The sequence below is a fragment of the Pseudomonas sp. Eth.TT006 genome (assembly GCF_054456575.1).
In genome coordinates this window covers 1-57,671 of record NZ_JBTJEN010000020.1, presented here as the reverse complement: position 1 = coordinate 57,671, position 57,671 = coordinate 1, and the positions used below count along the sequence as shown (strand labels likewise).

39 protein-coding genes and 2 pseudogenes (1 of these 41 running past the window's edge) are annotated in these 57,671 nt (G+C 60.2%); 16 read left to right on the top strand and 25 right to left on the bottom strand.

The genetic code is table 11. The features are described from left to right. The 13 genes from ACXR0M_RS24510 to ACXR0M_RS24450 form a co-directional block, all read right to left on the bottom strand. Positions 1-456, bottom strand: the start of a protein-coding gene (locus tag ACXR0M_RS24510) for a polyurethane esterase (protein ID WP_458834248.1). The gene continues 1,398 nt to the left of window position 1, outside the view; the window shows 456 of its 1,854 coding nt (coding positions 1-456); the start codon lies at positions 454-456; the stop codon falls past the left edge of the window. A gap of 257 nt (positions 457-713) precedes the next feature. Beyond that, the gene (locus ACXR0M_RS24505) at positions 714-2,402 is read right to left on the bottom strand and encodes a polyurethane esterase (RefSeq protein ID WP_458834229.1); all 1,689 of its coding nucleotides are present in this window, start codon (positions 2,400-2,402) and stop codon (positions 714-716) included. Positions 2,403-2,459: 57 nt separating this feature from the next. Continuing rightward, positions 2,460-5,546, bottom strand: coding sequence for an autotransporter domain-containing protein (locus tag ACXR0M_RS24500; RefSeq protein WP_458834228.1), 3,087 nt, complete (start codon positions 5,544-5,546; stop codon positions 2,460-2,462). A gap of 176 nt (positions 5,547-5,722) precedes the next feature. Then, positions 5,723-8,674, bottom strand: coding sequence for an autotransporter serine peptidase EprS (eprS, locus tag ACXR0M_RS24495; RefSeq protein WP_458834227.1), 2,952 nt, complete (start codon positions 8,672-8,674; stop codon positions 5,723-5,725). A gap of 294 nt (positions 8,675-8,968) precedes the next feature. Further along, positions 8,969-10,327 (bottom strand): TolC family outer membrane protein, encoded by a 1,359-nt coding sequence (locus ACXR0M_RS24490; RefSeq protein WP_458834226.1) that lies wholly within the window; start codon positions 10,325-10,327, stop codon positions 8,969-8,971. A gap of 2 nt (positions 10,328-10,329) precedes the next feature. Beyond that, entirely contained in the window at positions 10,330-11,679 is a 1,350-nt protein-coding gene (locus ACXR0M_RS24485; protein ID WP_458834225.1) for an HlyD family type I secretion periplasmic adaptor subunit, read from the bottom strand. After that, on the bottom strand, positions 11,676-13,451 hold the full coding sequence (locus ACXR0M_RS24480; RefSeq protein ID WP_458834224.1) for a type I secretion system permease/ATPase: 1,776 nt from the start codon (positions 13,449-13,451) through the stop codon (positions 11,676-11,678). Before ACXR0M_RS24480 ends, ACXR0M_RS24485 begins: the two co-directional genes overlap by 4 nt. A 172-nt stretch (positions 13,452-13,623) precedes the next feature. Next, entirely contained in the window at positions 13,624-14,046 is a 423-nt protein-coding gene (locus ACXR0M_RS24475; protein WP_458834223.1) for an AprI/Inh family metalloprotease inhibitor, read from the bottom strand. A 93-nt stretch (positions 14,047-14,139) separates the two neighbouring features. After that, positions 14,140-15,606: a serralysin family metalloprotease gene (locus tag ACXR0M_RS24470; RefSeq protein ID WP_458834222.1), complete on the bottom strand. Its 1,467-nt coding sequence runs from the start codon at positions 15,604-15,606 to the stop codon at positions 14,140-14,142. Positions 15,607-16,046: 440 nt separating this feature from the next. Next, positions 16,047-17,132, bottom strand: coding sequence for a polyamine ABC transporter substrate-binding protein (locus ACXR0M_RS24465; protein WP_458834221.1), 1,086 nt, complete (start codon positions 17,130-17,132; stop codon positions 16,047-16,049). A 56-nt stretch (positions 17,133-17,188) separates the two neighbouring features. Next, positions 17,189-17,533 (bottom strand): cupin domain-containing protein, encoded by a 345-nt coding sequence (locus ACXR0M_RS24460; protein WP_458834220.1) that lies wholly within the window; start codon positions 17,531-17,533, stop codon positions 17,189-17,191. A 31-nt stretch (positions 17,534-17,564) separates the two neighbouring features. Continuing rightward, positions 17,565-18,971: an NAD(P)/FAD-dependent oxidoreductase gene (locus ACXR0M_RS24455; protein WP_458834219.1), complete on the bottom strand. Its 1,407-nt coding sequence runs from the start codon at positions 18,969-18,971 to the stop codon at positions 17,565-17,567. A 52-nt stretch (positions 18,972-19,023) separates the two neighbouring features. Further along, positions 19,024-19,839 carry a helix-turn-helix domain-containing protein gene (locus ACXR0M_RS24450; protein WP_458834218.1) on the bottom strand — a complete coding sequence of 272 codons (816 nt, stop codon included), beginning with the start codon at positions 19,837-19,839 and terminating at the stop codon, positions 19,024-19,026. Between the two features lie 262 nt (positions 19,840-20,101). Between ACXR0M_RS24450 and ACXR0M_RS24445 the strand changes: the two genes are divergently transcribed. Beyond that, positions 20,102-20,374, top strand: a complete 273-nt coding sequence (locus tag ACXR0M_RS24445; protein WP_458834217.1) for a DUF1652 domain-containing protein — start codon at positions 20,102-20,104, stop codon at positions 20,372-20,374. Between the two features lie 59 nt (positions 20,375-20,433). On the opposite strand, the gene ACXR0M_RS24440 is transcribed toward ACXR0M_RS24445, so the two are convergent. Next, complete coding sequence (locus tag ACXR0M_RS24440; RefSeq protein ID WP_458834216.1) at positions 20,434-22,908, bottom strand: UvrD-helicase domain-containing protein; 2,475 nt, start codon at positions 22,906-22,908, stop codon at positions 20,434-20,436. A gap of 276 nt (positions 22,909-23,184) precedes the next feature. Between ACXR0M_RS24440 and ACXR0M_RS24435 the strand changes: the two genes are divergently transcribed. Then, positions 23,185-23,880 carry a pirin family protein gene (locus ACXR0M_RS24435; protein ID WP_458834215.1) on the top strand — a complete coding sequence of 232 codons (696 nt, stop codon included), beginning with the start codon at positions 23,185-23,187 and terminating at the stop codon, positions 23,878-23,880. A gap of 183 nt (positions 23,881-24,063) precedes the next feature. Here the strand turns inward: ACXR0M_RS24435 and pgm are convergent, their stop codons facing one another. From pgm to ACXR0M_RS24420, 3 genes are all read right to left on the bottom strand, one after another. Next, the gene (gene pgm / locus ACXR0M_RS24430) at positions 24,064-25,710 is read right to left on the bottom strand and encodes a phosphoglucomutase (alpha-D-glucose-1,6-bisphosphate-dependent) (protein WP_458834214.1); all 1,647 of its coding nucleotides are present in this window, start codon (positions 25,708-25,710) and stop codon (positions 24,064-24,066) included. Between the two features lie 96 nt (positions 25,711-25,806). Then, positions 25,807-27,270, bottom strand: a complete 1,464-nt coding sequence (locus ACXR0M_RS24425) for a hypothetical protein (RefSeq protein WP_458834213.1) — start codon at positions 27,268-27,270, stop codon at positions 25,807-25,809. A 502-nt stretch (positions 27,271-27,772) separates the two neighbouring features. Next, a complete protein-coding gene (locus tag ACXR0M_RS24420; RefSeq protein ID WP_458834212.1) occupies positions 27,773-28,795 on the bottom strand; it encodes a zinc-dependent alcohol dehydrogenase family protein in 1,023 nt (340 codons plus the stop codon). Between the two features lie 270 nt (positions 28,796-29,065). Between ACXR0M_RS24420 and ACXR0M_RS24415 the strand changes: the two genes are divergently transcribed. Next, positions 29,066-29,980: a LysR family transcriptional regulator gene (locus ACXR0M_RS24415; protein WP_458834211.1), complete on the top strand. Its 915-nt coding sequence runs from the start codon at positions 29,066-29,068 to the stop codon at positions 29,978-29,980. A gap of 118 nt (positions 29,981-30,098) precedes the next feature. On the opposite strand, the pseudogene ACXR0M_RS24410 reads toward ACXR0M_RS24415, so the two are convergent. The 3 genes and pseudogenes from ACXR0M_RS24410 to ACXR0M_RS24400 form a co-directional block, all read right to left on the bottom strand. Further along, positions 30,099-30,614 (bottom strand): annotated as a pseudogene (locus ACXR0M_RS24410) (methyl-accepting chemotaxis protein); the annotation flags it as partial. 345 nt (positions 30,615-30,959) lie between these two features. Beyond that, positions 30,960-31,886 (bottom strand): annotated as a pseudogene (locus ACXR0M_RS24405) (cache domain-containing protein); the annotation flags it as partial. A 309-nt stretch (positions 31,887-32,195) separates the two neighbouring features. Continuing rightward, on the bottom strand, positions 32,196-33,374 hold the full coding sequence (locus tag ACXR0M_RS24400; RefSeq protein ID WP_458834210.1) for a sugar transporter: 1,179 nt from the start codon (positions 33,372-33,374) through the stop codon (positions 32,196-32,198). Between the two features lie 272 nt (positions 33,375-33,646). On the opposite strand from ACXR0M_RS24400, the gene ACXR0M_RS24395 reads away from it, so the two are divergent. The 8 genes from ACXR0M_RS24395 to ACXR0M_RS24360 all read left to right on the top strand — a co-directional run bounded on the left by ACXR0M_RS24395 (position 33,647) and on the right by ACXR0M_RS24360 (position 45,239). Beyond that, positions 33,647-33,994 (top strand): DUF4190 domain-containing protein, encoded by a 348-nt coding sequence (locus tag ACXR0M_RS24395; protein ID WP_458834209.1) that lies wholly within the window; start codon positions 33,647-33,649, stop codon positions 33,992-33,994. Between the two features lie 15 nt (positions 33,995-34,009). Then, positions 34,010-34,474 carry a DUF805 domain-containing protein gene (locus ACXR0M_RS24390; protein ID WP_458834208.1) on the top strand — a complete coding sequence of 155 codons (465 nt, stop codon included), beginning with the start codon at positions 34,010-34,012 and terminating at the stop codon, positions 34,472-34,474. A gap of 259 nt (positions 34,475-34,733) precedes the next feature. Continuing rightward, a complete protein-coding gene (gene mexE, locus ACXR0M_RS24385) occupies positions 34,734-35,987 on the top strand; it encodes a multidrug efflux RND transporter periplasmic adaptor subunit MexE (RefSeq protein ID WP_458834207.1) in 1,254 nt (417 codons plus the stop codon). A gap of 15 nt (positions 35,988-36,002) precedes the next feature. Continuing rightward, positions 36,003-39,194 carry an efflux RND transporter permease subunit gene (locus ACXR0M_RS24380; protein WP_458834206.1) on the top strand — a complete coding sequence of 1,064 codons (3,192 nt, stop codon included), beginning with the start codon at positions 36,003-36,005 and terminating at the stop codon, positions 39,192-39,194. Beyond that, complete coding sequence (locus ACXR0M_RS24375) at positions 39,191-40,612, top strand: efflux transporter outer membrane subunit (protein ID WP_458834205.1); 1,422 nt, start codon at positions 39,191-39,193, stop codon at positions 40,610-40,612. Before ACXR0M_RS24380 ends, ACXR0M_RS24375 begins: the two co-directional genes overlap by 4 nt. A gap of 259 nt (positions 40,613-40,871) precedes the next feature. After that, positions 40,872-41,927 (top strand): HEAT repeat domain-containing protein, encoded by a 1,056-nt coding sequence (locus tag ACXR0M_RS24370; RefSeq protein ID WP_458834204.1) that lies wholly within the window; start codon positions 40,872-40,874, stop codon positions 41,925-41,927. A 145-nt stretch (positions 41,928-42,072) separates the two neighbouring features. Further along, positions 42,073-43,572, top strand: coding sequence for an ATPase domain-containing protein (locus ACXR0M_RS24365; protein ID WP_458834203.1), 1,500 nt, complete (start codon positions 42,073-42,075; stop codon positions 43,570-43,572). Then, positions 43,569-45,239, top strand: a complete 1,671-nt coding sequence (locus ACXR0M_RS24360) for a response regulator (protein ID WP_458834202.1) — start codon at positions 43,569-43,571, stop codon at positions 45,237-45,239. The genes ACXR0M_RS24365 and ACXR0M_RS24360 overlap by 4 nt, the downstream gene beginning before the upstream one ends. Positions 45,240-45,347: 108 nt before the next feature. Here ACXR0M_RS24360 and ACXR0M_RS24355 read toward each other — a convergent pair whose 3' ends face one another. From ACXR0M_RS24355 to ACXR0M_RS24335, 5 genes are read right to left on the bottom strand one after another with little or no spacing between them, the layout of a single operon-like run. Next, positions 45,348-45,725, bottom strand: coding sequence for a response regulator (locus ACXR0M_RS24355; RefSeq protein ID WP_458834201.1), 378 nt, complete (start codon positions 45,723-45,725; stop codon positions 45,348-45,350). Between the two features lie 44 nt (positions 45,726-45,769). Then, a complete protein-coding gene (locus ACXR0M_RS24350) occupies positions 45,770-46,984 on the bottom strand; it encodes a hybrid sensor histidine kinase/response regulator (RefSeq protein ID WP_458834200.1) in 1,215 nt (404 codons plus the stop codon). Next, positions 46,978-47,571 carry a chemotaxis protein CheB gene (locus ACXR0M_RS24345; RefSeq protein ID WP_458834199.1) on the bottom strand — a complete coding sequence of 198 codons (594 nt, stop codon included), beginning with the start codon at positions 47,569-47,571 and terminating at the stop codon, positions 46,978-46,980. Before ACXR0M_RS24345 ends, ACXR0M_RS24350 begins: the two co-directional genes overlap by 7 nt. Beyond that, entirely contained in the window at positions 47,568-48,383 is an 816-nt protein-coding gene (locus ACXR0M_RS24340) for a CheR family methyltransferase (protein ID WP_458834198.1), read from the bottom strand. The genes ACXR0M_RS24345 and ACXR0M_RS24340 overlap by 4 nt, the downstream gene beginning before the upstream one ends. Beyond that, positions 48,383-51,874, bottom strand: a complete 3,492-nt coding sequence (locus tag ACXR0M_RS24335) for a response regulator (protein WP_458834197.1) — start codon at positions 51,872-51,874, stop codon at positions 48,383-48,385. Before ACXR0M_RS24335 ends, ACXR0M_RS24340 begins: the two co-directional genes overlap by 1 nt. A gap of 268 nt (positions 51,875-52,142) precedes the next feature. On the opposite strand from ACXR0M_RS24335, the gene ACXR0M_RS24330 reads away from it, so the two are divergent. The 5 genes from ACXR0M_RS24330 to ACXR0M_RS24310 all read left to right on the top strand — a co-directional run bounded on the left by ACXR0M_RS24330 (position 52,143) and on the right by ACXR0M_RS24310 (position 57,665). After that, positions 52,143-52,505, top strand: coding sequence for a response regulator (locus ACXR0M_RS24330; protein WP_458834196.1), 363 nt, complete (start codon positions 52,143-52,145; stop codon positions 52,503-52,505). Between the two features lie 218 nt (positions 52,506-52,723). Then, positions 52,724-53,305: a hypothetical protein gene (locus tag ACXR0M_RS24325; protein WP_458834195.1), complete on the top strand. Its 582-nt coding sequence runs from the start codon at positions 52,724-52,726 to the stop codon at positions 53,303-53,305. 270 nt (positions 53,306-53,575) lie between these two features. Beyond that, entirely contained in the window at positions 53,576-54,862 is a 1,287-nt protein-coding gene (locus tag ACXR0M_RS24320; protein ID WP_458834247.1) for a glycosyltransferase, read from the top strand. A gap of 357 nt (positions 54,863-55,219) precedes the next feature. Further along, positions 55,220-56,125: an AraC family transcriptional regulator gene (locus ACXR0M_RS24315; protein WP_458834194.1), complete on the top strand. Its 906-nt coding sequence runs from the start codon at positions 55,220-55,222 to the stop codon at positions 56,123-56,125. Positions 56,126-56,354: 229 nt separating this feature from the next. Continuing rightward, on the top strand, positions 56,355-57,665 hold the full coding sequence (locus tag ACXR0M_RS24310; RefSeq protein WP_458834193.1) for an ABC transporter substrate-binding protein: 1,311 nt from the start codon (positions 56,355-56,357) through the stop codon (positions 57,663-57,665). The last annotated feature ends 6 nt before the right edge of the window (positions 57,666-57,671 follow it).

Here is a 57,671-nt window from a genome sequence, read left to right as displayed (position 1 = left end):
GAGGATCAAGTTTTCCCGCGGGCCGCTGGTGCCACGAAAGGCGATGCCGATCTCAGTGAGATGACCCTGGGCGTCGTACTTGCCGAGGATTTCCACTTGCGCGGTGGAGTAACCGGCCTTCTCGCCGAAGAAGGTGCCGCGAGCGTCGGTCTTGCCCTCGTAACCCAGTTGCGAGGCGGTGATCGGCGTCCAGCCGGCCTTTTGCACCGCATCGAGCGCGAGTTTCTCCGAGTCGGGGTTCCACGGGATGCCAGGGATCACGCCTTGCGAGTCAGTACCGCCGAGCAGCGCCGTGACCAGCGTGGCCGGCAGGCCGAGGCCGAAGCCGTTGTGCTGATAACCGGCGGCAAAGCCGTTATCGAGGTTGTGGTAGGAATACAGCGTGATCGCCATGGCATCGCTGAACAATGCCTTGGAATCGGCTGTGCCGAAGTTCTTGTAGTCATACACACCCATTGCCATTGCCTCTCTTTTTGTTGGAATTGTCAGAGATAGCTCACAGCCAGGGCGCCCCTCACGGGCACGCCCCGGAGCATTTCGATACAGCACTTCTAAAACAGAATTATGGACCTCCTGTATCACAAACCCACTGATAACCCCCTGTAGGAGCTGCCGAAGGCTGCGATCTTTTGATCTTGTCTTTTAAAAAACAAAGTCAAAAGATCGTCCGATCGCGGCCCGAGCCTTCGGCAGCTCCTACAGGGGATCAGTGTTTACGCGAACACGAACGACGAGTCCGACAGGTTAGCCACTCCCACGCCGACCAGGGTCACGGCATAGTCGCCAATCTTCAGCACCGTATCGGCGCCGGACTGCGCCGCGTGCTGCTTGTAGTCGTAGCCCTGCCCCGCGCCTGCGACGCCCATGAACACCAGTTTGTCGCTGCCCTGGTAGCCATTGATCGCGTCGAAACCGAACGCGCCGCTGAACAGGAATGTGTTGTTGCCACCCACCGCCGTCATCACGTCGTTGCCGGCGCCGCCGACGAAGGTCACGTGGGCTTTGTCGCTGATCAACTGGTCATTGCCACCCAGGCCGAACAGCCAGTCACCGTCGGCGCTGGCGTGCAGCGCATTGCCGTAGGCATCGCCGTTGAGCGAATGGGTGTACTGGGTCAGTTCGCTGCCATTGCTCAGACCCTTGGCGGTGACGCCCCAGGTTATCTCCTTGCTGCCCCACCACGAGCCCGATTCCTTGCTCACCAGCGCGCCGATGTCGCGGGTCATGCTGATGCCACCGTAGGCGTCGCGCACGTACAGCGTGCCGTCACCGTCGTTGGCGAAGCTGAAGTTCTGCAGCGGTTTCTGCAACTCGAAGGTGTTGTGCCCCGAACCGCCAAGCAGAATGTTGAAACCGCCGTCATCGCGGAACCGGTCATCCCCGCCCAGCCCTTCAAGGAAGTCATTGCCCGCCCCGCCCTTGAGCCAGTCGCCGCTCTGCGTGCCGATGATCAAGGTGCTGCCGGTGTGCGGCTCGCCACTGCGCCCCAGATCCTCGACCCAGGTCTTGCCGCGGGACGCTTCCTCGAGGTTGGAAACGATGATGGTCGAGTCCTTGTGCGTCAGGTTGTAGAAGCTCGAATTGATCACCCGGTTCAAGCCGTCGGCGTAGCCCAGCGAACTATGGGCAGACCAGTTCAACGGGTTGACGATGCTGAACGGCACCAGGTTCTGCGCGGTGGACGCGTAGTTGTCGGTGAAGTTGACGATGTTATCGGTGGTCGACTCATGCGGTCCGTCGTGCTTGCCCAGCGAACCGCTGCTGAACGTCGTGCCGTCGAGTGCGCGGAACACTGGATCGTTTTCGTAACCGATGTTCAGCACGTTGTTGCCAGTGCTGCTCTGGGTCGGCGAGGCGAACGCGATGTAGTTGGCGTCCTTGAAGAACCCGCCCCAATTGCCGGCGCTCAATTCGGCCACGCTGTTGACCCCGAGCCCGCCGAGGCTGTGGCCGCTGAACAGCACGTCTTTGGCGGCGATCCCTTGGGCGATGGCGAATGCGGCGACAGCCTTGAGCAAATTGTCGAAGGCATTTTTCGCATAGTTGCTCGCATAATCCGACGGGCCGATGGCCGCCAGCAGGTTGTTTTTCATGTCGCCGTAAGTGTCGCTGTAACCGAGCCCGCCGGTGCCTCGAAAGGCCACGCCGATGCCGATCAGTTTGCCGCTGGCGTCGTACTTGCCGAGCACTTCGGCTTCGGCGCTGGTGAAGCCGTCTTTCTCGCCGAAGAACGTGCCTTGCGCCCCGACCTTGCCCTGGTAGCCCAGCGCCGTGGCGGTGAGCGGCTTCCACGCGGTGGCCGGCAACGGCTGACCGGTCGGGGTGTAGGCATACAGCGTCAGCGCGATGGCGTCGCTGTACAGGGCTTTGCCATCGGCATTTTTATAATCGAACAATCCCATGTTGTGCTCTCTCTTCCTGTAAGTCCGGCAGCCCCGCCAAGAGCTGCCGATCGCTCATCAAAACTGCCAGTCGAGGGTCAGACCGACGCCGTGATCCTTCTCGTTGTTGCCGATCAGCCCGTTGTAATCGAGGTTGACCCGCACGTCGCGATTGAGCGCCAGCCCGGCACGCACGCCGACCACCGCCGCGTCACGATCCATCGACACGCTCTGCACGGTGAACGCGCTGTTGCCATTGGCGAACGCCAGGTGGCTGTCCGCGTCGACACTGCTCAGGTTGTGCTGCCAGCCGAGGGTCGCGCCCAGTTCCAGCTGATGCTGCTCCGACAGCACGAATGTGCGCTTGGCGCGCACGCCGAGGGTCGACAGCACCACATCGCGATTGTCTTCGCCGCCTTTGAGCGCCGCCGCATCACCCTTCTCGGTGAAGCTTTCGGTGTTCAGGTGCACGTAGGACAGGTTGGCGAACGGTTCCAGATTCAGCGGTTGCAGGCGCAGATCGTAAGACGCTTCGGTGAACACCTGAGTGGTCGCCGCATCATGCTTGGTCTTCTCTTTGCCGTTGACACCGGCGAACTGCAGATCACGCTTCACGTCCACGCGATGCCAGCTGTAAGCCGCACCGGCGGTCAAACGCAATGCGTCGATCTGATGCCCGAGGTACGCACCCAAGTGGTAGCTGTCGACCGAGGCCGAGGAATGCGTGCCATTGCCCATGTTCAACGAACTGTCGCTATAACCGGTAACGAAACCCAGCCGGGTATCTTCAGCGATCAAGCCGTCGACACCGGCCAGCAGGCCACCAATCGAGCTGTTGGAATCGGCATTGTCATGCCCGCCATCGCTCTTGCCCCACGAGCCCAGCACCTTGACCCAGGCATTGCTGCGATCGTCGGTCGGTGCGTCGGCATTGAACAGGTCACGCTCACGCAAGCGCTCGCCGACCGCCTCACGCAGGTAGCGGCTGTCGTTGATCAACATTGTGCCAATCGCCGGGTGGATCTCGCCGGACAGTTGCTGGAACGCCTGTTGTGCCGAAGCCGCGTTTGGCGACAGCAGCAGGGTTTCGAACAACGCATTGCCGGCACCCAGGCGTTCGGCCGCCGCACCCACCGCACGCTGGTTCGGCGTCAGGCCGACACTGGCGAACGACGCGCCATTGCGTCCCACGTCCAGTTGCACTCCGCTCGCGGAGTACGCCAGGGTACCGCCGAGGAACGCATAGTTCGGCAGCACTTGCCCGAACTGGCCTTGAATGCCACCAGCCGCTTGCAAGATGTTGAACTGGGTGCCGAGCAGGCTTTTCACTTCTGTGGTGGTCAGCAGTGTCGGGCTGTTTTCCAGCGACAAACTGACGGTTGCGCCATCGATCAGCGCGGTGCCGCCGGCGACGATTTTGTCGCTGCTGGTTGACGACACTTCCACCGCGTAGGTCGAACCGCGCGCGAAGGTCACATCGCCCGCTACATTCAACGTGCCGATGGAATTGCCCGGCGCCACGGTACCGCCGCTGTTCACGGTCAGTGCGCCGATCCGGCCGTTACCGCCGAGGATGCCGCTGTCATTGACCGTGACTGCCGACGCCAGCGAGCCGTTGATCGCCAGACGCCCCTGATTGACCAGGGTCGGGCCGCTGTAACTGTTGTTGCCGGTCAGCACCAGCGTGCCGATGCCCTGTTTGGTCAGGCCGCCATGACCGGAAATGTCGTTGCGCCAGGTGTCGAGGCCGCAGGTGATATCGGTGCACACGCGCTCGGTCGGCTTGCCTTGGTCGATGATCGCGCCGATGCCCGGCAGATCAGCCACAAACTGCCCGGAACCGTAGGCACCCTGGATGCGAAACTCTTCGGGGATGTCCTGCTCGGTGACGAACATCGCCGGGCCGTCGATGCCCTTGCGCAGGTTGATCATGCCCCAGCCGTACAAGGCGTCGATGCCCGGCGCGCCGAGGTCGGTGGCGGTGGTGCGCAAGACCGTGGCGACCTGATCGCCGGTCATGTACGGGAAGCGCTCCATCAGCACCGCCATCGAGCCGGCCACGTGCGGCGCGGCCATCGAGGTGCCGTTGTAGTTCTTGTAGCCGGTGGTCAGGTTGTCGGCGTTGGTGCCGCTGATGATCGAGCTGTAGATCTGCGTGCCCGGCGCCGAGACGCAGAAACTCGCGGTATAGCCACAGCGCGAGGAGAACGTACTGATGATGTACGGGTTGGCGCTGGTCTGGTCCGGGTTTCTCTGCAACGCGGCGACGGTGATCCAGTTCGGCGCGATGTCCGGCACAAAGTAGCCGAGGCCGGCGATGGCGTCCGGGTTGTTCAGGTTGTAATCGTTACCGGCGGCGAAGATCGTCACGATGCCGCTGCGCGCGGCGGCGATGGCCCCGTCGTAGGCGCCGCCAGGCTTGGTGCCGAGCAGCGTGCGGATTTCGTTGAACTGCAGTTGTGCGTCATTGACGGTGAAATGCGGATACGCCGGGTCGCGGCCGCCGAGGTCGAAACGGTCAGTGATGCCGATGCCCCAGCTGTTGTTGATGATCCGCGCGCCACTGGCGATCAGCGCATCCCAACCGGCCTTGTACACCGCACCGTCGTTGCCGCGGACGATGCCGTCTTCCGGCCCAGGGTCGCCGTTGTCGGCGCTGATGATCTGCGCCCCGAACGCCACGCCGTGCATCGGCCCGCCGTCACGGCTGCCGGCCGCGATACCGCCAACGTGGGTGCCGTGAGCACCGAGCTTGCCATCGGAACCGACCGAGGGCGAGCCGTCATAACGGAACGCATCGCCGGCTTTGACCGGGATGTACGGGTCGGTGTATTCGCGGATGCCGCTGGTGACCAGGGTCACGACCTTGTTGCTGCCGGAGAACTCCGGGTGCGCGGCGTACACCGGCTGATCGAAGATCCCCAGTTTCACGCCTTTCCCGGTGTACCCGGCGGCGTAAGCGTGATCGGCACCAATCGCACCCAGGCCCCATTCCGCATTGAATTCGGCACTGCGCCAACTGGCGGGATTACCGGCACGGCCGTTTTCCACGTAGGGCGCCGCCTGTGCGGTGCCCCAGGTGACCAACGCGCAGAGCATGGCGCAATTGAGGGTGTTCATGGTGAAGCGAGCCCCCGTTTGCGCGGGGGTATTGTTCTTGTTCATCCAGCGACCTTCCTTAGTGTTATTGCGAAAAATCCGTGTACTTCAAAGCAGTGTCTGCGACCACAAACCCTGTAGGAGCTGCCGCAGGCTGCGATCTTTTGATCTTGTTTTTAAAAAATCAAAGGCAAAAGATCGCAGCCTTCGGCAGCTCCTACAGGGGGCGGCGTAGCGCTCCGTCAGAACTGCCAGTTCAGGCTCAATCCCACGCCGTGGCTCTTCTCGCGGCTGGCCAGTTGTCCGTTGTAATCGAGGTTGACCCGCACGTCCTTGCTCAACGCCAGGCTGGCCTGCACGCCGACCAGTGCGGCGTCGCGCACCAGTGCCGAGCTTTCGACCGCGTACGGTGTGCCGCCGCTGGCAAAGCGCAAGTGCTGCTCAGAATCGATGTCACTCAAGCTGTGCTGCCAGCCGAGGTGGCCGCTCAGTTCCAGCGCCTGCTGATTCGACAGATTGAAGCGCTTGACCGCGCGTACGCCGAGAGTGCTGAGCACGGCGTCACGTTGATCACCAGAGCTTTTCAGTGCCGCGGCGTCGCCCTTCTCGGTGAATCCTTCCGTGTTCAGATGCACGTAGGCCAGATTGGCGAACGGCTCCAGCGCCAGCGGTTGCAGGTTCAGGCGATACGCTGCTTCACCGAATACTTGGGTAGTCGCCGCATCGACCTTGGTTTTCTGTTTGGCGCTGACTTCGCCGTACTGCAGATCGCGCTTCACATCGGCGCGATGCCAGCTGTAGGCCGCGCCAGTGCTCAAACGCCAGGCGCCGATGTCGTGACCGGCGTAGGCGCCGAGGTGATAGCTGTCGACCTTGGCCGATGAATGCGTGTCCGAACCCATGTTCAGCGAGCTGTCGCTGTAGCCGGTGACCAGACCGATACGGGTCTGCTCGTCCAGCGCGCCGTCGACACCCGCCAACAAGCCGCCGATCGACGTGCTGTAACGCGAGGTGTCGTGGCCGGAATCGGTCGAACCCCAGGCGCCGAGGGCCTTGATCCAGCCGTTGCTTTGCGTGGCGCTGGCGTCGTGCAGGCGTTCGCCAACCGCGTCGCGCAACTGCCGGCTGTCGTTGATCAGCATGGTGCCCAGCGCCGGGTAGATCTCCCCACTCAGTTGCTGGAACGCTTGTTGCGCCGAGGCTGCAGAAGGCGACAGCAACAGGCTTTCGTACACCGAGTTGCCGGCACCGAGGTCCTCGACAGCCGCCGCCACGGCGCGCTGATTCGGGGTTTGCCCGACGCTGGCGAACGTGGTTGCGTTGCGCTGGATATCCAATTGAATGGCATTCGCCGCGTAGCCAAGGCTGCCACCGATGAACAGATAGTCCGGCAGCACCGCACCGAACTGGCCCTGAATGCCGCCGGCCGCTTGCAGAATGTCGTACGAGTGCCCGAGCAGGCTGCGGGTCTCAGTGGTGCTGAGCAAGGTCGGGCTGTTTTCCAGCGAGAGGCTGACCGTGGCGCCGTCGATGCCCGCGGTGCCGCCGGCAACGATGCGGTCGCTGCTGTTCGGCGACAGCTCGACGGCGTAGGTCGAGCCCGGGGCAAAGGTCACGTCACCGGCGACGTTCAGGGTGCCGATGGAATTGCCCGGCGCCACGCGGCCGCCACGGTTGGCGAGCAGCGAGCCGATCCGCCCGGAACCGCCCAGGGTGCCGCTGTCGTTGACCGTCACCGCCGAGGCCAGCGAACCGTTGACGCTGAGCAGACCGCCATTGACCGTGGTCGGACCACGGAAGGTGTTGTCGCCGGTCAGCAGCAAGCGCCCGGCCCCGGACTTGATCAGGCTGCCCTGATAGATCCGGGTCGCCGCAGCGGCATCGCGGGCCATGCCCACCGCGTAATCGGTCTGATCCTGCTGACTGGCGCCGGCCGGGACGCCGTGCTGCCAGCCCTTGTCCTGCAGGGTCTGCTGCCAGGCGCGGTGTTCGGCGAGGTCTTCGCTCTGGCGCTGAATCAGCGCCTTGTCGGAAATGTCATTGCTCCAGACATCGCTTTGCCCGGCGCCCAGATTGGCATCGAACACGCCGAGCAATTGCCCCGGCCCGTGCAGCGCCCGATTGAGGTTGGCCACACCCCAGCCGACCCGCTCGTTCGGTGCATCGGTGACCGAACCGTCGAGTTGCGTGGCGGTGGTCAGCAGCACTTCGAGCGCCTGCTGGTTGTTCATGTACGGATAGCGTTCCATCACCAGCGCCAGGGCGCCGGTGGCGTGCGGCGCGGCCATCGAGGTGCCGGACTTGATCGCGTAGCCGCCGCCCGGAATGGTGCTGTCGATCTTCGCTCCCGGCGTGGTGATGCACCAGTATTTGGCGATGCCGCACTGGTTGTACTTCTGCTGATTACTTTGATCCAACCCGGAGACGGCCAGCCAATGGCCTTCGAGGTCCGGCTGAAAGTACGGCAGCGCCGAGCGCACGCTGGCGTTCGGGTAACCGCTGTTGCCGGCGCTGAACACGTTGATCACGCCGCGCCGCGAGACATCCGCTGCTGCGTCGAGCCAGGTGCCGCGATTCCAGTGCTGGGCATAGGCCGCGTGCAGATCGGCCAGGGTGCGATAGCTGACATCCGGCGGCTGGCTGCCCCAACTGTTGTTGATCGCGCGCACGCCGGCAGCGGCCAGGGCATCGTAGGCCGCTTTGAAATAACGCGGATCGGGATTGGGGCCGAACAGGAAACTGTCGTTCTTGTTAGTGTTGCCAACGTAGATCTGCGCGTTGTATGCCACGCCGTGCATGCCGTTGCCGTCACGGCTCGCGCCCATGGTGCCGACCACGTGGGTGCCGTGAGAATCGTTGTTCGGGTTGAGGGTGCCGTTGACGCTGAACAGCGAACCGTCGACATAGCTGCCGGACGCCAGCACCGGGTGATAGCGGTCAGACGCGAACTCGGGATGGGCGGCATCGAAGCCGGAATCGAGCGCGCCGATCTTCACGCCTTTGCCGGTGATGCCGGCGGCATAGGCCTGATCGGCCTGCATCCGCGCCAGCCCCCAGTCACGCTGGAATTCGGCGCTGCGCCAACTGGCCGGATCGCCGGGCTGACCGGTTTCGAGGTACTGCGCATTGGCTTGCGCGATGGAAACTGCGAGCAACAGGGTGCCGACCGCTGCCGGCTTGATGCGTACTTCCATGTTCACCACTCACTTTTCTTGTTTTATGCAGGTTCTTCTGCGGTGTTGCCTGAACCCTCACCCCAGCCCTCTCCCGGGGGGAGAGGGAGCCGACCCAGGTGTCTTGCGCTATGCATCGACCTGAAAAACCGAGTCGATTCAGGTGTCTTGCGCTATGCATCGACCTGAAAAACCGTGTCGATTATGGATTCAGCACAGCTCAGTCAAGCCTGCGGCCATCTCGAGCATCCCCCGGTCAGTCCCCTCTCCCTCTGGGAGAGGGTTAGGGTGAGGGCCGCTCTCATGTCATGCACATTAGCGATGAGCAACACCAAACGCCTCATCCACCCGCGCCAGGTCCTGTTCGTTCAGCGTTCCCGCGTAGTAATGCAGTTTGGTCCAGGCCATCAGGTAGTCGTAGCGTGCCTGGGCCAGATCGCGGCGGGTGGTAAAGAGCTGTTGCTCGGCGTTCAGCGCATCCAGATTGGTCCGCTCACCGCCGAGAATGCTTTGTTTGGTCGACACCACCAGCGCTTCCGCCGAGGCCAGGGCTTTCTGGTAGGCGCGCAGTTTGTTGACGCCGGACAGGCAGGCGCTGAACTGGCGGCGCAGCTCGATCAGGGTTTCGCGGGTCTTGCCGTCGAGTTCGTATTCGGCCTGTTCCATGGTGCGGCTGGCCTGACGGGTCGCGGCCGATACCCCGCCGCCGGCATACAGCGGCACGTTGACTTCGAAGCCGATGGTGTTGGTGTCGTAGCGCTGGTTATAGGTGTTGCCGCTGTCCGACTCGGTCTTGCGGATCGACGCGTAGGCGCTGACTTTCGGCAGGTGCCTGGCGCGGTTGCGCTCGACTTCGTACTTGGCCACTTCCACCGCCTGGCGTTGCGACGCCAGGTTCGGGTTGTTACTGATCGCCAGCTCGTGCCAAGTGTCGTAGTTGGCCGGCATCAGCGCGAAGGTCTGGAAGTTCTGATCCAGCGGCGCCAGCTCACTGATGTCCACCGATTGCACACCGACCAGCGCGCCCAGTTCGCGCAAAGCGGCGTCCTGTTCGTTGCGCGCCTCGATCTCCTCGGCGGTCGCCAGTTCGTAGCGTGACTCGGCCTCGAGGATGTCGGTACGCGTGCCCTCGCCCTGCCTGAACATGTGCTCGTTCTGCTGGAACTGCTGCTCGTAGGCCTTTTTCTTGGCCTGGGCGATGTCGATCTGATCCTGGGCAAACAGGGCTTTGGTGTAGTTGTCCAGCACCCGCACCAGCAACTCCTGGCTCTTGCCGCGAAATGCCTCGTCGGCGAACAACGACTGCGCCACGCCCTTGCGATAGGCGGCGTAGGCTTCGTAGTCGAGCAGCGGTTGCTGCAAGGTCAGGGTCGAGCCGTAACTGTTGTAGTTGCGATCGTCGGTGACGTTGCCGCGATTGGTCAGTTGCGTGGCCTTCGAGGTGTTGTGCCCGCGGTTGTAGTTGTAGCCCAGCCTTGGCAGCAAACCGGCGCGGCCGATGGCGCGGTTTTCCAGACCGGCGTCGCGTTCCTTGATCGCGCCAAGGAACACCGGGTCGTTGCGCAATGCCTGTTCGTAGACTTCGAAAGGCCCCATGGCCGCCAGCGCGCTGTTTCCTGCGAGCAGCGCGAGCACTGCTCCCAACATCGAAAGCTTATTCATACCGCCGAACATCCTTATTCTTCCGTCAACGCAGAGCCAGCCCGATCGAGCAAGGGTTTGAACAGGTAATTGAGCAGTGAACGTTCGCCGGTGCGCACGAACATTTCCGCCGGCATACCGGGCTTGATCACCAGACCGTGGAGTTTCTCCATCGCCTGATCACTGACGCTGCTGCGCAGCACGTAGTACGGCACGCCGGTTTTTTCGTCGACCATCTGGTCGGCGGAAATCAGGCTGACCTCACCCGGCACGCGCGGTGTCTTGCTCTGGTTGAACGCGGTGAACAGGATGTCCACCGGCAGGTGCGTACCGACCTTGTCGATCAGGTTGATCGGCAAATGCCCTTCCACTTCCAGGGTGGTGCCTTGCGGAACGATCTCCAGCAGGGTTTCGCCCTGACGCACCACGGCGCCTTCGGTATGCACCCCGAGGTTGACCGCCACGCCGTCGGCGGTGGCAACGATCTCGCTGTGTTGCAGGTCGAAACCGGCCGAAGTCAGTTGCTCGGAGAGCGTCACGCTCTTGAGCTGCGCGTCAGCCAGTTGCGTGCGCACTTCCTTCTGATATTCCTCGCCATGCTGTTGCAGCTTCAAGCGCGATTCGAGGATTCCCTGCTCCACGCGCCCGCTTTCGCCGGTGTTCTCCGCCAGTTGCTGCTGCACTTGCGACAGTTGACGCTGATACTCCATCAAGCGGTTGCGCGGGATGTAACCGTTGTCCGCCAGCGGCTGCAGGTTGCTCAGTTGCTGTTGCAGCGAGTCGGCCTGGGCATTCAGATCGGTGCGCGCGCGACGCATGCCGGCCAGTTGCGCCGTGGCGCCTTCGATGCTCGCGCGCAATCCGGCCTGCTCGCGGTAGAACGCTTCGCGGCGGCTGCTGAACAGTTGACGCTGACCTTCCAGGACCAGCGCCAGACGCGGATCCGGATCGTTGCTCAGCTCGGCAGGAAAGGTGATCTGCTTGAGGTTGTCGCGCTCCGCCTGCCAGCGCGCGAGGCTGGCCCAGGCCATGCGGTATTGCGCCTGCAGCGATTGCACATCGGCGGCGACCTGGGTCTGATCGAGGCGGAACAGCGGCTGGCCCTGTTTGACGCTCTCGCCTTCGCGCACGAGGATCCGGCTGACCACACCGTTGCTCATCGATTGCACGGCCTTGCGTTTGCCCGAAACCACCACGGTGCCCTGCACCGGAATGCCCTGATCCAGCGGTGCCAGAGCAGCCCAGGTGAAGAAACTGCCGGCCCCGGCCAGCGCGAGGATCCAGCCCATGCGCGCGAAGAATTTCGCATCGCGCTCGGGGCGCTCGGTGATGTACGCGTGTTCCATGCTCGCTTCGTTTTCAGTGTTCATGCTGGCGCTGCTCATACACCCGAATTCCTTGTCGTGGGCTGGTACTGCCGGCTCATGCTGAGCCCGCCCGGTGCCTGCGCGGATTTTTCCCGTTGCTGTTCCTGAGCGCCGGACAGCGCCTTGAGCACGTCCTGACTGGCGCCGAACGCCTGCAGACGGCCGTCATTGAGCACCAGCAATTTGTCCGCCTGGGCAAGGACCGACGAGCGATGCGTTACCAGCACCACCGTGGTGCCTTTGGCCTTGAGCTGGGCGATGGCGCTGGCCAGTGCCGCTTCACCGACCGTGTCGAGGTTGGAGTTCGGTTCATCGAGCACCACCAGACTTGGCTCGCCATACATCGCCCGGGCCAGCGCCACGCGCTGCTTCTGCCCGCCGGACAGGCCGCTGCCGTCCTCGCCCAGTTGCGTGTCGTAGCCTTGCGGCAGGCGCAGGATCATTTCGTGAACGCCGGCCTGTTGCGCGGCGGCCACGACTTTCTCCGGGCTGGCCTCGCTGAAGCGGGCAATGTTCTCGGCGATGCTGCCGCTGAACAGTTCGATGTCTTGTGGCAGGTAGCCGATATATGGGCCGAGCTGGTCACGGTTCCAGCGATGAATGTCGGCCCCGTCCAGACGCACCGTGCCACCGAGGGTCGGCCATACGCCGACCAGCACCCGGGCCAGGGTCGACTTGCCGGAACCGGAGGCGCCGAGCACACCCAGCACTTCGCCGGCACCGAGATTGAAATTGACCATGTGCAAGGTTGCAGCGCGTTGCCCCGGCGGGCCGGCACTCACTTGTTCGAAGCTGATCTGGCCTTTCGGCGCCGGCAGCGCCATGGCCTCATCGCTGGGCGGGAACGCCTGCAGCAGCGCGTCCAGACGCCGGTAAGCCAGCTTCGCCCCGCTCCACTGTTTCCACACCGCGATCAACTGGTCGATCGGGCTCAGCACGCGGCCCATCAGGATCGAACCGGCAATCATCATCCCTGCGGTCATGTCGCCCTTGATCACCAGCAAGGCACCGAGGCCGAGCACCAGCGATTGCAGGCACAGGCGCAGGGTCTTGCTGATCGAGCTGATTATCGCGCCAGTGTCGCTGGCCTGGTTCTGCAGGCCGAGGAAACGCGAGTGCACGCCGAACCAGCGCTTGCGCAGTGCACCGAGCATGCCCATGGCCTGGATGGTTTCGGCGTTGTGCAGGTGGCTGGTCGCCAGTTGGCTGGACTTCTGCGAGAAACCGGCAGCTTCGCCCAGCGGCTTTTTAGTCATGTATTCGTTGAGGCACGCCAGCGCAATCAGCAGCAGCGCGCCGGCAGTGGCCAGCACGCCCAGCCAGACGTTGAACAAGTAGATGACAAAGAGATAGACCGGAAACCACGGCGCATCGAAAAATGCGAATAGCGCCGGGCCGGTGACGAACTGTCGAATGTGGGTCAGGTCGCCGAGCGATTGCCCGGCGTTGCCCTCACCCTTGAAAAGGTTGCGCTCGAACGCCGCCTGATACACCCGCAGGTTGAAGCGGCGCTCCAGCTGGCTGCCGATGCGGATCACGATAAAGCTGCGGATCACTTCCAGCGCGCCAATGAACGCGAAGAACCCGACGACCATCAACGACAACATCGCCAGGGTGGTTTCATTCTGCGAAGACAGCACGCGGTCATAGACCTGCAGCATATAAATCGAGGGCACCAGCATCAGCACGTTAATCAGTGCGGTAAAGCAGCCGACGCTGATCAGAATACTTTTATAGTCAGCCAAAGCCTTGAATAAGGGAGCGGTGGCTGGGGCCTTCGCCATCTTCATTGATTCTTCCTGAAGTGATAGATCTCGCCAGACTTCGGCGAGCGCTCAATTAATGTTCCGCTTACCTGCGAAAGATGTTTTTGCAAGTACCGCTTACAATTCAATAACAACTGCCTGTGTTCACTTATAACATTCAAGCACTGCCCTATATTCAAGTCGGCTAGTTGGTCATTTATTGGGTGGCGCGCTCGAGTGTAATCATCAGGCCCGATTTCAAAGTGGTGGAATAGAACCCGTCACGTTGTCGGCTGAGAAACACGATTCTTGAACCTTCCTTGCCGGTGACAGCAATTCCGTCGGGTTCCGGAAACCAGCCGACAGGCGAACTTTCCAGCCATGCGCCCAGGCATTCGGCACCCTTGCCTACGGTCTGGTTGGCCAGCAGTTCAAGGGCACAGGTGTTCGAAGGTTTGTCCTGCAGCTTTTGCGCTTCGGGTGCGTCATTGTTGGCGCTCAGCGTCGCTTGCCACTGGCCGGCGAATACTGACGGATCTTCGAGTCTGAGGCTGCTTGCCATGCTTGTTTCTCCAGAAATCATGATGAGCGCTGCGCTAAACCACGCCCGTGCCTTGTAGGTAAAAGCTTTACTGATCATGGGAATATTCACTCCAGCGCGTAGCCTTGCGTACGACGTCGAACGATGCAAGCAAAGAAAGCGGCGCATCACGCGCCGCTTTCCTGTTTCACATCACGCCACGATGTCGCTGGTCGCTGCCTGGCCCACGGTGCTGACCTGGAAGTCCGCCACGCCGTGCCCGGAGAAGTCCACCGACAACAGGCTGTTGCCGCCCGACGAGGTCAGGATCGCGTCGCCAGCGGCACCGGTGAAGCTGCTGACGAAGTGCAGGCCTGCGCCATTGGTGATGCCGGTCAGATCGATTTTGTCCAGACCGCTGACGAAATCGAGGATCTGATCGATCGCCCCCGGCCTGGAATCGGAACTGGCGGCGAACACGAAGGTGTCCGAACCTGCACCGCCCCACAGTTTGTCCGCACCACCGGCGCCGTAGAGGATGTCGTTGCCGGCACCGCCCTTGAGCTCGTTGGACACACTGTTGCCGATCAGCAGGTCGTTGCCCGAACCGCCGATGGCGTTCTCGATGGTCACGCCTTTGGCGATCGATACGTTACCGATCAGGCCGCCAACGTCGGAGAACGACGCTTCGTTGAGGTTGATCTTCTGGTTCTGGGTGAAGCCCGAGAAGTCGAAGGTATCCTTGCCGCCCGCATCCCACACCGAGAACACCAGCTTGTCGCTCGACGACGAGGCGCTGAGGAAATCGCGACCGGCGTTGGAGTTGAAGCCGTAGGTGGTGTCACCGGTACGGGTGCTCATGTTGGCGCCGTAGAGCTTCTGGATGGCCGCAATGTCGTCCATCAGCGGGCCGGACGAATACGCTTCGACGCCGCCCTTGCTGAAGTTCTGACTGGTATTGCTTTCGCTCCAGTAGCTCATGACGCTGTAGCCGCGAGTGTCCTGGCCGTAGGAAGCGTCGTTGTAGGTCGGGTTGCCATTCCCGGCGTTATAGTCGCCAGGGTGAGCCAGACCCAGGGTGTGGCCGATTTCGTGAGTCAGGGTCTGACGCCCGTAATTGTTCAGGTCCGGGGTCTTGTTCTGCGTGTAGCCACTGTTGATCAGGTACCACGAGGTGCCGTCATAACCGGCGCCTGTGCCTGGCAGATAAGCGAACGCCGCAGCACCATCCTGGCCACCACTGTAGTTCCCGAAGGTCATGTGGGCGTCACCGCCCGTGGCTTTTTCGGTGAAGGTCACGTTGGCCACGTCGGCCCAGGATTGCATGGCGAGCTTGGCCTGGGTCTGTTGTTGCGTACTGAACTGGCTGAACCCGCTGATCCCGTGCTTGTTCATCGTGCTGGACGAGGCCGAAGTCAGGAACGTATAGGTGAGTTCGATCTTGCCGCTGCCATCCTTGTCCTGGTAGGCAGCGCCGTCGCGCAGCAACTGGGTTGCAGCCTGGTCGACGGAGAAGGAGGGTTTGCCATTGACCGTGAGGTTACCGCCACGGTCGTACTGGTGGCTGAAGCTATTGATCTGGTTCCAGGCGGAGCTGGTTGCAGCCAGAGGCTGCACGGCGCCGACAGGCACGAATGTGTCTGCGGTGATATCAATAGCGTTAGCTTTTACTTTCGACATAAACACACTTCCTTGTTTAGCAATGGAACAGTTTTTGTCAGATAGGGACAATCCCTGGCGAGATCGTCCTATCACTCGCCCAATGAAGGCATCAGAAACCTGACACAATTTGAAATCTGTCGTCTAGCGTTTTTTTGAGATCAAATTGCACTAGTCCGGAAAACTGCCGTAAACAAAGCCTGCGGAGGCGAAAGAATGTTTTAGTGGATTGCGCCCTGCCAAATTGTCTGACGATTTTCTATTTAAATATTAAATATGGCTAAGTTGTTTTTCGTTAGGCGCGTCTCACTTTCCTGCACTTTATTAGTGCGATGCCAGTGCATTGATATCAGCCCAATAAACACGCCTTTGTAGGAGCTGCCGAAGGCTGCGATCTTTTGATCTTAAAAGCAAAGTCAAAAGATCGCAGCCTGCGGCAGCTCCTACAGGGTTGAAGTGGATCAGCTACCGGTACGGATCTTGTTCCATACCCGCGTGCGGATCCGGTCGATATTCAGCGGCATCGCCTCCAGCGCAAACAGCTTGCCCATCATCTCCGGGCTCGGGTAAACCTTGGTGTCGCCCTTGATCGCCGGGTCGATCAGGCCGTCAGCCGCCTGGTTGCCGTTGGCGTAGTGCACGTAATTGCTGATGCCGGCCATCACGTCCGGGCGCAGCAGGTAGTTCATGAAGGCGTAACCGGCCTTCTCGTCCGGCGCATCGGCGGGCATCGCTACCATGTCGAACCAGATCGCCGCGCCCTCCTTGGGAATGGCGTAACCGATATCAACGCCATTCTTCGCCTCCTTGGCGCGGTTTTCCGCTTGCAGAATGTCGCCGGAGAAACCGACGGCGACGCAGATATCGCCGTTGGCCAGGTCGCTGGTGTATTTCGAGGAATGGAAGTAACTGACATACGGCCGCACTTTCATCAGCAGCGCTTCGGCCTTTTTGTAATCGTCGGGGTTCTTGCTGTGTGGCGGCAATCCCAGATAGTTGAGCGCCGCCGGCAGTAATTCCGGGCCGTTGTCGAGGATGGCGACGCCGCATTTCTGCAGTTTTTCCATGTACTCGGGCTTGAAGATCAGATCCCAGGAATCCACCGGCGCGTTGTCACCCAGCACCGCTTTGACCTTGGCGATGTTGTAACCGATCCCGGTGCTGCCCCACAGGTACGGGAAGCCGTGCTCGTTGTTCGGGTCGTTGACCTGCAAAGCCTTGAGCAACACCGGGTTGAGGTTCTTCCAGTTCGGCAACTGGCTCTTGTCGAGCTTCTTCAGCGCCCCGCCCTGAATCTGCCGGGCCATGAAGTGGTTGGACGGAAACACCACGTCGTAGCCGGATTTACCGGTCATCAACTTGCCGTCGAGGGTTTCGTTGCTGTCGTAGACGTCATAGGTGACACCGATGCCGGTGTCTTTCTGGAAATTTTTCGTGGTGTCCGGTGCGATGTAGTCGGACCAGTTGTAAACCTTGACCGTTTCCGCGGCATGGCTGATCGAGGCGGCCAGCAGCAGCGGCGCCAGGCTGAGGGTTTTCTGGAGCATGGGGTCGATTCCTGTAGAGACTATTGTTGTTGGCAGGCAATCAAAGGATCAGACAATCAGAAAATCAGCACGTAGCTCTTGCGCACGGTCTCCTGGATATCCCAGATACCGAGCGTGTTGGCCGGCAACATCAGTGCGTCGCCACCTTGTATGTGCAGGATTTCGCCGCCGTCGTCCGGGGTGAACGTGCAACGCCCGGAAATGAAATGGCAGAACTCCTGAGCGGTGATCTGTCGGCGCCAACGCCCCGGCGTGCATTCCCAGACGCCGGTTTCCACGCCGTCGTCGCGCTCGACACTGGTGGTCGAGGCAATGGCGATGGGTTGGCCGAGGGGCACGGCGACCGGGTTCGACTCGTCCAGCTGCAGGCTGGCGGTGTTCTTGAACTGCGTAATGTTCATGGCGGAACCTGTCTTGTGAGGAAAACGGCGCTTAGTGCATGAAACCTTCCATAAAGCCCGCGACCCGACTGGCGAGCTTGCGTCGCAAAGGCGCGGTGGCCGGGTTGGCCAGGGTCTGGTCTTCATGGACGAAGCTTTTGATGATCGCGTTGTAGCCCAGCCAGCGGCACGGCTCGGGCTCCCAGGCGCGCAGCGCATGAATCCCGCCGTCCGCCAGCACCCACGGCTGCTGCACCAGTTCGGTGTCACGTTCGAGGATCAGATCGGCCAGGGTGCGACCACCCAGATTGCTGGCACCGACACCCTCCCCGCCATAACCGCCGGACAGCGCAATGCCATTGGCGCGATCACAAAGCATGTGCGGCTTGAAATGCCGGGACATGCCAAGGTTGCCGCCCCAGGCGTGGGTGATCTGCACGTTTTTCAGTTGCGGGAACAGCTCGCCGAACAGATAACGGCGCAGCTCGACCTCATCGCGGGTCAGGTCGAAGTTGTGCCGCAGCTTGCCGGCGAACTGGTAACCACCGCGGGCACCGAAGATCAGGCGGTTGTCGGCGCTGCGCTGGCCATACGTGACCTGGCGGCTGAACTCGCTGAACGCCTGGCCGCGATTGAGGCCGATTTCGTCCCAGGTCGCCGCCGACAACGGCTCGGTGGCGACAATCAGGCTTTGCACCGGCAGTTGATAGCGCCCCAGCGGCGGCAGCGTGACCGAATAACCTTCGACGGCCGGCACGATCCAGCGACTGCGCACGCTGGCCTTGGCCGTACGCAAGCTGCCCGACTGCCAATGGGTGACCGGGCTGTTTTCGTAGATCTTCACCCCCATGCCCTGCACCGTACGCGCCAGACCGCGCACCAGCTTCGCCGGGTGGATGGTCGCCACATGCGGCGCGTAAATACCGCCATAGGCTTTGGCGATACGTATCTGTTGCGCCAGTTGCTCAGGGCTTAGCCAGCGATAATCGTTGTCGGTAAGGCCCTGAGCATGCAACTTGGCAAGGTATTCGCGCAGGCTGGCTTCCTGCTCGGGGTAGCGAGCGGCGCAGTACAACACCCCGCCTTTGCGATAATCGCAGCGGATATCTTCACGTTCGAGGACGATTTCCACTTCGTCCGGAATGCTGTGCAGCAAATCGAACGAGGCGCGACGCTGTTGCGGCGACAGACCCGCGAGCAGCCGATCCTCGCCCAGCAGATTGCCCATCAGCCAGCCGCCATTGCGCCCGGATGCACCGAAACCGGCGGTTTGCGCCTCGACGATGGCGATGTCCAGGCCCGGCGCGAGCTTTTTCAGGTAGTACGCGGTCCACAGCCCGGTGTAACCGGCGCCGATGATTGCCACGTCGACATCCAGATCCTGCTCCAGTGCCGGCCTTGCCAGCAGCGGTTCGTCAAGCTGGTCCATCCACAAACTGATAGTGCGCCACGCCGGCATGCAAGACTCCGCCACTGAAAACCTTCGATGGCGTCGATCCTAGTGGCTCGGATCAGGACAAGTCTTGCGCGCGTGCCCGCAAAGAAATTTGTTTGGCGTAGGCCTTGGGTGACTGGCCGGTGTGCTGACGAAAACAGCTGTAGAACGCCGACAACGAATTGAACCCGGCGGCAAACGCCAGCTCGTCGATGCGCAGTGGTGAGGCAGCGCAGTCCAGCGATTTCAGCAGATGTTGCAGGCGCGCCTGATTCACGTAGCGGTAGAAACTCTGCCCCAACACCTGGTTGAGCAGATAGGAAATCTGGTTGCGGCTGTAGCCGCACTCCTTCGCCACCCGTTGCAGGTCCAGCTCCGGGTCAAGATACGGCTGCTGCCGTTCGAAGTATTGCTGCAGATCCTCGGCCATGAAACTCAGCTGACGCGGTGACAGCCCGAGGCGGCTGACCGCCGGACGCTGACTGGGCGCCGCAGCATCCTGGCTTTGCCCGCGAACCAGCGACGCATATTCGTTGACCCGCCAGATCAGGCCGTCCCTGACCGTGATCGCTTCACTGGAGCGGAACGACACGAGACCATCGCCACCGCGCAGGGTCACTTCGTACTGAATGAACGCAGTGTTGCCATCCACGCGAATCCGGTCGCAATGCTCCAGCGCTTCGTCGGATTCTCGCGGCATGCTGACGCGCACGTACTCGCGCAACTCGTCGAGGCCAAGGACCCGATTCTGGAAGAAATCGTTGTACTGAACCTCGGGGTGATACAGCGCTATGACGCTGTCGAGGTCGCGGTGCTTCCAGCTCAGGTGATAGCGCATGACCGTGGCGGCCGTGGCCGGGGTCTGTTGTGGGCCGTCATCGTCGGCGTGCATAAAAGGCTCGGCAGAAAAAGATCGAGCTTGCCCAAGTTCGGCGCGGCGAGCAACGGCTAGCGGTGATGGCCTTTTGGCGATGAATGATCGGCGCGTGACTTACATCAAAAAACGCGCAGCAATCGCAAAATGAACTGAAAAACCTCACGGAAATTTCACATGCGGATGCTACTTTTAATGTCATTGACCGGTTGAGCCATTGAAGGCTCTTCCCACCTAGCATGAGCGAATGGAAACGCTCGATGAAGAAGGCGGGTAACACATGAACAACGGCTCCAGTAAAGTCACCTTCCCCAACGCGTGTCAGCTGATGCGCTGGCACTTTCATCCCATGGGTTTCGAAGCAACGATGGATGCACCGGGCAGCATGATTGCCCGTCTGTTTGATCGTGCCAGCGGCGAAACCCTGATCGCCATTGCCGGCATTCCTTGTGCCACGGTGATGAATGCAGCGGATGTCGAGCGCATCATTGAAGCCGTGGAGGATGAACTGGAGACTTTCATTCCTCCGGAATCCCTCAAGAGTTACGCATAACCCTTTGTTTTTAATAAAAAAGCCCGCCAATGATGGCGGGCTTTTTTTGTACCTGATGGTCAGGCAGATTTTACTTTTGCGCGGTGATCGGCGAAGAATGCCTTGCCTTGGGCAACCCGATCGGACGCCCTCGGCATGTTCACAGCTTGAGCCTCCTGCGGTTCGACGTACCAATAACAATGGCTGGCGGCCCGAGTGATGCCAACGTAAGCCAGGCGCAGGATTTCGTCCTTTTGCGCCGTGTCATACGGCTCGCTGTCGCCGGTCTTGCCGAGCCCGGCCATGCGGTAAACCTGATTTTTATACGGTGAGCTGGTCAGGTGCTGGCAATCGCCAAGCAGGAAAACCGCATCGGCCTGCAGGCCTTTGGCACTGTGGTACGTGAGCTGTTTCAGGCGCCGAGCGTCGTAGGGCAAGCTCGAATCAACATTAACTACTGACTGAATATGCTGCTCAAACAGTGACTTATCGCTACCTTTTCGATAAAGCATCAAGATCGTATCACCACGATTGTAATGCTCGGCCAGGCGCTGGCCCATGGCCTCATCGTTACGCTCCAGTACATTGACCGGTTGCAGCGGCTTTGGCGCGCCGCCGGCCTTGGCCTTCTTGCCCGGAATCGCCGGTGCGGCACGCACAATGTGCTCGGCCGCATCAATGATGTGCTGATGGCTGCGGTAGTTGTCACTGAGCATCACCCGGGTGGTGCTCGGTGACGGGAATTCCTTGTTGAACTCCATGAAGTAACTCGGCGAACTGCCGCGCCAACCGTAGATTGACTGCCAGTCGTCTCCCACACAGAGCAAAGATGAACGCTGGGCTCCTCGCCCGACATGCATGGCCGGGCCGCGACTGCGAATTTCCGCGAGACTGGCGCGAATCCAGGAGACAATTTGCGGCGAAACGTCCTGAAACTCGTCGATCATCAGGTGCGACATGGGCCTCAGCAGCTCATCACTGAGAAGCTTGAGGTTCTCCGGCGAATGCTCGCTGAACAGCGCAAACATTCGGTTATAGGTCATCACCGGCGGTTTCTGATCGAGCAGATGATCTTCCAGCGCGCGCCAGAACAGGCTCAGCGCTTCGAAGAAGAACCGGTCCGGATCGTCCTTGGCAAAACTCATGCGTCCGACCGCATCCGGCACATCCAGCCCGAGGTTTTCGATGAAGCCAGCCGCCGCGACAAAACAGTCCAGCAGTGGCGCCGACGCCAACTCGCCTTTGACCTTGTAATCGAAACCTGGACCGGCGCTGGCATCAGCGGCCAGCATCGCCAAAACCCGCTTTGATGAGTCGTAGCTATCTAACCAAATCAATGGTTTACGACAGAAAGCTTGAAACAGAGTGCGCTTTACGGCCCACTCGGCGCGGACACTGAGCTTGGCATTGGGTCTGCAGATCTGCGGGTTTTCCCGAGGATCAAAACCCAGCACTACCCAGGCATCCAGACTGGGAATGTAGCCATGGCAATGGAAGGTTGAGCCATTAATTTCAAAAGTTTGCCGGCTGGGCTCGATACCCTTGATCGGCCAGGCACCGGCACGAAACCACAGATCTTCGATGGCGTCGCACAGCTCTTCATCGCGCTTGGCCGCCAATTCAGTCACGGCCATACGCTTTTGCACGTCCGGGTGATCGCGTTCCAGCTCCTTGAGCTGCAAGCCGGCCTTGGCCAATGGCTGAATCAACTGACGGAAACGCTCGTCTTCGGTAAACAACCGGTGATAACAGGCGTTGAGTTGGCGGCGCTGGGCGTCGTTAATGCGCAGGTCGAACGGATTGCTGTCGACTTCCTCGTCAGCGCCTTGCATCCGGTCACTCAGGTTCTCGAACGCCTGCAAGCGCTCGAACCCCGGCAGACTGCGGACCATCGGCAAAATACGTGAATGGAAGGTGCGCACCAGCTCCCGCGCCTGCTTCAAGCTTAGCGGCCGGCCCCACAGGGCGAACAATTCGATCAGTTTGTTGATGAAATCCTTGCGCGATTCACGGGTGAAGGTCACCACGGTCATCGAGTCCAGCTCAAAGCCCAGGTAGTGCGTGAGCAACAGGATACGCAACACCAGCGTGGTCGACTTGCCGGCTCCGGCCCCGGCAATCACTGAGGTTGACGGCGTATCACTGAAGATCATCTTCCATTGAGCAACGCTGGGCTGGGCGTGTTCAGGCAGCAGGCGCGCCACATCGGCCTTCATGCGCTTCTTCAGTTCGGCACTGAGCGGCAGACGCCAATCGTCGAACAGATGGTTGTCGATGCTCGGCGGACGGTGCTCGGTATTGCGACTGTCACGAATCAGCAGGATTTGTCGGCCTTCTTCCAGGCCTTCGAGCTTGCCCTCTTTAAAGCCGTACTCCACGCCGGCGGTGTGACCGCTGCGAAACCCGTCGGCCTGACCGTGCAGCCATGAAGCACGATGCTGCGCGCGCAAGCGGGTCAGACCATGGCCGAAGAACCGCGCGGCCAGGCGCTTGAACCAGGGCATCTCGGCTAGGGGGCGGAGTTCGGGAGGAAGATCGGGAGTGTGTTGCGTCACGCTGAGGGCTCCAGGGTGTGAGGCTGTTGCGGCTATGGTGGCGGTATTTGCCCATCAGTTCTAGCGAAATGCTTACAGGTCATTGGTTTAGGCGATGAATTGAAAGTCGGATGAGATTGTTTCATGCGGCATCCAATCGATTAATTCGATCGGAATGCCGCAGTTTTTACGCTTTTTCTTGATGCTTGCCTGATAGATGATGCCTGTCATTAACCGACGGTTTCGCTTCGTGGCTCAGGCGTTACGCCCCATGACGAACCTTTTGAGGAGACGATCATGCTGGAACTCAGACCTTTCAACACGCTGGGCGGCGCTCATCACGGCTGGCTGAATGCCCATCACCATTTTTCGTTCGCCGAGTACTATGATCCGCAACGCATGAACTGGGGCAATCTGCGGGTGTGGAACGATGACGTGATCGCCGCAGGCACCGGTTTTCCGCTGCACCCGCACCGCGATATGGAAATCATCACTTACGTGCGTGAAGGTGCGATTACCCACCAGGACAACCTGGGCAACAAGGGCCGTACTGAAGCAGGCGACGTGCAAGTGATGAGCGCCGGTACCGGCATCGCCCACAGCGAATACAATCTGGAAGACAAGGAAACACGGATTTTCCAGATCTGGATTGTGCCGACCGAAACCGGCGCGCCGCCATCATGGGGTGCCAAGCCGTTCCCCAAAGGCCAGCGCGAAGGTTTTGTAACCCTGGCCAGCGGCAAGGACGGCGACGATCAGAGCTTGCGCATTCGCGCTGACGCCCGTTTGGTCGCGGCGAATCTCAAGACCGGGGAAACGGCGGAGTATCTCCTGGACAATGGCCGGCGCGCGTATCTGGTGCCGGCCACCGGTGTGATTGAAGTCAACGGCTTGCGAGCGCAAGCGCGAGACGGGGTTGCAGTCGAGCATGAAACACTGCTGACTGTGACTGCGATCGAAGACAGCGAAATCGTGCTGGTCGATCTGGCCTGAAGGCCTTAACTGCAGACGAAAAAAAGGGGCGACCATAATGGTCGCCCCTTTTTTGCCTTTGTAGCGAGGGGGTTCATCCCCCGATTGGCCGCACAGCGGCCATTATTCAGCATAGGAACGGACTGCTACGCAGTCCATCGGGGATAAATCCCCTCGCTACACAAAGGCCTCACGACCTGACCATCACTTGGTGGAAATAGCGCCATCCACCAAAGTCTGCGCTTCGGCCACCAGTTGCTTGAGGTGGTCGTCGCCAATGAAGCTTTCGGCGTAGATCTTGTAGATGTCTTCGGTACCGGAAGGACGCGCAGCGAACCAACCGTTTTCGGTCATCACTTTCAGGCCACCAATGGCCTGATCGTTACCCGGCGCATGGCTGAGGATGCTTTGAATCTTCTCGCCTGCGAGTTCGGTCGAGGTCACCTGCTCCGGCGAAAGTTTGCTCAGCAGCGCTTTCTGCTCAGGGTTGGCCTTGGCATCGACGCGCACCGAGAACGGTTCGCCCAGCTCATCAGTCAGTGCACGATAAGCCTGGCTCGGGTCACGCCCGGTACGGGCAGTCATTTCCGCCGCCAGCAGCGCTGGAATCAGGCCGTCCTTGTCGGTGCTCCACACGCCGCCGTCCTTGCGCAGGAACGACGCACCAGCACTTTCCTCACCACCAAAGCCCAGCGAGCCGTCGAACAAACCATCGGCAAACCATTTGAAACCGACCGGGACTTCGTACAGGCGACGGCCCAGGCGTTTGGCCACGCGATCAATCAAGCCGCTGCTGACCACGGTCTTGCCCACGGCAGCATCGGCGCGCCATTGCGGACGGTTCTGGAACAGGTAGTCGATGGCCACCGCCAGGTAGTTGTTCGGTGCCAGCAGGCCACCCGACGGGGTGACGATGCCGTGACGGTCGTGATCCGGATCGCAGGCGAACGCGACGTCGAAGCGTTCCTTGAGGCCGATCAAGCCTTGCATGGCGTGGCTGGACGATGGGTCCATGCGGATCTGACCATCCCAATCGACCGTCATGAAACGGAACGTCGAGTCGACCTGCCTGTTCACCACATCCAGATCAAGACGATAGTGCTCGGCAATCGCCGACCAGTAACGCACCCCCGCTCCGCCCAGTGGATCGACACCCAGACGCAGTTTGGCGTCACGGATGGCATCGAAGTCGATCACGTTGATCAGGTCGGCAACGTAGGTGTTGAGGTAGTCGTGACGGTGGGTGGTGCTGGCCTTGAGCGCCTGCTCGTAGCTCACACGTTTGACCCCGGCCAGTTTGTTGGCGAGCAGCTCATTGGCCTTGGCTTCGATCCACTTGGTGATGTGGGTGTCAGCCGGGCCGCCGTTGGTAGGGTTGTATTTGTAGCCACCGCTTTGCGGCGGGTTGTGCGATGGCGTGATGACGATGCCGTCAGCCAGCCCGGACGTACGCCCGCGGTTGTAGCAGAGGATCGCGTGCGATACCGCCGGGGTCGGCGTGTACTCATCACCTTCGGCAATCATCACGGTTACGCCGTTGGCCGCCAGCACTTCCAGCGCGCTTGCGCCGGCCGGGGTCGACAGCGCATGGGTGTCGATGCCGACGAACAACGGGCCAGTGATGCCCTGCGCCTCACGGTACAGACAGATCGCCTGACTGATCGCCAGCACGTGCCATTCATTGAAACTCAGATCGAAGGAGCTGCCGCGGTGGCCAGAGGTACCAAATGCCACGCGCTGGGTGGAAATCGACGCATCCGGTTGGCCAGTGTAATAAGCCGTTACCAGTCGCGGGATATCGACCAACAATTCTGCCGGTGCCGGTTTGCCCGCTAAAGGACTGATAGTCATGCAAAACCTCTGAAATAGAGTGGTTCAGGAAATACAACGCAGTTTACTGGCAGTTTGACCGCAGCGCGACGGGATCTATCCGACAGTTTTCAACGTTCATTCCACAGGTGCCAAACGCCCGGAATCGATGTTTGTCCTATCTGATGAATTCTCCCGAGCTGGTATTGAAGTCTCCCTGGCAGGCAGAGGCTCCATGGCATAGAGACGACTGATCAATCGGACGGGCAAACCACTCACATCCGTCATCCATTGCAGCACTTGCTCCGGCCCGTGCAGCCCCTGCATCGCGCGGTGCAATTCGGGCATCGCGACCAGCATGCCCGGATGACAACTGCGCAGGAATCGCTCCAGGCCAGCGCCCTGCTCAATGAAGGGTGAGAACAACAGGCAGACCGATTGCGCTTCGTTCAGACCGTACGCATTGTGCAAGCTGTTCGCCGCGTGTTCGCGCAGTTCATCGATGGCCTGTGGATGTCCCAAGCGACTGAGCAACTGCTCGCAAGCCGATTCTGGCAGCTGTCGCTGCTGCATGTTCACCAACGTACGCCGGACATGCTCCGAAAAACCGCTTTCGTAGGTGCCCGCGCCAATGAATTCGGCCTGCAGCCCACATAAATGAGCCTCGACCAAAGGATCCGCGTACTCACCCTCGTCTTGATTGAACGGCCACTCCTCGGCCTGAAATCCGAGAAACTCACTGAGCAATGGCCAGCGCTCTTCCAGATTGCCCACCAGCACCATGTCGTGGATGTCGACAAACGTGGTACGTCGGCAGGACTCGAACCCGTTCTCCGGGCGCCAACACAGCCGCTCGGCTTCGCTGTAAAACCCTCGATACAAATCCCCGCCCAAGCCGTCGAGCAAGGCAAACAGCTCATCGAAGGTACCGGTATTGGGCGCCAACCCGTCGATTCCGGCCTTTTGCAGGGCATGTTCCAGATGTTCGATGAACTGCTTCTGGCGATTTGGCGAGTCGCTGCAAACCCAGGCATCGACGCCCTTCCCCCAACGCGCGATCTGACCGTAAAACTCAGCCCAGGCCAGGCATGCATCGTCACACAGGACAAAGCCTTCATCCCTGGCTCGTCGATGCCCCATCATCAACACGTTGATGCGATTGGCGTCAGCGTTTTCCCTGCTGATGGGTTCCAGATGACTGAATGGCAGCACTTGACGATGATCGACCATCAGCAATTCGACCCGCGGATCATCGTAGAGGAACAACGCGCCAAAACTGCGGTGCAGATTGTCGAGCGTTGCAGTCCCCGTCCCGCTCCAGCGCAACGTGGCGACACGCAGCTGGAAGGTGGCCGGCGCACGCCCGGCGATACTCAATTGCGCGGCGCGCAGCAGCGCCAGGGTGTAACAACTGTCGCGAGTGCCGGATGGTGTGACCATCACCTTGTAGTCCCCCATGCGTTCCATGCCGCCCGCGGCGACCACCAGCCTCTGGATCAGCAACTGCAGCGCCGTGCGTTCGGCTCTGGAGAAGAAGCTCAGCAGTCGCTGCAACACTTGCTGGTAGACATAGTTCATTGCCTGATCATGGATCGTGCTCATCAGTACTTTACCCGGCGTAAAAAAGTCATATCACGCATCAGCAGTGACACTGGCGCAATAAATTCATCAATAAGTAATAGACGAGCAAATACTAACACTTATGTTTTTGAAGTTATTTGCAACACTTGACCCTTTACAAGCCACAACAGCGCACCCAATAGTCACACAAGCCACTGAAAGTATTGGTTTTTTTCTATCAAAAAAATATCTGAGGAAACTTCTTACAGCGTCCCACGAATATTGAGTACACGAAAAGCAGAACACATATAGGAAATACCCTACGCCCATTAAACAGAATTTGGCGGACTATTCAGAACCCGACTTTAAACATCGCCAGAGAAGCGAATGCACTTGGCAATCGCTCGCCACCAGAGGTGCGATTTTCAGGACATACAGGACGGACAGAAGATATCGATCCAGACGCATGCGCGACTGGCAGTGGTGATTCGCAGGAGATGAAACGCAAGAGTCCGTGGAAATCACGGACTCTGATGGAGGGGCTTTACGCAGGCTCGACCTGAAGGGCGACCCGTTCGCGGCATGGGCATTCGTCCATGTAGCGATGAGCTTCAACAAACTCGTTGAACGGAAACACTCGCGTCTTCAGTGGCAGCAGCACGCGATCGGCGGTCAACTGATTGATGTCACGCAAGGCACGCTGCAACGCGACGTGATCCTGGGTGATGCCCAGCTCCGGCTTGCCGGTGAAATTACCGATGCAGTGCACGAAGAACTGGATGTTCTTCTGGAACGCCGCGCACGCCGGGAACGGTGTCTGGTTGCCGCCCTGCAAGCCATACAGCACCAGGCTGCCGCGCGGCGCAAGCACGTCACCGAGCAACGACATCTGCGGGCCGCCAAGACCGTCGAACACCACGTCGACGCCACGGTTGTCAGTGATCTTGTTGATTCGCATCAACAGGTCTTCTTCCTCGGTGACGATGACTTTCTCGGCACCCAGCGACAATAGGTATTCGCGCTCTTCCGCGGTTTTGGTCGCGGCGATCACCCGCACGCCCAGCGCCTTGCCCAACTGGACAAAAGACGGACCGGCGCAATGGCTGGCGTCAGTAACCAAGGCGAACTGCCCCGGTTTGACCCGCGCCAGATCGGCGTAGGCAAAATAGGCGATCAACAGCGGCGTGTAATGCACGCTGGCTTCGATCGGGCTGAGCACATCCGGGTAACGGGTCAGTGCCGTGCGCGGCAGGACGATCAGCTCGCCATACACCGGGTAGTCGTTCGGGCTTTCGGCCGGGAAACTGGCGACCTTGTCACCAATCGACAGATCATCAACGCCATCACCGATGGCTGTGACCACGCCGGCCATTTCATGGCCGAGACCGGAAGGCAGACGTGCCTGCGACGAGGCCAGGTTCTGGCGCCAGAGAATGTCGTACCAGCTGATGCCGATCGCCTCGACACGCACCTGCACTTCGCCAGGACCTGGCTGAGCGGCCGCATGCTCTTCGCATTTGAGCACCTCGGCCGGACCAAACTTGTGAAAACGGATCGTGCGGGACATCGCAAACCTCGTCAAAGTAACCTCTAATGCCATGAACTCTATCTGGGCTTTTGACCCAAGACCATCAGTGGCTATTAATAGTCGACATGCCTGTCATTGATTCCGCAGTATGGACGGCGTTCGCCAAATCCATGAAAAAAACGCCGCAATCGGCTGGGCAAAGCTGAATTTAGCGGTGCAGAGTACCAGCCTTTCCCCTTAATATTCATGCCGGCCATTGTTCTCATATGGCCGCTCTCGTCAAGCTTGATGACTCTGCCAGGACTCCAGATGAATCGTAATGACCTGCGTCGTGTCGACCTGAACCTGCTGATCGTGTTCGAAACATTGATGCACGAACGCAGCGTGACCCGTGCCGCCGAGAAGCTGTTTCTCGGCCAGCCGGCGATCAGTGCGGCGCTCTCGCGCCTGCGCAGCCTGTTCGATGATCCGCTGTTCGTGCGCACCGGACGCAGCATGGAACCGTCCGCCCGCGCCGTGGAAATCTTCGCCCTGCTCTCGCCGGCGCTCGACTCCATTTCCACCGCGGTCAGCCGCGCGGCAGACTTCGATCCGGCCACCAGCACCTCGGTGTTCCGCATCGGCCTGTCCGACGACGTCGAATTCGCCCTGCTGCCGATGCTGCTCAAACGCCTGCGCGCCGAAGCCCCGGGGATCGTGCTGGTGGTGCGCCGCGTCAACTACATATTGATGCCGGGCCTGCTCGCGTCGGGCGAAATCTCCATCGGCGTCAGCTACACCACCGACCTCCCGGCCAACGCCAAGCGCAAGGTCCTGCGCCGCAGCCAGCCAAAACTGCTGCGCGCCGACACCGTGCCCGGCCCGCTGAGCCTGGACGACTACTGCGCGCGCCCGCACGCGCTGGTGTCGTTTGCCGGCGACCTCAGTGGCTTTATCGATGAAGAACTGGAAAAACTCGGACGCAAGCGCCACGTGGTACTGGCCGTGCCGCAGTTCAACGGCTTGAGCACGCTGCTCGCAGGCACCGATATCGTCGCCACCGTGCCGGATTACACGGCGGAAGCGCTGACGGCGGCCGGTGACGTGCGCGCGGAAGATCCGCCGTTGCCGACGCGCACGTTCGAGCTGCACATGGCCTGGCGCGGGTCGCAGGATAATGATCCGGGGGAGCGTTGGTTAAGGTCGCGGATTCAGATGTTTTTTGGGGATCCGGACAGTCTCTGAGCATCGTTCGGCAGACTGATCATTTGCGTTGTTCGCATACCATGAGACCAATCCCCGCAACATGCTCCGCCCGAGTGAAAACCGCCGAGCATTCAGCGCTTTCACTCGGACACCGACCCTAATACTTGAACCGCCCCACCAACCCCTTCAACTGACCGGAAATCTCGATCAACCGCCCCGACCCCGTCTGCGACGACCGGGCGAAGCCTTCGACCAGTTGTGCATCGGCGTGGATCTGCGCGATGTGCCGGTTGATCTCTTCAGCCACCTGATGCTGCTCTTCGGCGGCGGTGGCGATCTGGGTGTTCTGGTCGCGGATCGAGTCCACCGAGCCACGGATCTTGTCGAAGCTGTCACGCGCCTGCTGGATGCGTTCCACGCTGGCGTGGGACACCTGCAGGCTGCCTTGCATCTGTTGCGTGACTTCCTGGGTGCGGCGGGCGAGATTGCCCAGCAGGCTGTCGATCTCGCCGGTGGAGTCGGCGGTGCGCCGCGCGAGGGCGCGGACTTCGTCGGCGACCACGGCGAAGCCTCGGCCCTGATCACCGGCGCGGGCGGCTTCAATCGCGGCGTTGAGCGCCAGCAGGTTGGTCTGCTCGGCGATCGAGCGGATGGTGTCGAGAATGGTGTTGATGTTCTGGCTGTCCTGCTCCAGCAACTGCATGGTCTGGGTCGACTTTTGCAGGTCTTCGCTGAGTTTGAGCACGCTGCCGGTGGCCTCGCCGATGAACTGCTGGCCGTCATGTACATCGCGATAGCCTTCGTCGGCACTCGACGCGGCGGCACTGCAGGAGCGGGCGACTTCGTTGGCGGTCGCGACCATTTCGTTGAACGCGGTGCTCACCAACTCGACAGCTTCACGTTGGCGCCCCGCTGCCTGGTTCATGTTGTTGGCTACGTCGCTGGTGTCGGCGGCGGCGGTCTGCAGGTCGGATGAAGCGCTGCCGATGCGCTGCACCAATTGCGCGATCATCGCCAGGAACTGATTGAACCAGCCCGCGAGGCTCGCGGTTTCGTCCTTGCCCTGCACGTTGAGCTGACGGGTCAGGTCGCCCTCTCCTTCGGCGATTTCCTGCAGGCCGTCGGCCACGCCGCGAATCGGACGCACGATGACGCGGGCGAAGCTGGCCCCGACGATGGCAAACACCAACGCCAATGCCGCAGCAATCGCGGCGATCAACCAGGTCAGACGGGTCGCGTCGGCCATCACTTCATCGCGTTTGATCAGGCCGATAAAGCGCCAGCCGAGGTCTTTGGAGCTGACCACGTTGGCCATGTATGGCACGCCATTGATCTCGATTTGCGTGACGCCGTCACCGCGCTTGGCCAGTTCGGCGTAGTTCGGCCCGAGATCGCTCAGCGGTTTGAAGTTGTGCGTCGCGTCACTCGGGTCCACCAGCACGTTGCCGTTGGCTTCCACCAGCATCAGATAGCCGCTGTCGCCCAGCTTGATGTTGCGCACCAGCTCGGTGAGCTGTTTGAGCGACACGTCGAGGCCAACCACGCCGAGGATATTTCCGGAGGCATCGGCAACGGTGTGCACGGTACCGATCAGCGTCACATCGTCCGGTGCCCAATAGTAGGCACCGGTGCGCACGGTAGTGCCTGGCGCGGCGATGGCTGCTTTGTACCAGGGGCGGACGCGAGGGTCGTAGTTGTTGAGTTTGGTGTCGTCCGGCCAACTGGCGTAGCCGCCATCGCTCAGGCCGAGGGACAGGTACGCGGTGCTCGGATGGCTTTTGGCAAACTGATCGAAGATCGCCAGCAGCTCTTTGTTGGTCTGGGTCAGAGGAATTTGCGCGGCGTCGGCGCCGGCGTAGCTCTTGAGGTCTTTGGCCGCGATCACGCGCGGGTCTCTGGCGACGTAGTCGACGTTCTGGCTGATGCCGTCGAAAAACTGCTTCATGCCATTGTCGATCTGGCGGATCTCGCGCCCGCTGCTGTCGAGAAAATTGGCCTGAGCCCCCTCTCGCAGATTCAGCACCACCAAAACGGCGACCAGGATGACCGGAACGCACGCGATTGCCGCGAACGCCCAGGTCAGCTTCTGCTTGATATTCATGACTTCACCTGCGGGTATTTATAGTTTTGGCAAGGGGAAACGTTAGCGCTGAACATCGCATGTGTTGTTATGAGGAGAGAGAGCCCATGCGTACCCTGAATTATCGACCGCAAGGGCGCGCACTTGAGGCAGATATTGCAGGCTTCCGGGGCTTCAAACGTCCGGCCGGCCTTGCCGATAACTCGACAGGCAGTAAAACCCCAGCGCGGCTGCCGCCAGCGTACCGCCGACCACGCCGATCCAGGCGAAGCCGAGCTGACTGCCGACCCAGCTGCCCACCAGCGCCCCGCCGCCGATACCGATGTTGTAGATTCCGGAAAACATCGCCATCGCCACGTCGGTAGCGTCCGGCGCCAGCACCAGAACTTTCGACTGCAACGCCAGCCCGAAGCCCATGATCGCCATGCCCCAGAGCAGGCTCAATGTGCCGAGATACGAGACCTTGCCGCTCAACGGCAACAGCAGCGCCAGACACACGGCTAGCACCGAGACACAGACGATCAGAAAGCGCTGCGGGTGGTAACTGTGCAGGTAACTGAACAGCAGCGAGCCAAAAATCCCGGCGCCACCGAACAACAGCAGCAGGAAGGTCACGACATCGCCGCTCATGCCCGCCACGGTCAGCACGAAGGGTTCGATGTAGCTGTAGGCGGTGAACTGCGCGGTCACCACCAGCGCGGTCAGGATGTAAATCGCCACCAGCGCAGGCCGCTTCAACAGGATCGGCAGGCTTTTCAGCGAGCCGGAGTTCTGGCTCGGCAGCAACGGCAAGACCCGCGCCAGACACAGCACCAGCATCCCGGCGAACAGTGCGATCACGAAGAACGTGGTGCGCCAGCCCATGGCCTCGCCCAGCAAGCGGCCGAGGGGAATCCCCAACACCATCGCCAGCGAAGTACCGGTCGCCAGCAAACCGAGGGCCTGAACCTGCTTGCCCGCCGGCGCCAGACGCACCGCCAATGATGCAGTGATTGACCAGAACAGCGCATGCGCCAGCGCCACCCCGATCCGGCTCAGCAGCAGGATGCCGAAACTGTTCGCCAGACTCGACAGGATGTGACTGGCGATAAACATGCCGAACAGCACGATCAACAGTTTGCGCCGCTCGACGTTACGCGTCAGCAGCATGATCGGCAGTGATGTCAGGGACACCACCCAGGCATAAATGGTCAGCATCAAGCCAACCTGCGCCGTCGACATGTCGAAGCTGCTGCCGATCGAACTCAACAGGCCGACCGGTACAAATTCGGTGGTATTAAACACAAATGCAGCCAGTGCCAAAGCAATCACCGCGTACCAGTTGCCGTTGGCAGTATTCGTAGAATCAGTCATTTGAACGTCGTTTTACTCTTCAATTGATCGCGCGCGCGCGATCCATTTCATCTGTGGGCTTGCTGTCACGCTCTGCGCTGGCCTCACGGTAAGCGCTTGTGGGGGTGGTTAACAACTCGGAGGAGCGCGTCGAGCCGTCGCAGGGCCGCCTTAGAAAGCGAATCCAGGACCGATGATGGCAAAGTGGTAATGACAAATCCGGTAATAAAGTTTAATTTACCGCCGCCTCGACCGATGGAGGGTCGGGCATTCGCACTCAGTTAAGGAAAACGATGGCAATGGTCTATTGTCGTGCTTGCGCCAAGGAGCTACACGAGACGGCGCTCACCTGCCCCCAATGCGGGGCTGCCCAACCGGCCTTCGTGCCACAAACGCAAGCCGCAATGCCCTGGCTGGCCATCGTTTCATTGATCCTCGGGATCATCAGCGCACTCACCCTGTTTGATGACTCCGAATGGGACCGGGATGCGATTGTCGGGATAGGCATCCTCAGCCTTGCGGGCCTCGCTTGCGGCGTCGTCTGTATCAACCAAAAACACCCAGGAAGAAACCTCGCGATTGCCGGCATTGTTTTGTCAGGCCTTGCCGCGTTCGTTTTGTCCTGTTTAACGATTGAATAATTTTAGGGAAAAAATATGAGCATGGTTTTCTGCCGCGGTTGCGCCAAGGAAATTAGTAGTCTGGCCGTGGCATGCCCACAGTGCGGCGCGCCTCAGGCCACGCAACAGTTCACGCAACAGTCCTACGCCAGCGGCCCCGCCATTACCACGGGCAACCCTTACGTGGAGGCGTTGAAGAATTACGCCGTATTCAAAGGTCGCGCAACTCGCCGCGAATACTGGATGTTCGTGCTGATCAACACGGTGATCGGCATTGGCATGACGCTTCTTGACTCCATGCTAGGTACCAAGGGCGTTCTTTACAGCCTCTACACCCTGGCCATGCTGGTGCCGAGTCTTGCCGTCGGCGCACGCCGCATGCACGACACCGACCACAGCGGCTGGTGGTTGTTGCTGCCGATCGTCAACCTGGTGTTCCTGGTGCTGGACAGCCAGCCAGGCCATAACCGTTTCGGCCCGAACCGCAAAGGCATCAACTGAGTCAGCTGCAAGGCTGATCGAGACGGCCTGCATGGCCGTCTCTTTGTTTGAGCAACCCGCCTTTGCACTGTTGCTCCAGCCGCAACAAAGATTTTCCATCAAGGTAATTGATAGCAGCCTAACGAAAGGTGCATGCTAGAGGGCTCGAATCGCTCTTATATCATTCCGAATGATAGTTACCTTTGCTTCATTCGATTCGTGCCATCACCCCCGCGCCGAGCATCATCCGCCCATCTTCAATACATTGGCGGATGATTCCATGGAACAGTCACTCAAACATTTGCGCTTCCCGTTGGCCATGCTGGCCGTACTGGTGATGAGCGCCTGCGGCAAGACTCCGGAGACTGCCGCCACCATGCCCGCTGCCAAAGTCAGCGTGGCCAAGGTGCTGGAACAACCGGTCAACGAGTGGGACGAATTCACCGGGCGCCTCGAAGCGCCGGAAACCGTTGAAATCCGTCCTCGGGTTTCCGGCCAGATCGACGACGTCGCCTTCACCGAAGGCGCGCTGGTGAAGAAAGGCGACCTGCTGTTCCAGATCGATCCACGCCCGTTCCAGGCGGAGGTGCGCCGCCTCGAAGCCTTGGTCGCCCAAGCCCGTGCCAACGCCACGCGCAGTGAAAACGAAGCCGGTCGCGGTGAACGTCTGCGTGCCAGCAATGCGATCTCTGCCGAACTCGCCGACTCGCGCACCAGCGCTGCCCAGGAAGCCCGCGCCGCCGTGGGTGCCCTGCAAGCGCAACTGGATCTGGCCAAACTGAACCTGAGCTTCACCCGCGTCACCGCACCGATCAGTGGCCGCGTCAGTCGTGCCGAGATCACCGCCGGCAACCTGGTGACCGCCGACACCACGCCGCTGACCAGCGTGGTCTCCACCGACAAGGTCTACGCCTACTTCGACGCCGACGAGCGGGTCTTCCTCAAGTACACCCAGCTCGCCCGTAACGGCCAGCGCGGCTCCACCACTCCGGTGTACATGGGCCTGTCCAACGAAGACGGCAACCCGCACCAGGGTCAGATGAATTTCATCGACAACCAGGTCAACCCGAAAACCGGCACCATCCGTGGTCGCGCGGTGTTCGACAACAGCGACGGCAGCTACACCCCGGGCCTGTATGCACGTTTGAAACTGGTCGGCAGCGGCACCTACAACGCCATGCTGATCAATGACGAAGCGGTCGGTACCGACCTCGGCAAGAAGTTCGTGCTGGTGATGGATGCGGACAACAAGACCGCTTACCGCGCCGTTGAACTGGGGCCGAAGATCGAAGGCCTGCGCATCGTGCGCAGTGGTCTGAACAAGGACGACACGATCATCGTCAAGGGCCTGCAGCGCGTACGTCCCGGTTCGCCGGTAACCCCTGAAGTGATCCCTATGGCCAGCGAGCAGACCCTTGCCGCGCTGGCTCAACAACGTCAAGCGCTGGAAGCCAGCAACCTGCCCAAAGTCGCACCCGCCAAAGGTGCCCAGGGTTCGGCTGTGAAGCTGGCTGCTACGACCCCACGCGGTTAAGGGACGACAACTCCGATGAATTTTTCCCAATTCTTCATTTCCCGGCCGATCTTCGCAGCGGTACTTTCGCTGTTGATCCTGATCGCCGGTGCGATCTCGCTGTTCCAGCTGCCGATCAGCGAATACCCGGAAGTGGTGCCACCGACCGTGGTGGTACGCGCCAACTTCCCGGGTGCCAACCCCAAAGTCATCGGCGAAACCGTGGCCGCTCCGCTGGAGCAGGCCATCACCGGCGTCGAGAACATGCTGTACATGTCCTCGCAGTCCACCGCTGACGGCAAGATCACCCTGACCATCACCTTCGCCCTGGGTACTGACCTGGATAACGCGCAGGTGCAGGTGCAGAACCGGGTGACCCGTACCGAGCCGAAGCTTCCAGAAGAAGTGACGCGCATCGGTATCACCGTCGACAAGGCTTCGCCCGACCTGACCATGGTTGTGCACTTGACCTCGCCGGACAAACGCTACGACATGCTCTACCTGTCCAACTACGCGATCCTCAACATCAAGGATGAGCTGGCGCGGCTGGGCGGTGTGGGTGACGTGCAACTGTTCGGTATGGGCGACTACTCGCTGCGGGTCTGGCTCGATCCGAACAAGACCGCGTCGCGTAACCTGACCGCTACCGATGTGGTCACTGCGATTCGTGAGCAGAACCGTCAGGTCGCTGCCGGTCAGCTCGGTGCGCCCCCTGCCCCGAATGCCCAGAGCTTCCAGCTGTCGGTCAACACTCAGGGGCGTCTGGTCTCTGAAGAAGAGTTCGAAAACATCATCATTCGCGCAGGCGACAACGGTGAAATCACTCGCCTGAAGGACATCGCCCGCGTCGAGCTGGGTTCCAGCCAGTACGCCCTGCGCTCGTTGCTGAACAACCAGCCGGCGGTAGCGATTCCGATCTTCCAGCGCCCGGGCTCCAACGCCATCGAGATCTCGAACGAAGTTCGAGGCAAGATGGAAGAGCTGAAGAAAAGCTTCCCGCAAGGCATGGACTACAGCATCGTTTATGACCCGACGATCTTCGTGCGCGGCTCGATCGAAGCGGTGGTGCACACCCTGTTCGAAGCGCTGATCCTCGTAGTGCTGGTGGTGATCCTGTTCCTGCAGACCTGGCGCGCCTCGATCATTCCGTTGGTGGCGGTGCCGGTATCGTTGATCGGTACGTTTGCGGTGATGCACCTGTTCGGCTTCTCGCTCAACGCGCTGTCGCTGTTCGGCCTGGTACTGGCGATCGGTATCGTGGTGGACGACGCCATCGTGGTGGTGGAGAACGTTGAACGGAACATCGAACTGGGGCTTGAACCGTTCGAAGCGACCAAGAAAGCCATGGGTGAAGTGACCGGCCCGATCATTGCCACGGCGCTGGTGCTGTGTGCGGTGTTTGTGCCAGCCGCGTTCATCTCCGGTCTTACCGGGCAGTTCTACAAGCAGTTCGCCCTGACCATTGCGATCTCGACCGTGATCTCGGCATTCAACTCGCTGACCCTGTCGCCGGCGCTGGCCGCCGTGTTGCTCAAGGGCCACGACGCGCCGAAAGACCGCTTTTCGCGGGTCCTGGACCGGATCTTCGGGGGCTGGTTGTTCCGTCCGTTCAACCGCTTCTTCGACCGCGCCAGCCATGGCTACGTCGGCACCGTGCGCCGTGTGATCCGCAGCAGCGGCATCGCCCTGCTTCTTTACGCAGGCCTGATGGTGCTGACGTTCTTCGGTTTCTCCAGCACCCCGACCGGTTTCGTACCCGGCCAGGACAAGCAATACCTGGTGGCCTTCGCGCAATTGCCGGACGCAGCCAGCCTGGATCGCACCGAAGACGTGATCAAGCGCATGTCCGACCTGGCCCTGAAACAGCCAGGCGTGGAAAGCGCCGTAGCGTTCCCCGGTCTGTCAATCAACGGTTTCACCAACAGCCCGAACGCCGGCATCGTGTTCGTGACCCTGAAACCGTTCGACGAGCGTAAAGACCCGAGCATGTCCGCCGGTGCCATTGCCGGGGCCTTGAACGGTCAGTACGCGAACATTCAGGAAGCGTACATGGCGATCTTCCCGCCACCGCCGGTACAAGGCCTGGGCACCATTGGTGGCTTCCGCCTGCAGATCGAAGACCGGGGCAACCTGGGCTACGACGAGCTGTACAAGGAAACCATGAACATCATTGCCAAGAGCCACAACGTGCCGGAACTGGCCGGGCTGTTCACCAGCTACACGGTGAACGTGCCGCAGGTCGATGCCGCCATCGACCGCGAAAAAGCCAAGACCCACGGCGTGGCCGTCAGCGACATCTTCGACACCCTGCAGATCTACCTGGGTTCGCTGTATGCCAACGACTTCAACCGCTTCGGACGCACCTATCAGGTCAACGTGCAGGCTGAACAGCAGTTCCGCCTGGAGTCCGACCAGATCGGCCAGCTGAAAGTGCGCAACAACAAGGGCGAGATGATCCCGCTGGCGACCTTCATCAAGGTCAGCGACACCTCGGGGCCGGATCGCGTGATGCACTACAACGGCTTCATCACCGCGGAAATCAACGGTGCGGCAGCCCCCGGCTACAGCTCTGGCCAGGCCGAAAAAGCCATCGAGAAACTGCTCAAGGATGAACTTCCGAACGGCATGACCTACGAGTGGACCGACCTGACCTACCAGCAGATTCTGTCCGGCAACACCGCGCTGTTCGTGTTCCCGCTCTGCGTCTTGCTGGCGTTCCTGGTGCTCGCCGCACAGTACGAAAGCTGGAGCCTGCCACTGGCGGTGATCCTGATCGTACCGATGACCCTGCTGTCGGCCATCACCGGGGTAATTGTCTCCGGCGGTGACAACAACATCTTCACCCAGATCGGCCTCATCGTACTGGTGGGACTGGCCTGCAAGAACGCGATTCTGATCGTCGAGTTCGCCAAGGATAAACAGCTGGAAGGCCTCGACCCGCTTGCAGCAGTACTGGAAGCCTGCCGTTTGCGTCTGCGGCCGATCCTGATGACCTCCTTCGCGTTCATCATGGGTGTGGTGCCACTGGTGTTCTCCAGCGGTGCCGGTGCCGAGATGCGTCACGCCATGGGCGTGGCGGTGTTCTCCGGGATGCTCGGGGTGACCTTCTTCGGTCTGTTGCTGACGCCAGTGTTCTACGTGTTGATCCGTAATTTTGTCGAGCGCGGCGAAGCCCGCAAAGCGGCCAAGGCGCCGAAACTGGACACGCACCTGGAGGCGCACCCATGAGTCTGAAAGTCTTCCTGCCGAGTCTGCTGGTGCTGGCGCTGAGCGCCTGCGCCGTCGGCCCCGACTACAAGACCCCAGCCACGGAGGCGGCCAATATCACGACCGCCACCGATGGCGCCGCCGGGCAAAAGAACTTCGACCGGTCGAAATTCGAAGGCATCTGGTGGCAGCAGTTCGATGATCCGACCCTCAACCAGTTGGTCACGCAATCGCTGCAAGGCAACCGTCAACTGCGCGTGGCGTTCGCCCGCTGGAAAGCCGCCCGGGCGATCCGCGACGACGTCAGCAACGATGCGATGCCGACCATCACCAGCCGCGCCAGCAGTGATCTGGGCAAGGGACAAATCCCCGGCCAGACCACCAAACGCGTCAATAGCGAACGCTACGACCTCGGTCTGGACATGGCTTGGGAACTCGACCTGTTCGGGCGCATCCAGCGCAATCTGGAAGCCAGCGACGCCGACCAGCAGGCGGCCGAGGCCGATCTGTACCAGCTGCAAGTCACCATGATTGCCGAGCTGGTCGACGCTTACGGGCAACTGCGCGGTGCGCAACTGCGCGAGAAGATCGCGGTGGCCAACCTGGAAAACCAGCAGGAGTCACGCAAGATCACCATCAGCCTGCGTGACGCCGGTGTCGGTGATCAGCTCGATGTCGAACGTGCCGATGCGCGTCTGGCCTCGGTCGAAGCCAGCGTGCCGCAACTGCAGGCGGAACAGGTTCGGCAGAAGAACCGCATCGCCACCCTGCTCGGTGAGCGTCCGGACAAACTGACCGTCGACCTGAGCCCGAAAGACCTGCCGGCGATTGCCAAGGCCTTGCCGATCGGTGATCCAGGCGAGCTGCTGCAACGGCGTCCGGACATCCTCAGCGCCGAACGCAAACTGGCGTCGGCCACGGCGCGGATCGGTGTGGCCAAGGCCGACCTGTTCCCACGAGTCAGCCTCAGCGGCTTCCTCGGCTGGACCGCCGGGCGTGGCTCGCAGATCGGTTCCTCGGCGGCCAATGCCTGGGCACTCGGCCCGAGCATTACTTGGGCGGCATTCGATCTGGGCAGTGTGCGTGCACGTCTGCGCGGCGCCGATGCCGATGCCGAAGGCGCCCTGGCGACTTACGAGCAACAAGTGCTGCTGGCGCTGGAAGAATCGGAAAACGCCTTCAGCGATTACGGCAAGCGTCAGCAACGCCTGATCTCGCTGATCCGCCAGAGTGAGTCGAGCCGCAAGGCTGCCGATCTCGCCGAGATTCGTTACCGCGAAGGCACCACCGATTTTCTGGTGCTGCTCGACGCCCAGCGCGAACGCCTGAACGCCGAAGACAGTCAGGCCCAGGCCGAAGTCGACCTGTATCGCGGCATCGTTGCGATCTACAAGGCCCTCGGTGGTGGCTGGCAGCCGGAGACGGTCGCCAGCAAGTAAGCGTCTACACAGAGCTCCTTTGGTTGGCCGCAACCAACCAAATTTTTTGCCCCGCGTATCATTCGGTCGCGGGGCTTTTTTGTACCTGTAGGAGCTGCGGAACGCTGCGATCTTTTGATCTTGTTTTTAAAATCAAAGTCAAAAGATCGCAGCGTTCCGCAGCTCCTACAGGGGGCATTCGCAAGCTTGGGTTTGACTGATTGACGTGTCTGACCGAAGCTTGCCCCTCTGCTAAAGAACACCCGTTCACGGAAATCGCATGCCTCAATCCCGCCGCTATCTGCTCATCAGCCTTGGCCTCGTGTTGCTCATCGTGGTTGCCTGGTTATCCTTGCGCTCCACCGCCCCTGTCGTACCCGAGGCGATCAAGCGCGGTTACAGCGAAGCACTGACCGCAGCCCGTTCCGGCCAACCGGGAGCGGCGCGGCAGTTGTATCAACAGCTGGGACGCCCGGACCTGTCGGTCAAGCGCATCGTCTGGTTGCTGGCCGAACTGCCCAACTACCCCAGCCCGCAGGCGTTGAAACTGGCCGATGCGCACCTGCAGAACGCAGCACCCGAAGTGCGTCTTGCCGCGATTCAAAGCGTGGTCGGATTGGTGCCCGGTGGCCAGCGCAGCCTGTTGCTCGGGCCGATGCTCGACGATGAAGAGCCAAGCGTGCGCTTCGCCGCGATCAACGCCCTGCTCGGCCTGACCCCGGATGAACTGGGCCTGTACTTCGCTCCGCTGCAACAGGCGATCGATGGCTGGGAACAAGTGCTCAAGGGCCAACCGGAAAGCGCCGCCACCTATGCGCAACTGGCGCGCCTGTACCTGCACAACGCTGAATTGAAACAGGCTCAGCAAGCGCTCGATAACACACTGCGTCTGGAGCCGGGCAACCTGCAGGCGCTGGTGATGCAAATCGACGTCCTCGACCGCCAGGGCCAGAGCGATGCCGCTCGCCAGTTGCTTGCCAAACAGCTGCAGAACCAGCCGAATTCCGCCTATCTGCAACACGCGCTGGGTCTGTGGCTGTTGCACCACGACCAGCGCGAGTTCGCCCTGCTCGGCTTGTCCAAAGCCGTCGAGCTGGAGCCGGACAACAAGGATTACCGCTACGACCTCGCGACCACCCTGCACGCCGCCGAAGAACTGGAAGCGGCGCAAAAACAGTTGCAGGAAGTCGTGCAGCGTCACCCTGCCGACCGCAAGGCGCGGGTGCTGCTGATCAATTACTGGAAGGAAAGCGGCCAGTTGCAGAACGTGCAGATCCTGCTGGCACAACTGGAACAGATGAATCCGGACGATCCGGCACTGCAACAGGGACTTTGATCACGTTCGTAGAATCTTTTTGCCACATCGCGCAGCAAAACCGCGGAACCGTCACCACCGCCAAAGGTCAAGTAATCAGGCAGCCCTTCATCGGGTACGCATTCTGCAGCCTTGATCCCCCCGGTCATACGAGGACCGTTTTTTGATGAGATTCAGCGAGTTGGACAGTGCAAAAGCCGCCACCGGCATCGAGGGTCTGGACGACATCCTCGCCGGTGGCCTGTCGCGTGGACACGTGTTTTTGCTTGAGGGTGAGCCTGGTACCGGTAAAACCACGATCGCCCTGGAGTTTCTGTCGAACGGTGCCCGCGCCGGCGAGCGCTCGTTGTACATCACCCTGTCGGAAACCGAGCTTGAACTGCGCCAGGGCGCCGCGTCGCACGGTTGGGACCTGGACGAGAACATCCATATTTTCGAACTGACCCCGCCGGAAAGCCTTCTCGATGCCGAGCATCAGCAAAGCCTGCTGTATTCCTCGGACCTGGAACTGGGTGAAGCGACCCGGCAGATCTTTGAAGTCGTCGAGCGCTACAAACCCACCCGCGTCATCCTCGACAGCCTGTCCGAAATCCGCTTGCTCGCGCAGAGTTCGCTGCGCTACCGGCGGCAGATCCTCGCGATCAAGCATTACTTCGCCCGCTACGATGCGACCGTATTGCTGCTTGACGATCTGACCACCGAAGCGCTGGACAAGACCGTGCACAGCGTCGCCCACGGGGTGATTCGCCTTGAGGTGGTAACGCCCTCCTACGGCGCCGAACGCCGCCGAATCCGGGTGATCAAGTACCGTGGCCAGAAGTATCGCGGTGGCTTCCACGATTTTACCATCACCACCGGCGGCATCCAGGTGTTTCCGCGCTTGGTCGCTGCCGAGCATCGTGGCGACTATGCCCGCTTGCAGATGACCAGCGACATCGCCGAACTCGACGCCCTGCTCGGCGGCGGTATCGAAACCGCTTCCAGTACATTGATTCTCGGCCCGGCAGGTACCGGCAAATCGCTGATCTCGATGATTTTTGCCACCGCCGCCGTGGCACGTGGCGAAAAAGCTGCGCTGTTTATCTTCGACGAAGAGCTGGGTCTGCTGTTCGAGCGGATGAAAAACATCGGCATCGACCTCAAGGCCCTCAGCGACACCGGCAATCTGCTGATCGAACAGGTGGACGCCGCTGAACTCACTCCCGGCGAATTCTCGCACCGGGTGCGCCGGGCCGTTGATGAAGGCGGGATTTCCACGGTGATCATCGACAGCCTCAACGGTTATCAAGCGGCAATGCCCGAAGAGAGCGCCCTCGTCCTGCACATGCATGAACTGCTGCTGTACCTGAACCGCAAAGGCGTCGCGACGTTCATGACCGTTGCCCAACACGGCCTGGTCGGCGACATGAAGTCGCCGGTCGACATTACCTATCTGGCCGATACGGTGATTCTGCTGCGCTACTTCGAAGCCCTCGGCAAGGTGCGCCGGGCGATCTCAATCATCAAGAAACGTACCGGCAGCCACGAATCGACCATTCGCGAATACCGGATTTCGCCCAATGGCATGACCATCGGCGAACCGCTGGAAGACTTCCAGGGCGTGCTGAGCGGTGTTCCGAACTACCACGGCGCGAGCAACCCCCTGCTCAAGGACGAAGACTTGTGACAATCGCGGTGCCCCTGTCGGAGCGCGCATTGATCCTCGCACCGCTAGGTCGCGACAGCCAGATTGCGCAGATGATCCTTAATGAAGCGGGCTTCGGCGCGGTGATTACCCGCGACCTGGAAAGCCTGTGCGATGAGCTTGCGCACGGGGCCGGGTTGTTGCTGGTTTCGATTGAGGCGGTAAAAGGGCCAGGGATCGATGCGCTGCTGGCGTATCTGGAGCAGCAACCGGCGTGGTCGGATCTGCCGATCATCTTGATGACCCACCATGGCGGCAACCAGCAGGGACCTTCGTCGCAGCTGAGCAGATCACTGGGCAACGTGACGTTCCTTGAGCGCCCGTTTCACCCGGCGACCCTGGTCAGTCTGGTCTCCACCGCGCTGCGCGGGCGCAAGCGCCAGTATGAGGCGCGGGATCGCCTGATCGACCTGAGCGACAGCGAACGGCGCCTGCAAGCGACCATGGAAACCCTCGAGCAGCAAGTCGAGGAGCGCACTGCGCAGCTGCGGCACAATGAGGAAGCGCTGCGTCAGTCGCAGAAAATGGAAGCGGTCGGCCAGCTCACCGGCGGCATCGCCCACGACTTCAACAACATGCTTACCGGGATCATTGGCAGCCTTGAACTGCTGCGCCGGCGCCTTGCCCGGGGGCGTCTTGACGACCTCGACAGCCTGATCGACCTCGGCGTGACCTCGGCCAACCGCGCCGCCGGCCTGACCCACCGCCTGCTGGCATTTTCCCGCCGCCAGTCGCTGGACTCCAAAGCGGTACAGATGAACACGCTGGTGCTGTCGATGGGCGAACTGCTGCAACGCAGTCTCAACGAAAGCATTCAACTGGACATGCAACTGCACGATGATCTGTGGGTGGCCGAAGCCGATCCCAATCAACTGGAAAGCGCCCTGCTCAACCTGGTCATCAACGCGCGTGATGCCATGCCCGAAGGCGGCAAGCTGCAGGTCGCGACCAGCAATCAGGTGCTGGACGAGGCGTTCACCGAGGCCTACGACAATCTGCAGCCCGGCGAGTACGTGATGCTCAGCGTGACCGACAATGGCTGTGGCATGCCACAGAGCGTGATCAATCGGGCCTTCGATCCGTTTTTCACCACCAAACCGATCGGCCAGGGAACCGGGCTGGGTTTGTCGATGATTTACGGTTTCAGCAAGCAATCCGGCGGGCATGTGTCGATCGACAGCGAAATCGACCAAGGCACGACGGTGAAGCTCTATCTACCGCGTTTTCGCGGTGAGTCGCAGCCAGAAACCACACACAGCGCCCAGCAAAGCCACGATGCGCTGGAAGGCGAAACCGTGCTGATTGTCGAGGACGATGCTGCTGTGCGTGCGCTGGTCAGTGCGGTGCTGAGCGAATTGGGTTATGCCTTCGTCGAAGCCGGCGATGCCGACGAGGCGGTGCCGATCCTCAAATCGCAGCAACGTATCGATCTGTTGATCAGCGACGTCGGTTTGCCGGGCATGAACGGCCGGCAGCTGGCGGAAATCGGTCGTCAGCATCGACCGGAGCTGAAAGTGCTGTTCATTACCGGTTATGCCGAGCACGCGGCGGTGCGCAGCGGGTTCCTCGATTCGGGAATGCAGATGATCACCAAGCCCTTCACCTTTGATCTGCTGACATCGAAAGTTCGCGAGATGATCAATCACTGACACCGAATACGACTGTAGGAGCTGCCGCAGGCTGCGATCTTTCGCTCTTGAAAGTCAAAAGATCGCAGCCTGCGGCAGCTCCTACAGGGGAGCATCAGCGGTTGCGGATCAGGCCAGCAATTCCTGGATTTTTTCCTGCAGCACGTCCAGATCGAACGGTTTTTCCAGGATCGGCGCCTTGTTGGTGATCGGGCTGCCGGTCTCGCGGATTTCCTGCGGATAGCCACTGATGAAAATCACCTTGAGGTCCGGGCGCAGCTTGACCGCTGGTTCAGCGATCTGCACCCCGGAGATGCCGCCCGGCAGGCGGTAATCGGTGATCAACATGTCCAGATGCGGCTTGCTCGCCAGAATCTCGAACGCCTGCTCACCGTTTTCGGCCTGCAACACGCGGTATCCCTGCCCCGACAGATAATCTGTCAGCACCATCAAGATAACCGGTTCGTCCTCGACGACGAGTACTACATCTTGTGCATCTACGCTCATGGGAAGCCTTTGTTCGGTCAATAGCTGCTGATACGACCGTGTGGTCACTCAGAGGTTGCGTCGGATGTGCCGTTTTCCTCGATCGGCAGACAAACGCGAAACAGGGCGCCCTCGTTGATTTGACTTTCGACGGCGATGGAGCCGCCATGGGCGGCGACGATCTGCTCGGAAATGAACAGACCCAGCCCGAGACCGGCCACTACCGTCTTGGCGGAAACCCGTTCGAACTGCTGGAAAATGCGTTTCTGGTTCTCTTCACTGATGCCGATGCCATGGTCCTGCACTTCAACGCGCGCCTCGTCGCCGTCCCGGTACACCCGCACCTGAATCGGGCTGCGACCGCCATAGCGCAACGCGTTGGTCAGCAGGTTCGACACCACCTGCTCGATGCGGAATTCGTCCCAGCAACCCTCCACCGGTTCCGGCGCGGTGAAGGACAGCGCGGTTTCGGCAGCCTCGAATTGCGGAGCGAAATTCTGCAGCAGGTTGCTCACCAGTTGCGTGAGATCGAAGCGATTCGGCCGGATCGACAGCTTGCCGGTGCGAATCCGCGAGACATCGAGCATGTCTTCGATCAGCCGGATCAGGCTTTTGATCTGCCGCTCGTCGCGGTCGACCATGGCGTGCATCTTGTCGAGGGTGAACGCCGCCGCGTTGTCTCGCGCCAGGTGCATCTTGCGCAACTGGGTTTCCAGTATCAGACCGTTGAGCGGCGTGCGCACTTCGTGGGCGACGATCGACATGAAGTCATCGCGCATGCGCACCGCCTGTTCCAGCTCCGACTGAGTGCTCTGCAGTTGCTGCAGCAGCGCCTCCTGTTCGCGGCGCGCCTGTTCCAGCGCCTCGACCTGCTGCTTCATGGCCACGCTATGGCGGTACAGGTCGACGAACACGTTGACCTTGCTCTTCACCGCGTGGATATCCAGCGGCTTGTGCAGGAAGTCCACCGCCCCGCTCTCGTAGCCCTTGAACGCGTAGTTCAGTTCTCGGCCGGCGGCGCTGACGAAGATGATCGGAATATTCTTGGTTTTCTCGGTGCCACGCATCAACTCGGCGAGTTCGAAACCGTTCATCCCTGGCATCTGCACGTCGAGGATGGCCATGGCGAACTCGTGTTGCAGCAGCAGCGAAAGTGCTTCGTCCGCCGACAGTGCCTTATAGACCGTGCGGTCCTCGCGCTTGATCAGCGCTTCGAGGGCCAGCAGGTTTTCCGGCAGATCGTCGACGATCAACAATTTGGCCTGGATATTACTCAACATGCGATTCGTTCCAGCTCGACAAGCAAACGGCCGATGCCGTGAATGGGAAGGACATGATCCGGCTGCTGCAGCTTCAACGCAGCCAGAGGCATGGTGGCAACTTGTGCATCTTGTGGATCCTGCACGATGGTCAGCCCGCCGCGCTGTTTGACCTGCGCCAGACCGCGAGCGCCATCGTGATTGGCCCCGGTCAACAACACCGCAGCGAGCAACTCGCCGTACACATCGGCAGCCGATTCGAACAGGTAGTCAATGGCCGGCCGCGAATGGTGCACGCGGTCTTCAAGACTCAACGACAGACTGCGATCCTGCTCCACCGACAGGTGGTAACCGGGTGTTGCGAAATAAACCGTTCCGGGGACGATGTCCTGTTTGTCCATCGCCTCCTCCACCGGCAGCATCAGGCGCCGGGCGAAAACTTCAGCCAACTGACTGCGTCGCTCCTCCGGCAGGTGCAGCACGACAATGATCGGCAGCACGTAGCCCTGACGCAACGGTGCCAGCAAAGTCAGCAAGGCCTCGACGCCACCGGCCGAAGCGCCGACCACGATGGCCTCGACCCGAGGCAAATCCACGGCATCGTTCATAGTTTGCGGTAGATCCGTTCTTGTTTGACCAGCGGTTCGAACTGGTTGGCGTAGGCGGAAAAATCCAGCGTTTCCTTACTGCCCAGCACCAGGAAGCCGCGGTGGCATAGCGATTCATGGAACAGACCGAAGGCACGGTCCTGAAGTTTCTTGTTGAAGTAAATCAATACGTTGCGGCAGGAAATCAACTGCGTTTCGGAGAACACACTGTCGGTTGCCAGGCTGTGATCGGCAAAGGTCACGTTCTCGCACAGACTCTTGTCGAAAATCGCATAGCCATAAGCGGCCGTGTAGTAATCGGCAAACGAACGCTGGCCGCCGGCCTGTTGGTAATTGGCGGTGTAGGCACGCACGTTTTCCATCGAAAAGATCCCCTGCTTGGCCTTGTCCAGCGAGCGTGGGTTGATGTCGGTAGCGTAGATGATCGTGCGATCGAGCAAGCCTTCCTCGCGCAGCAGAATCGCCATCGAGTAGACCTCTTCGCCCGTGCTGCAGCCGGCAATCCAGATCTTGATCGACGGGTAGGTGCGCAGCAGCGGCACCACTTCCCGGCGAATTGCGAGGAAGTGCGAGGGATCGCGAAACATTTCGCTGACCGGAATCGTCAGCAGCTGCAGCAATTGCATGAACGCCGTAGGATCGTGCAGGACTTTCTCCTGCAAGGCCGAGATGGTCGCGCACTCGAACTGGCCCAACGCGTGCTGCACCCGGCGCTTGATCGAGGCGCCGGAATAATCGCGAAAATCGTAGCTGTACTTGAGGTAAATCGCCTCGATCAGCAAACGCAATTCGATGTCGGTATTAGTTTCCACTAAATCCGTTCCATTTTCGGTAGCCAGACACGAATCAGCGAGAACAGACGATCCAGGTCGATCGGCTTGGCCAGATAATCATTGGCGCCGGCCTGCAGGCAGCGCTCCTGATCGTCCTTCATGGCCTTGGCCGTCACCGCAATGATCGGCAGTTTGCGCCAGCGCGGATCCTTGCGGATTTCCATGGTGGCTTCAAAACCATCCATTTCCGGCATCATCACGTCCATCAGCACCAGATCGATGTCCTCGACTTCATTCAGTTTTTCAATCGCTTCGCGCCCGTTACGGCCGATCACCACCACCGCGCCCTTGTGCTCCAGTGCACTGGTCAGGGCGAAGATGTTACGCACATCGTCATCCACCAGCAGCACCTTGCGGCCTTCAAAGACCTTGTCGCGGCTGCGCGCGGTCTTGAGCATCTTCTGGCGTTCATGGGACAGCTGCGATTCGACTTTGTGCAGAAAGAGTGTCACCTCATCGAGCAACCGCTCTGGCGAGCGCGCGCCCTTGATGATGATCGAGCGCGAATACTTGCGCAGATCGGATTCTTCATCACGGGTCAGGTTGCGCCCGGTGTAGACAATCACCGGCGGGAAAGAACAGATATCTTCGGTGGACATGCGCTTGAGCAACTCGTTGCCGAGCATGTCCGGCAGTTTCAGGTCAATGACCATGCAATCGAATATCGTCGTGCGCAACAGCTCCAGCGCTTCCTGCGCCAGGCCTACGGCGGTGATTTCGATGTCTTCGTCGCCGATCAGCCGCGCGATGCTTTCACGCTGCAGATCGTCATCCTCCACCAGCAGCACACGTTTGACCTTTTGCGTCAGCTTGGCCTCAAGCCGGGCAAAGACGTCCTTGAGCTCTTCGCGGGTGGTCGGTTTGACCGCATAACCGATGGCGCCCATGTGCATGGCGGCTTCGACGCGGTCTTCCACGGAAATCACATGCACCGGAATATGCCGGGTTTCAGCATGCTCCTTCAGGCGCTGCAGTACAGTCAGACCGGAGTGATCCGGCAGGCGCATGTCGAGCAGGATTGCGTCCGGCACGAACTGTCTGGCCAGGTCGTAGCCTTCATCGGCACCGTGGGCCACCAGGCACTGATAGCCCAGCTCATGCGCGAGGTCGTAAAGGATGTGGGCGAAGTTCGGCTCGTCTTCAACGACCAGAATGCAACGCGTGTCGAACGGCGCTTTGTTGCGATCATCATTGAAACGCGGAATGTTGACCGGCGCCTGAGGCGGCGCCGTCACGGCCGGGGCAATCAACGGCTTCACCACGGGTGGGCTGAACGTCAGTGGTGCGACCGGCGCGTCGCCCGGCTCGCTGTAGTGCTGTGGCAACACCAGCGTGAACACGCTGCCCTGCCCCGGTGCACTGCTGACACTGATCGATCCGCCCAACAGCGCCGCCAGATCCCTGGAGATCGACAAGCCCAGCCCGGTACCACCGTATTTGCGGTTGGTGGTGCCATCAGCCTGATGGAACGCCTCGAAAATACTCTGTTGTTGATCCGCGGCGATGCCGATCCCGGTGTCGCGCACGATGAATGCGATGCGCTCCTGTGGCTGCCCGGCAATCGTCAGGCTGACCGCGCCTTGCTCGGTGAACTTGACCGCGTTCGACAGCAGGTTCTTGATGACCTGCTCGAGGCGCTGGCGGTCGGTGAACAGGGTGCGCGGGGTGTCTGGCTGCAATTCGACGCTGAACGCCAGTCGCTTGTCCGCCGCCAGCGGTTCGAAGGTCATGCGCAGGCTTTCGGCCAGACGCTCGACGCTGGTGGTCTCCGGCAGCACTTCCAGTTTGCCGGCCTCGACCTTGGAGATGTCGAGAATGTCATTGATCAGGTTCAGCAGGTCGTTGCCGGCGGAATAGATCGACTCGGCGAACTTCACCTGCTCGGCGCTGAGGTTGTCCTGCGGGTTCTCGGCCAGCAACTTGGCCAGGATCAGCGAACTGTTCAGCGGCGTGCGCAGTTCGTGGGACATATTGGCGAGGAATTCGGACTTGTACTTGCTCGAACGCTGCAACTCTTCCGCGCGCTCCTCCAGCTGCACCTGAGCCTGATTGAGCTCGGTGTTTTTCAGATCCATGGCATCGCGTTGTTCCGCCAGGATCTGCGCCTGCTCGGCAAGCTGCTCGTTGGTCTGTTCCAGTTCGACCTGCTGGGTTTCCAGATGCGCCTGAGACTCCTTGAGAATTCGCGATTGCTCTTCCAGCTCTTCGTTGGCGGTTTTCAGCTCTTCCTGCTGCACTTGCAGCTCCTCGTTGAGCTGCTGGGTTTCCGCCAACACTTCCTGCAGACGCTGGCGATAGCGCGCGGCCTCGATCGAGGTGCCGATATTGGCAGCGATCAGTTCCAGCAGTTCGACGTCGCGATCGGTCAACGGGCGCAGAAAGCCCAGCTCGATCACGCCGTTGACCCGCTCGTCATCACTGGTCGGTACCACCAGCACGCTGTGCGGCAGGCCTGCGCCGAGGCCGGAGCTGACCTTGAAATAATCGGACGGCACCGAGTCGAGGCGGATCAATCGCGCCTGTTGGGCCACCTGACCGACGATGCCTTCATCGCTGTAGATCGTCTGTTCGAGAGACTCCTGCTCGCGGGAGAAACCATAGGTGGCCACGCGCTTCAGGCTGCCATGTTCTTCGCGGACATACAGTGCGCCCACTGCGGTGCCCAGATACTGCGCACAGAACTGCAGAATATTGCGCCCCAACAGATTCAGCGTCAGTTGGCCCAGCACCTGCTCGGCCAGTTGGGTCTGACCGTTGCGCAGCCACGCCTGCTGCTCCAGGCGATGGGCGCTGGCTTCCTGTGCCGCCAGCGTCGCGCCGTAGCTCTGCGACAGATTGAGCAGGTCGCGGCGTCCGATGTACGCGAGCAAACCACTGATACCGGCGATGAACAGAATATAAAGGGTGATGCTGAGGATGGTGGTGCGGCGAACGTCTTCGTTGCGCGAGGTGCGCAAGGTCTGTTCGGCGTCGATCACGTCTTCGAACTGCTTGCGGATCTCATCGGTGAGGCGCTTGCCCCGCCCGGCCTTGACCGCGGCCTTGTAATCACCGCTGGCACGTTGCAAATCAATCATCGACTGCGCATAGGTCGCCCACTCCACCTGCAACGCCTGCAGGCGTCGCAAGCGGTCGGTCTGCACCGGGTTGTCAGCGGTCAGCTCGATCAGCGTATTCAACGCGACGGCGATACGTGGCTTGGCCGTCTCGTACGGATCGAGAAAGTGCTCATCGCCACTGAGCAGGTAACCGCGCATGCCGGTTTCCAGATCGACCGTAAGCTTCACCGCCTCGTTGGCGTTATTGATCACCCGGTCGGTGTGCTCGACCCATTGAATCACCGACAACAGATAGGTGATCAGCGAGACGAAAAATACCGCGCTGAGCACGCCAACGCCCAGAGGCAGCGTGATGTTGCGAGTCAGAAGTTTGCGAAACCGTTGCTCATCAACCGAAGACGGAGAGGACATGGGGCAGCCTTGTCGAACTGTTGAAAACCAGAGAGTTTGCCCCAAATCGGCGGCATGGATCCATTTTTCTCGTCGTGTCGCCAGCAATCAAATCAAAATGCCTGCATCGGAGCTTGCGACAACGGTTATCCTGACCAACCCGACAAGGGCCGAGACTTTTTTGTGCCGGCCGGGGAACTTGTGGCTATGCGCCACTTACTCATGCAAGAGACCGGTTGATTCGCTGAACCGGAGCCCCCACTGTTTTCCTTTACCGAGAGTTGCCACCATGTCCACACCCCAGTCCACCATCCTTGTCGTAGAAGACGATGACATTGTGCGCATGCTGATCGTCGATGTGCTGGAGGAGCTGGAGTTCAAGGTTTTGGAGGCTGATGGAAGCGAAGAAGCGCTGGAACATCTTAATGACGCCGACCGACTTATCGATCTGATGATGACCGACGTCGGCCTGCCGGGCATGGATGGCCGTGAACTGGCCACCGAAGCCCGCAAACTTCGCCCGGCCCTGCCGATTCTGTTTGCCAGCGGTTACGCAGAAACCATCGATGTGCCAGCTGACATGCATGTAATTGGCAAGCCGTTCTCGATCGATCAACTACGCGACAAAGTAAAAAGCATTCTTGGCTCATAACAAACCCCGCTATTAACATCAGACTTTTAATCAATTCACCGCCGAAACAATTCAACTTAAAGAGCAACAACACCTCACACTCTAGAAGTTGTTGCTCTGCTTCACCGCCCATAAGCTCGCCTCACTTCCAGCCGACAACAAATGGATTTGCATGAGTGATGCGAACATCCGCAACAACCCTGAAAATTTGTTCTTTCGCCCGGTTATCCGGGGATTGATTGAAGATAAAAGCCACTCAGGCGATTTGGCCGAATAGCGCGGCCCTGCGCAATCCCGAACTTGAAGAGGACGTTGAAGTTATTGTCGACATTGCCAAATTGACGAGAGGTTTGGTCACGACGAACGATCAGATCGAACTCCTGCAATGGCTGAAGTTCCATCGTTACACGATTCCGCAGACTGGCGAGCAAGCCAATACGCTTCTTGGCTTCTTGCAATTGGTACACCCTGCCAGTCCCGCCAGTGGCAGTTACCGGGAATGCTGTCGGCTAGCGTTGGTGTTCAAGCTGGATAAATTGCTGCCCACCAGCTACACCCGGCGAATAGTCAAGGATGCTCTCCCGGTTTCGTTTGGCAAACTTCACCACGCAGCCACCGTATTAAAGAATCCGGGCAAGGCCGCGGATTCAGGCCTGGTCGTAAAAATGCTCATGGGCGATAACTCGCCGGCTGCCAGACAAGAGCTGTTAACCCGAATCGAAGAGGTCATGGTCGATGCGGCAAAAGTCACACCCGACATCTGGAAACTATCGCAACAAAGACACGCTGATGTTGGTGAAAAAGACCCAGGCATTCAATAACGCGGACTCTTTCACCTTGACCACCTCGTTACTCAGTCAGCTCTCCAAGGATCCAGCCTTGTATCGGGAAAACATGGCGGTCATGGCGAAAGCGCTTGAACGCAGCGGCAACGGATATATTGGATGGGAGGTACTGGTCAAGTTGAATCCGGTTTGACCAACGCGCGCTGCCGCGGGCAAATCTGCGGCAGAGCGCGTGATCGAGGTGCCAGCTATGGTTTAATTGCGCATTTTTTGACGCCCCTTCGGCACAAGGAATGCAGCGTGAGTTTGTCCTCCCCTACCAAAGTGCTGGTCATCGGTTATGTATGGCCGGAGCCACAGTCATCCGCGGCCAGCGGGCACGTGATGCAGATCCTGCAAGCCTTTCTGGCCGAAGGCTGGGACATCACGTTCAGCAGCCCCGCCGGCCCCGGGGAACACAAGGCCGACCTGACCGGGCTGGGTATCCGCGAAGTACCGATCGAGCTTAACAACAGCAGCTTTGACGCGTTCATCAGCGAACTGGCCCCGGATATCGTGCTGTTCGACCAGTTCATGATGGAAGAGCAGTTCGGCTGGCGTGTCGAGAAGCACTGTCCCAAGGCCTTGCGTGTGCTGGAGACTTCCGATCTGCAAAGTCTGCGGCATGCGCGTCATCAGCGCTTGAAAGATCGCCTGAAAGCCGATGACGACGGCAACGACTTCACCCGCTTGTTCGCCCCTGCCCTGCGCGAAGAATTCGAACTGATGGCCGACACCGATCTGGCCCGGCGTGAAATAGCCGCCCTGTATCGCTGCGATCTGAACCTGATGATTTCCGAAGTCGAAATCCAATTGCTGGTGGAACAATTCAAGTTGCCACCCGACTTGTTGCACTGGTGCCCGTTGATGGTCGACGTGCCGTTTGCAACGTTGAAAACCTATGAAGAGCGAGCGCACTTCCTGAGCATCGGCAACTTTCGCCATGCGCCGAACTGGGATGCCGTGCTCTGGATGAAAAACACCGTATGGCCTTTGATCCGGGCGCAGTTACCGACTGCACAACTGCACATCTATGGCGCTTACACCCCTCCCAAAGCGACCGCTTTGCACAACGCCGCCCAAGGCTTTCATGTCATGAACTGGGCGCAGGACGCCCTGCAAGTCATGGCTGACGCGCGCATTTGCCTGGCGCCGCTGCGCTTCGGCGCAGGCATCAAGGGCAAACTGGTGGACGCCATGCTGTGCGGCACGCCGAGCGTGACGACTCCGATGGGGGCCGAAGCGATGCACGGCGAGCACCTCTGGCCGGGTGCCATTGGACGTACCGCAGAAGAGCTCGCCATTCAGGCCGTGCGACTGTATCGAGACAAGACATGCTGGCAGCATGCGCAGGCGCAAGGCATCAGCTTGTTGACCGAACGTTACCAACGCACTACACACGCCGCCGCGCTCATTGAGCGAATTGATAACTGCCGAAACAACCTTGCCGAACTGAGACGAAACAACTTTACCGGCAGCATGTTGCGTCATCACACATTAAAAAGCACCCAATACATGGCGCAATGGATCGAAGAAAAGAACAAGATCAGATAACAATCCAGGCAAACCACAACAACTTGGGCGACTTCAACTATGCGGCCTTCAACAAAGTATCGACCGAGCGTTTGGGACATCGTCTTATTCCGACACGAAATGCCCGACTGTCATTGAGAGAACTGAAACAGATCAGCACCAGGCAACGCGTAGTTGCTGCTGCCCCCTGGAGACAGGGTATCAACTACGGCCTGTTCACTGTGCAATATCATTAACGTCGATTTCATTGAAGAAACCCGTATTGTCGAATACTGCCGCACCATGAACGTGGAAAAGGCCAGGCACCGCGAGCGCGCTGGCGCAAACCGCGCCTGAGGAGGCATGATCGGCGGGCGATAACAACAAAAGCGTCCAGCCATGACCCGAACCGCACGCGTGACCGACCCCTCTTACGAGTTGATGGATGACCACGACGGGTTGTCCATCATCTACCGCCAGCACGGTTTTCCCTGCCCGCTGGTGCGTTGGCATTTTCATAAGGAATACGAGCTGCACCTGATTGTGGCCAGCTCGGGCAAAGTGTTCATTGGCGATTACATCGGCAACTTTTACCCGCAAACCCTGTTCCTCACCGGCCCCAATCTGCCGCACAACTGGATCAGCCAGGTGGCCGAGGATGAGGTGGTGGAAAAGCGCGACATGCTGGTGAACTTCACCGACGAGTTGTTCGACAGCGGGCATCAGGTGTTCGCTGAACTCAAGACCCTGGCGCCGCTGCTGGAGCGTGCGCAATACGGCATCGAGTTTCGCGACAAGGACACGATCCGTCAGGCCATGACGCTGATGCAGCGCATCGCCGATACCCGCGGCGTTACCCGGCTCGGGCACTTCTTCATTTTGATGGAATTGCTGGCGGCGACGGATGACTATCAATTGCTGTCCGGCGCCACCAACACGCAACTGGCTGACGAGCACAACATCGACCGCACCAACCGCGCCGTCGACTTCATCTTCGACCATTACGCCCGCGAGCTGACCCTGGAAGAAGTCGCCGAGCATCTTGGAATGAAGCCGACCTACTTCAGCCGCGTGTTCAAACAGGCCACCGGGCGCAACTTCATCGAGTTCGTCAATCGCCTGCGCATCAGCAAATCCTGTGAACTGCTGGCCGATGGCGACAAACCGGTGACCGAGGTCTGCTTCGAGTCGGGGTTCAACAACATTTCCAATTTCAATCGGCGCTTTCAGCAGCTCAAAGGCATGACGCCGTCGCACTATCGGCGCCTCGCGGTGCAGCGTCTGACTGAGCAGAATAACGCCTGAAAAGATCGCAGCCTGCGGCAGCTCCTACAAGGATCGGTGTAGGAGCTGCCGCAGGCTGCGATCTTTTGATTTTCAAGCCAGTGCAAAAAAGTATCGGTTCAAGTGCGACGGATGATTTGTCAGCCCGTCGATTGAGGGCTGTAATCAGCGCACATTCTTCCTGCACAGGAAGACACAAAAACAATAACTGTCCTTCTGCCGCCCGCCGGGCGCAGAAAAGGAGTGCACGATGCAACCCACTGCAAAAGCTCTGCTGGCCCTCACCTGCATGACCCTCAGCAGCGTCAGCCTTGGCGCCCAGACCCTGACCATCGCCACCGTCAACAACAGCGACATGATCCGCATGCAAAAACTCTCGAAAACTTTCGAGAGCGAGCATCCGGAGATCAAGCTCAATTGGGTGGTACTGGAAGAAAACGTCCTGCGCCAACGCCTGACCACCGACATCGCCACTCAGGGCGGGCAGTTCGACGTGCTGACCATCGGCATGTACGAAGCGGCACTCTGGGGCGCCAAGGGCTGGCTGGAACCGATGAAGGATCTGCCGGCCAGTTACGCCCTCGACGATGTGTTCCCGTCGGTGCGCGAAGGCCTGTCGGTCAAGGGGTCGCTGTACGCCCTGCCGTTCTACGCCGAAAGCTCGATCACCTACTACCGCACCGACCTGTTCAAGGACGCCGGCCTGAGCATGCCCGAGCGCCCGACCTGGGAGCAGATCGCCGGGTTCGCCGAAAAACTCACCAACAAGGACAAGGAACAATACGGCATCTGCCTGCGCGGCAAGGCCGGTTGGGGCGAGAACATGGCACTGATCACCACCGTCGCCAACGCGTATGGCGCGCGCTGGTTCGATGAGAAATGGCAGCCGGAATTCAATGGTCCGGAGTGGAAGAACGCCTTGAATTTCTACGTCGACACCATGAAGAAATCCGGTCCGCCGGGCGCGTCCAGCAACGGTTTCAACGAAAACCTCGCGCTGTTCAACAGCGGCAAGTGCGCGATCTGGGTCGACGCCAGCGTCGCCGGCTCGTTCGTCACCGACAAGACTCAGAGCAAGGTCGCCGATCACGTCGGTTTCACTTACGCGCCGCATCAGGTCACCGACAAGGGTTCGGCGTGGCTGTATTCGTGGGCACTGGCGATTCCGACCAGTTCCAAGGCCAAGGACGCGGCGAAAACCTTCAGCGCCTGGGCCACCTCCAAGGAATACGGGGAACTGGTGGCCAAGACCGACGGCATCGCCAACGTGCCGCCCGGCACCCGCGCCTCGACCTACAGCGACGCCTACATGAGCGCCGCGCCGTTCGCCAAAGTCACGCTGGAATCGCTCAAGGCCGCTGACCCGAGCAAACCGACGCTGAAACCGGTGCCGTACATCGGCATTCAATTGGTGACCATCCCTGAATTTCAGGGCGTGGGCACCCAGGTCGGCAAGCTGTTCTCGGCGGCGCTGATCGGCCAGACCACGGTGGATCAGGCGCTGGCTGCCGCGCAGCAGACCACCGAACGCGAGATGAAGCGCGCCGGTTATCCCAAGTAACCGGTA

What these genes read in the sequence shown, in the direction of transcription:
- ACXR0M_RS24465 (WP_458834221.1), bottom strand. Translation starts at nt 17,132, where the DNA reads ATGCTCCAGAAAACCCTCAGCCTGGCGCCGCTGCTGCTGGCCGCCTCG.
- ACXR0M_RS24435 (WP_458834215.1), top strand. Translation starts at nt 23,185, where the DNA reads ATGCTGGAACTCAGACCTTTCAACACGCTGGGCGGCGCTCATCACGGC.
- ACXR0M_RS24455 (WP_458834219.1), bottom strand. Translation starts at nt 18,971, where the DNA reads ATGCCGGCGTGGCGCACTATCAGTTTGTGGATGGACCAGCTTGACGAA.
- ACXR0M_RS24475 (WP_458834223.1), bottom strand. Translation starts at nt 14,046, where the DNA reads ATGATCAGTAAAGCTTTTACCTACAAGGCACGGGCGTGGTTTAGCGCA.
- ACXR0M_RS24450 (WP_458834218.1), bottom strand. Translation starts at nt 19,839, where the DNA reads ATGCACGCCGACGATGACGGCCCACAACAGACCCCGGCCACGGCCGCC.
- ACXR0M_RS24485 (WP_458834225.1), bottom strand. Translation starts at nt 11,679, where the DNA reads ATGAGCAGCGCCAGCATGAACACTGAAAACGAAGCGAGCATGGAACAC.
- ACXR0M_RS24355 (WP_458834201.1), bottom strand. Translation starts at nt 45,725, where the DNA reads ATGAGCGTAGATGCACAAGATGTAGTACTCGTCGTCGAGGACGAACCG.
- eprS (WP_458834227.1), bottom strand. Translation starts at nt 8,674, where the DNA reads ATGGAAGTACGCATCAAGCCGGCAGCGGTCGGCACCCTGTTGCTCGCA.
- ACXR0M_RS24505 (WP_458834229.1), bottom strand. Translation starts at nt 2,402, where the DNA reads ATGGGATTGTTCGATTATAAAAATGCCGATGGCAAAGCCCTGTACAGC.
- ACXR0M_RS24395 (WP_458834209.1), top strand. Translation starts at nt 33,647, where the DNA reads ATGGCAATGGTCTATTGTCGTGCTTGCGCCAAGGAGCTACACGAGACG.
- ACXR0M_RS24330 (WP_458834196.1), top strand. Translation starts at nt 52,143, where the DNA reads ATGTCCACACCCCAGTCCACCATCCTTGTCGTAGAAGACGATGACATT.
- ACXR0M_RS24500 (WP_458834228.1), bottom strand. Translation starts at nt 5,546, where the DNA reads ATGAACAAGAACAATACCCCCGCGCAAACGGGGGCTCGCTTCACCATG.
- ACXR0M_RS24315 (WP_458834194.1), top strand. Translation starts at nt 55,220, where the DNA reads ATGACCCGAACCGCACGCGTGACCGACCCCTCTTACGAGTTGATGGAT.
- ACXR0M_RS24445 (WP_458834217.1), top strand. Translation starts at nt 20,102, where the DNA reads ATGAACAACGGCTCCAGTAAAGTCACCTTCCCCAACGCGTGTCAGCTG.
- ACXR0M_RS24490 (WP_458834226.1), bottom strand. Translation starts at nt 10,327, where the DNA reads ATGTTCGGCGGTATGAATAAGCTTTCGATGTTGGGAGCAGTGCTCGCG.
- ACXR0M_RS24365 (WP_458834203.1), top strand. Translation starts at nt 42,073, where the DNA reads ATGAGATTCAGCGAGTTGGACAGTGCAAAAGCCGCCACCGGCATCGAG.
- pgm (WP_458834214.1), bottom strand. Translation starts at nt 25,710, where the DNA reads ATGACTATCAGTCCTTTAGCGGGCAAACCGGCACCGGCAGAATTGTTG.
- ACXR0M_RS24460 (WP_458834220.1), bottom strand. Translation starts at nt 17,533, where the DNA reads ATGAACATTACGCAGTTCAAGAACACCGCCAGCCTGCAGCTGGACGAG.
- mexE (WP_458834207.1), top strand. Translation starts at nt 34,734, where the DNA reads ATGGAACAGTCACTCAAACATTTGCGCTTCCCGTTGGCCATGCTGGCC.
- ACXR0M_RS24425 (WP_458834213.1), bottom strand. Translation starts at nt 27,270, where the DNA reads ATGAGCACGATCCATGATCAGGCAATGAACTATGTCTACCAGCAAGTG.
- ACXR0M_RS24480 (WP_458834224.1), bottom strand. Translation starts at nt 13,451, where the DNA reads ATGAAGATGGCGAAGGCCCCAGCCACCGCTCCCTTATTCAAGGCTTTG.
- ACXR0M_RS24310 (WP_458834193.1), top strand. Translation starts at nt 56,355, where the DNA reads ATGCAACCCACTGCAAAAGCTCTGCTGGCCCTCACCTGCATGACCCTC.
- ACXR0M_RS24470 (WP_458834222.1), bottom strand. Translation starts at nt 15,606, where the DNA reads ATGTCGAAAGTAAAAGCTAACGCTATTGATATCACCGCAGACACATTC.
- ACXR0M_RS24345 (WP_458834199.1), bottom strand. Translation starts at nt 47,571, where the DNA reads ATGAACGATGCCGTGGATTTGCCTCGGGTCGAGGCCATCGTGGTCGGC.
- ACXR0M_RS24350 (WP_458834200.1), bottom strand. Translation starts at nt 46,984, where the DNA reads ATGTTGAGTAATATCCAGGCCAAATTGTTGATCGTCGACGATCTGCCG.
- ACXR0M_RS24390 (WP_458834208.1), top strand. Translation starts at nt 34,010, where the DNA reads ATGAGCATGGTTTTCTGCCGCGGTTGCGCCAAGGAAATTAGTAGTCTG.
- ACXR0M_RS24335 (WP_458834197.1), bottom strand. Translation starts at nt 51,874, where the DNA reads ATGTCCTCTCCGTCTTCGGTTGATGAGCAACGGTTTCGCAAACTTCTG.
- ACXR0M_RS24415 (WP_458834211.1), top strand. Translation starts at nt 29,066, where the DNA reads ATGAATCGTAATGACCTGCGTCGTGTCGACCTGAACCTGCTGATCGTG.
- ACXR0M_RS24380 (WP_458834206.1), top strand. Translation starts at nt 36,003, where the DNA reads ATGAATTTTTCCCAATTCTTCATTTCCCGGCCGATCTTCGCAGCGGTA.
- ACXR0M_RS24420 (WP_458834212.1), bottom strand. Translation starts at nt 28,795, where the DNA reads ATGTCCCGCACGATCCGTTTTCACAAGTTTGGTCCGGCCGAGGTGCTC.
- ACXR0M_RS24400 (WP_458834210.1), bottom strand. Translation starts at nt 33,374, where the DNA reads ATGACTGATTCTACGAATACTGCCAACGGCAACTGGTACGCGGTGATT.
- ACXR0M_RS24375 (WP_458834205.1), top strand. Translation starts at nt 39,191, where the DNA reads ATGAGTCTGAAAGTCTTCCTGCCGAGTCTGCTGGTGCTGGCGCTGAGC.
- ACXR0M_RS24370 (WP_458834204.1), top strand. Translation starts at nt 40,872, where the DNA reads ATGCCTCAATCCCGCCGCTATCTGCTCATCAGCCTTGGCCTCGTGTTG.